Raw genomic sequence first — 55,542 nt, forward strand, 5'->3', positions numbered from 1 at the left:
TTTTTCAACACCAGCGATCTGCATCGCTTCTCTTCAGCAGAGCCTTGCATTGTAGCACGTTTTTTCGCGCTGTCTACAAGAATTTTCTGACTCATCGCTGTCTGCAAGGCAGTGTGGCGACGAGGGATCGAACTATAGCATGGGTTTTTACCGATGGCGTGAAATTCGTGAACTTCCTTGCAGACCCGTGAAGAAGCCACCGCCCCGCCCTCTGAAACCCGCCCGGAGCCTGCCCTGCGGGCAGGCTCCGGGCGGGGAGGCCTTGCTGCCTGCACCAGGAATCGGGCCCGCATAGATAATGCGCGCACGATGGCATTGATTACTTTGATAGACGCCCAACTGGCGTTCGGGCATGTGGCGCTTCTCGACCACGCCCAGTTTTCCCTGGAGAGCAGCGAACGTGTGGGCCTGATCGGTCGAAACGGCGCAGGGAAGTCCTCTTTGTTGAAGATTCTTGGCGGACTGGCCAAGGCCGATGACGGCCAGGTCCAGACGCAGTCCGGTATCCGCATTACTTATGTGGCGCAGGAGCCGGTGCTTGTGCCCGAGCAGACGATCTTCGAGTCGGCGTCCGCCGGCATTGCCGAGGTGATCGCCGTGCGCGAGCGCTATCTGGCGGGTGGCGAGGGCGAGGATCTCGATGCGCTGCAGTCCCAGATCGAGGCCTATGACGCCTGGAATTGGGAGCAGCGCGTGGAAGAGACGCTGCAGCGGCTGCACCTGGATCCCGACGCCCTGGTGGGCACGTTGTCCGGGGGGATGAAGAAGCGCGTTGCGCTTTCCCAGGCGCTGGTGGCCCGTCCTGACGTGCTGCTGCTGGACGAGCCGACCAACCACCTGGACCTGGATGCCATCGAGTGGCTGGAGGAGCTGCTGCTGAACTTCAAGGGCAGCGTGGTGACCATTACCCACGACCGCTCCTTCCTGGACCGCGTCTCCACGCGCATCGTTGAGCTGGATCGTGGAACGCTGCGCTCCTATCCCGGCAATTTCGTTCAATACCAGCAAACCAAGGAAGATCAGCTGGCCCAGGAAGCCGTGATCAACGCCAAGGCCGACAAGCTGCTGGCCCAGGAGGAGGTGTGGATCCGCAAGGGCGTGGAGGCGCGCCGCACGCGCAGCCAGAGCCGCATCGGCCGATTGGAGCAGTTGCGGGCCAACCGCGCTGCCCGCCGCGATGTGCTGGGCGGGGTGAAGATGGACATTGCCTCGGGCCGGGGCGATGGCTACCAGGGCAAGATCGTGGCCGAGCTGACCGATGTGGCCAAGTCCTTTGGCGACAAGCAGATCGTCTCGCATTTCAGCGCCACCATCCTGCGCGGTGACAAGGTGGGACTGATCGGGCCCAACGGTGCCGGCAAGACGACGCTGCTCAAGATGATTCTGGGCGAACTGGCGCCTGACAGCGGCAACGTGCGGCTGGGTGCGAATCTGCAGGTGGCTTACTTCGACCAGATGCGGCACCAGATCAATATGGATGCCACGCTGGAGGACTTCATCAGCCCCGGCAGCGAGTGGATAGAGATCGGCAACCAGAAAAAGCACGTGAAGAGCTATCTGTCGGACTTCCTGTTCTCTCCGGCACGCGCTCACTCTCCTGTGCGTTCACTGTCCGGCGGCGAGCGCAACCGCCTGCTGCTGGCGCGCCTGTTTGCCCGCCCCGCGAATGTGCTGGTTCTGGACGAGCCCACCAACGACCTCGATATCGAGACGCTGGAGATGCTGGAAGACCTGCTGCAGAACTACGACGGCACGGTATTCCTGGTCAGCCATGACCGCAGTTTCCTGGACAACGTGGTCACCAGCATCATTGCCTGGGAAGGGCCGGGCAAGTGGCGCGAATACGAAGGCGGCGTGCAGGACTGGCTGGACCAGTCGCGCCGCAGCCAGGATCTGGCCGAGGCTGCACAGCCCAAGCCTGCCAAGGAAGAGGCCAAGCCGACGGCGGTGCGCAGCGACAGCAAGCCCAAGCGCAAGCTCAGCTACAAGGAGCAGCGCGAGCTCGATCAGTTGCCCGAGACCATTGCATCGCTGGAGGCGGAGCAGAAATCCATTCGCGAGGCCCTCGCCGACGGCTCGCTGTATGCCAACGACAACTCCCGCGCCGTTCAGTTGCACCAGCGCGATGGCGAGATCGATGAGCAGCTGATGGAGGCACTGGAGCGCTGGAGCGCCTTGTCCGAGTAAGCACCGTGTCGAACTGACAAAAAAAAAGAGCGCCATGCGCTCTTTTTTTTCATGGAGGCCGCCAGAGCTGGCCGTTCCGCTCAGATGCGGTGGTGCACCTGGTCCGAACCTATGCGCAGCTTGCCCAGCAAGGCGGCAGCGATCTGGTTGAGGGGCAGCACTTCGTCGGCAGCGCCGTGGGCGATGGCCTCGCGCGGCATGCCGAAGACGATGCAGCTGGCCTCGTCCTGCACGAGGTTGTAGCTGCCTGCATCGCGCATTTCGCGCATGGCGACCGCACCATCGGCGCCCATGCCGGTGAGCATGATGCCGTAGGCGTTGCGGCCCGCGCAGGCGGCCACCGACTTGAACAGCACTTCGACCGAAGGCTTGTGGCGATTCACCGGCGGGCTGTCATCGACCACGGCGACATAGTTGGCGCCGCTGCGCTGCACGGAGAAATGCTTGCCACCCGGGGCGATATAGGCATGACCGGGCAGCAGGCGCTCGCCGTGCTGCGCTTCCTTCACGGTCATCTGGCACAGGCTGTTGAGCCGGGCCGCGAAGCTGGTGGTGAAGCCCGGCGGCATGTGCTGGGTGATGACGATGGCCGGGCAGTCGGCCGGCAGATGGGTGAGCACTTCGCGGATGGCCTCGGTGCCGCCCGTGGAGGCACCGATGGCAACCAGCTTCTCCGTGGAAAGCCGCCCGAGCAGCGACGTCGGTGCAGCCTGGCGCGGCACGGCCGAACCTGCAGAGGAAGCGACCGGCGCTGCCGCGCTGCCTGCGGCAGAGGCTGCACTGCGAGGAGCGACCGGCAGACGCCGTACCTGGGCCACGGCAGCAACGCGGATCTTGTCCACGATCTGCGCGGCCAGTTCCTGCAGGCCGTTGGAGACACCCACGCGCGGCTTGGCCACGAAGTCGATGGCGCCCAGCTCCAGTGCGCGCATGGTGACCTCGGCGCCGCGTTCGGTCAGCGTGGAGATCATGACCACCGGCATGGGACGCAGGCGCATGAGCCGGCCCAGGAAGTCGATGCCATCCATGCGGGGCATTTCCACGTCGAGCGTGATCACGTCGGGATTCATCTCGCGAATCATTTCGCGTGCGATCAGCGGGTCATTGGCCGAGCCGATGCATTCCATGTCGTGCTGGCGATTGATGATCTCGGACAGCAGACTGCGCACCAGCGCAGAGTCGTCCACCACGATCACCCTGATTTTCCTGTCCATTCCTTTGAACCTTCCTCAAAACAGGTCGACCGAGCCGCCTGCCGTATTGCGTGCCACGACGGCTGCATTGCCGCGTGTGAATTCCTGCTGTACCAGCTCCTCCGGATGGGCATGTGCCAGGCGCTTGACCATGGCCTTGCCGCTGGCGGGGAAGAACACCACCTTGCGAGGGTAGATGTCCAGCACATCCTCCGAGACGATGGGGATGCGTTCGGTCTGCAGGTACTGCGTGACGAAGGCGGTATTGCGTTCGCCCACGTTCATGGTGGTGAAGTTGTGCATCACCTGCCCGCCGCCGAAGATCTTGGCCTGCAGCGACTCGCGCCGGGCACCGAGCTTGAGCATTTCGTTGATCAGCAACTCCATGGCGTACGAGCCGTAGCGGCCCGATGCATCGGCAGAGTCGCCGTCGGGCAGCATGAAATGGTTCATGCCGCCCACGCGCATGGTGCGGTCCCAGATGCAGGCCGAGATGCAAGAGCCCAGCACGGTGACCAGGATCACGTCCTCGTTGGAGACAAAGTATTCGCCGGGCAGGACCTTGACGGCGTTGTGCTGGAAATGCGGGTCGTAATAGAAGAACGAAGCCTCGCCAGGGTAGCGCTGCTGGCGCTTGAGCTGCTCCAGCGAGGAACGCGGCACCGGATCGCCCGGCGCCGGATAGTCTGCAGCGGTATAGCTGTTGATGCGCGGCATGCGGCGACGCTCCGAGGGCGCCGGTGGCGGTGCGAAGGCAGGGCGGTCTCCGATCATGGGAGCACCCCCTGGCGTGCGACAGGACCTGCGTCAGCGGCGCTCATAGACGGTCTTCCCCTTGAGCGTGAACAGATCGCGCGATTCACTGAAGTTCTCGGCATGCCCGACGAACAACAGGCCACCGGGCTTCATCACGCGGTGGATGCGCTCCAACACGCGGCGCTGCGTGGCCGCGTCGAAGTAGATCATCACGTTGCGGCAGAAGACCACGTCGAAGGGGTCACGGAACGGCCAGTCGTCACGGATCAGGTTGACGTTGAGAAACTCCACCAGGCGGCGCAGTTCGGGCTTGACGCGCACCAGGCCCGCATTGCCGGCCTTGCCCCGCAGGAAGAAGCGGTGCAGGCGCTCGGCGCTCATGCCCTTGATGCTTTCGGCGCGGTAGACGCCGGCCGATGCCGTGTCCAGCACGCGCGAGTCGATGTCGCTGGCCTGCAGTTGGAAGCTGGGCGTGGCACCCAGCGCTTCCAGCGCCGTCATGACGATGGAGTAAGGCTCTTCCCCGGTCGAGGCCGCATTGCACCAGACCTTCCAGGCCGTGCCGGCCGGCTTGCTGCGCAGATGCTGGGCAAAGATCTCGAAATGGTGCTGCTCGCGAAAGAACGCCGTGAGATTGGTGGTCAGCGCGTTCACGAACTCCTGCCACTCCACGCCGTCGGACTGCGACTCCAGCCAGTCCAGGTAGGTGGAGAAGCTGTCGTAGCCCGTCTCGCGCAGGCGCCGCGACAGGCGGCTGTAGACCATGGCGTGCTTGCCATCGTGCAGGCTGATGCCGGCCCGCTGGTAGATCAGCGCCTGTACGCGGGCAAAGTCCCGCGACGACCATTCGAATTCGCGCCCCTGGGCCAGGGGCCCGTTGGCATCCCCGTCGTCGGCGACGGGACGTGCGGCCAGTGCCGCATTGGATGAGCCGGATCGCATGAGGGCGCTCAGTGCAAGAGCGGGTCTCAGTCGACCGAGGCGACCAGGCCCATGTCCACGTTGTTCATGAGCTTTTCGATGTCCAGCAGGATGAGCATGCGCTCGCCCACGGAACCCAGGCCCAGAATGCAGCCGCTGTCGATGGCGCTTTCGATGTCCGGCGCGGGGCGCACGGCTTCGGGAGCCAGTTCCATCACGTCGCTGACCGAGTCCACCACGATGCCCACCACGCGGTTGCGCAGGTTCAGGATGATGACGACGGTGAAGCTGTTGTATTCCACCTGGGAGCAGTTGAACTTCAGCCGCATGTCCACGATGGGCACGATGGTGCCGCGCAGATTGACCACGCCCTTGATGAATTCCGGCGCATTGGCGATGCGGGTCGGCGGCTCGTAGCCGCGGATTTCCTGCACCTTCAGGATGTCGATGCCGTATTCCTCCTGGTCCAGGCGGAAGGTCAGGTACTCGCGCGCGCCGGTGGCGACGCCTTCTGCGGTCTTAGCGATCACGCTCATTGCTCAGCTCCTCAACTGTCGGGCCCGCGCCGTGGTGGCGAAGGCCATGGTTTCTTGGCGGCGCGCAGGCACTGCCTGCGGCGCCGTCGATTGTGGTCAGGTATCCCTGTCCCGTTCAGTGGCGTGCACGACGCACCAGCGCGCCGGTGTCCAGAATCAGCGCCACCGTGCCATCGCCCAGGATGGTGGCGCCCGAAACGTTGGGCACCTTGCGGTAGTTCGATTCAAGGTTCTTGACCACCACCTGGTGCTGGCCCAGCAACTCGTCGACCAGCAGGGCCACGCGGCTGCCGTCGGACTCGACCACCACCATGATGTTGCTGGACTGGCTGGTGTCGCTGCGCGGCACGCGGAAGGTCTTTTCCAGCGCGAACACGGGCATGTACTCGTCACGCACCTTGACCAGTTGCGTGCCGTTGGCCACGGTGTTCACGTCTTCGGCCTTGACCAGGAAGGACTCGACTACCGAGGACAGCGGCAGGATGTAGACCTCGTCGCTGACGCCGACCGACATGCCATCCATGATGGCCAGGGTCAGTGGCAGGCGAACGGCCACGCGCATGCCCTTGCCCTGGGTGGACTCGATCTCGACCGAGCCGCCCAGCGCCGCGATATTGCGCTTGACCACGTCCATGCCCACGCCGCGCCCGGACACGTCGGTGACGACGTCGGCCGTGGAGAAGCCCGGCGCGAAGATCAGTTGCCAGACCTCCTGATCGGGCATGTTGTCCGAGACATCCATGCCGCGCTCGCGGGCCTTCTGGAGAATCCGCTCGCGGTTCATGCCGCGCCCGTCGTCGCGCACCTCGATGACGATAGAGCCGCCCTGATGGGAGGCTGCCAGCGTCAGCGTGCCGTGCTCGGACTTGCCGGCCGCCAGGCGGTCCTCGGGCATTTCGATGCCGTGGTCCACGCTGTTGCGCACCAGATGGGTCAGCGGGTCGGTGATCTTTTCGACCAGTCCCTTGTCCAGCTCCGTGGCCTCGCCCAGCGTGATCAGGTCGATCTTCTTGCCCAGCTTGCCGGCCAGGTCGCGCAGCATGCGCGGGAAACGGCTGAACACGGTGGACATGGGAATCATGCGGATGGACATCACCGATTCCTGCAGATCGCGCGTATTGCGATCCAGGTCGGCCAGGCCTGCCAGCAGTTGCTGGTAGGCCGATGCGTCCAGTCCGTGGCTGTTTTGCGCCAGCATGGCCTGGGTGATGACCAACTCGCCCACCAGGTTGATGAGCTGGTCGACCTTGGACACCGACACGCGGATGCTGGTGGACTCCATCTGCGCCTGCTGCGTCTGGGCCGCCGTCTTGGCGGCGGGCTTGGCCACGGCGCCGGCCGGCTGGATGGCCAGCGCGCCATCGGCCTGGGGCATGCCGGGTGCGCCGTTGAAGAAGCCATAGGCCTCATCGGCAGGCGGAATGGCGGCCGAGGCCAGGGCGGCATCGGGGTCGTGCGCATGCTCTTCAGCGGCCGGAGCTTGCGCCGCCACCGCTGCGGGTGCTGCCTCGGCAGAGGCTCCGGCCGCCGTGATGCGGACCTGCTCCTTGGCCACGTGGAAGGCGAACAGATCGAGCAGGTCGTCGTCGGTGGACGAGGTCTGCACGTCAAAGAGGCGGCTTTGCGGCTGATCGCAGGCCAGGTCCTCGATGCGTCCCAGACCGGGAATGTCGCGGAACAGCTCCTTGATGGCCTCGGCCATCTCCAGGCGCTCCAGCGGACCGATCAGGATATGCAGCGAACGTCCGCCGCTGCTGGGTGCCGTGCCGACGGCGCGGCCCGAGACAGGTGCTGCAGCAACCGGGGCCGGAGCCTGCGCTGGCGCAGCCACAGGGGCTGGAGCTGGGGTCGGTGCGGGAGCCAGCGCTGCCGCTGCAGGTACGGCGCTGCGGCCTTCCGCCAGCGTCTCGATGCGTGCCACCAGATCCGTGGTGGACAGGGCCTCGCCCTCGTTGCCGGCCTGGTGGCGTGCCAGCAGGCTGCGGCTGGCATCAGCCGACTCCAGCAACACATCGACCATCTCCGGAATCGGTGTGATCTCGTGCCGGCGCAGCCGGTCGAGCAGCGACTCCATGCGGTGTGTCAGCTCGGTCACGTCGGCAAAGCCGAAGGTGGCCGCCCCGCCCTTGATCGAGTGCGCGCATCGGAAGATGCCGTTGAGTTCCTCGTCATTGGCCGCTGACAGATCCAGATTCAGCAGCATCTGCTCCATCTGGTCGAGGTTCTCGGCCGCTTCTTCGAAGAAGATTTGATAGAACTGGCTCAGGTCGAAGTCTGCGCCCGCTCCTGCCCCATCCTGGTGTAGATCCGCCATCTTTGGTCCTGCTGTTTCCTGTTGCCCGTACTTATCGGCTCAACGCATTACTTTCTGAATGACTTCGATCAAACGGTTTGGATCGAAGGGCTTGACCAGCCAGCCCGTGGCGCCCGCGGCGCGTCCGGCCTGCTTCATCTGATCGCTGGATTCGGTGGTGAGAATGAGAATCGGCGTGTTCTGGAACTTGGGGTCTTCGCGCAGCTTGCGGGTCAGACCGATGCCATCCAGACGCGGCATGTTCTGGTCGGCCAGCACCAGGTCGACTTGTTCGAGCTGTGCCTTCTCGAGCGCATCCACGCCGTCAACCGCCTCCACAACGCGAAATCCCGCCCCTGCGAGGGTGAACGCCACCATCTTTCGCATCGAGGGGGAATCATCAACAGCCAGAATCGATCGCATGTATAGCTCCAACAGACGGGCAATAAAAGGTAGAAGAGTGCATGGTCAGCGGTCAGAACAGCTCGACCGAGCCAGCATCCATCTCGCTTTGCGTGACGGGATTGGGCCGGTCGGGTATCGCCGGCAGGCCCAGGGAATCGTCCTCCCCCTCGTCCACGCCCATGGTGGCTGCGGCCAACTGGAACGCGCAGCCTTGCAAAATCTTCGTAATATGGGCGATCAACTGGGAGGACATGTCGTGAAACTGCAACTCGGTCACCGCCAACCGAAGCGTGGACCGCGCGGCGTCCAGCTCGGGCAAGGCGCCTAGCGCCTCACCGGCCAGCTGGCCGTGGGTCTCGTCGAAACGGTCCAGCAGGTTCTGCGTTGCATGATTGAGAAGGCCTTCCAGGCGCTGCAGATCGCGCATCGCCACCAGCAAGGCATCCTGCAGGTCTGCGGCCACCATGACGGGCATGGGGACGGCAGGCTCGCCCGAAGGCTTGTGCATTGACTGCATTGTTACTCCACCACCAGCGTTTCAGCCCAATGTTCGCCATGCTCTGCAGCATGGCCAGCCCTTGTCAATCGTCCCCAGGAATGCTGCGCATCCCTTGATATACACGACCACTTGCATTTATGTTCCAAAATGTATCTCATGATAGCGCCCTCGGGGATGCCAGACCACCGCACAAGCCCTTGCGCATATTGCACATCGAGGATTCGGCGGCCGATCAGGCGCTGGCGCGGCTGAGCCTGCTGCGCGGCGGACTGGTCTGCGAGATTGTCGCGGTCGACCTGCTCGATGATGCCGCAGCCGCGCTGCAGAGCCAGGCATTCGACCTCATCCTGGCCGACTACCATCTGCCCGGCTTCACGGCGCTGGACGCCTGGGAGCTGGTGCGCCGCCAGCCCGGGCATCCGCCCTTTGTGCTGCTGTCCGGCGCCATCGGCGAGTCGGCCGCCGTGGACGTGATGCGCGAGGGCATCAGCGACTACCTGCTCAAGGACCACATCACGCGCCTGCCCCATGTGGTCTCGCATGCGCTGGAAGTGCACGAGGCCCGCCTGGCACGCCGCCGCGCGGCGGCCGAGCTGGCGGCGTCCGAGCGGCGCCTGGCCGATCTGACCGAGCATCTGCAGACCTCCACCGAGCGCGAGCGCGCCAGCATTGCCCGCGAGATCCACGATGACATCGGCGGCTCGCTGACCTCGGTGAAGTTCGATGTGGCCTGGATTGCGCGCAATGCGCCCGAGGGCGGACTGCGCGAGCATGCGCTGGCCGCACTGGAAATGCTGGAGCATGCGCTGGGTGCAAGCCAGCGCATCATGATGAACCTGCGCCCGCCCGTGCTGGACCAGGGACTGGTGGCCGCCGTGCAGTGGCTGGCCGAGAATTTCGAGCGCCGCACGGGCGTGCCCACCCGGGTGCGCAGCAGCCGCGAGAGCATGGACATCGCGCCCGACATCCAGGTCGTGGCCTACCGCACGGCCCAGGAGGCGCTGACCAACGTCGGCAAATATGCCCAGGCGCGCCATGTGGACATCGATCTCTCGGACCGCGAAGGCTTTCTCACGCTGGAGGTGACGGACGACGGCGTGGGCCTGGCCGAAGGCGCGCGCGACAAGCCCGAATCCTTCGGTTTGCGCGGTCTGGGCGAGCGTGCGCGCACCGTTCAGGGCTGGCTGGATGTCAGCAGTCAAGCCGGGCGAGGAACCTCGGTCATCGTCTCCATTCCGCTGGACGATGGCGGCACTTGCCCTAATATCCCGGGCAATGAATGCTGAACGCCATGGCGGCGTGACCCTTTTTCCAGGAGGCCGACTTTGATCCACGTGGTGCTGTGCGACGACCATGCGGTGCTGCGCCGGGGCATCCGAGACACCCTGGCCGAGGCAGTGGACATCAGCGTCACCGCCGAAGCAGGCAGCTATGCCGAGCTGCGCGAACAGCTGCGCACCGCCACCTGCGACGTGCTGCTGCTGGACATCAACATGCCCGGCCGCAGTGGCCTGGAAGCCCTGGCCAGCGTGCGCGAAACCCATCCGCTGATCAAGGTGCTCATGGTCTCCATGTACCCCGAGGATCAGTACGCGCTGCGCTGCCTGAAGGCGGGCGCGCAGGGCTACGCCAACAAGGCAGGCGACCCGGTGCTGCTGATAGAGGCGGTGCGTACCGTGGCCACGGGGCGCAAGTACCTGACGTCCGAAGTGGCCCAGATGCTGGCCGACAGCCTGGCCCAGCCCGCACCCCAGGTGCCGCATGAAAGCCTGTCCGAGCGCGAGCTGCAGACGCTGATCAAGATCGCGGCCGGGCAGCGGCTGACCGACATCGCCACCGAGCTGATGCTCAGCCCCAAGACCGTCAGCGTCTACCGGGCGCGCGTGCTGGAAAAACTGCAGATGAGCAGCAATGCCGAACTCACGGCCTACGCCATCCACAACCAGCTGATCTGAGGCTTTTGCGGCCGACAGGCCTGTAAATCTGTTGTTTTTCACAACTGCTTACATTGAAGTGCCAAATACCGCAATGCCGCGCTGCAGCAAGGCGACCAGGGGCTGCTCGAGCAGCGGCAGCGTGGCCATCAATCCCGTCAGGCCCACGGTGAGCGTGACCGGAAAACCCACGGCATAGATGTTCATCTGCGGTGCCACGCGCGAAATGATGCCCAGCACCAGGTTCACGAACAGCAGCATGGCGACCATGGGCAGGGCGATCCAGAAGGCACTGGCGAAGACCGCCGCCCCCATCTCGTGCAGCCGCATCTGGTTGATGGCCTGCAGGAAGCTGCCGTCCACAGGAAACGCCTCGTAACTCTTGAGCACGGCCATCAGCACCAGCAGGTGCCCGTTGATGACGATGAACAGCAGCGTGGAAATCTGGACCATGAAGCGCGCCACGGCGCTGAGCTGGGCATTCGTGGTCGGATCGAAGAAGCTGGCGAAGTTCAGGCCCATCTGCAGGCCGACCACCTCGCCCGCAACCTCCACGGCGGCAAACACCAGGCGCACGGCAAAGCCCACGGCCAGCCCCACGCCGACCTGCTGAATCAGCGTGCCCAGCGCCTGCGGCGAGTTGATGCCGATCACGGGCTGGTCGCCCAGCACAGGCTGCGCGCACACCGCGACCAGAAAGGCCAGGCCGATCTTCAGCCGCATGGGAATGACGCGCTGCGAGAACACGGGGGCCACGGAAAACATGGCCAGCACGCGCAGAAACGGCCAGAGAACGGGCGACAGCCACGCCACCAGTTGGGCTTCGCTGAAGGTGATCACAGTGGCGTTTCCAGTGCGCGGCGAAGGGCTCAGCCCACCGCCTGCGGAATGGTCTCGATGGTGCGGCGGATGAAGTCCACCAGCGTGCTCAGCATCCACGGGCCCGCAATGGCAAACACCAGCACGGCGGAGATGAGCTTGGGCACGAAGGCCAGCGTGGCCTCATGCACCTGGGTCACCGCCTGGAAGACGCTGACGGCCAGGCCCACGGCCAGCACCACGCCCAGCACGGGCATGGAGATCATGAGCAGCAAGGTCAGTGCCTCGCGGCCGAAGGTGAGCACGTATTGGGAGGTCATGGAAGGATTTCCAAAGAAAGAGCGGGGCTAGACGGCGAAGCTGGCGGCCAGCGAGCCTATGAGCAGGTTCCAGCCATCGGCCAGCACGAAGAGCATGAGCTTGAACGGCAGGGCCACCAGCACGGGCGACAGCATCATCATGCCCAGGGACATCAGGATCGAGGACACGACCATGTCGATGACCAGGAAGGGGATGAAGATCATGAAGCCGATCTGGAACGCGGTCTTCAGCTCGCTGGTCACGAAGGCGGGCACCAGCACGCGCAGCGGTGCGGTCTCGCTGGTGACGCCTGCATCGAGCTTGGCCAGCCGCGCGAACAGCGCAAAGTCCGACTGGCGCGTCTGCTTGAGCATGAAGTCGCGCATGGGCGCCTCGGCCTTCTCAATGGCCTGCTCGAAGGTCACGGCATTCGTGGTGTAGGGCACATAGGCCTCCTGGTACACGCGGTCCAGGGTGGGGCCCATGACGAACAGCGTCAGGAACAGCGACAGGCCGATGATCACCTGGTTGGGCGGCGCCGACTGCGTGCCCAGCGCCTGGCGCATCAGCGACAGCACGATGACGATGCGGGTGAAGCCCGTCATCATCAGCAGGATGGCCGGCAGGAAGGACAGCGCCGTGAAGAACAGCAGGGTCTGGATGGGCACCGAAAAGCTGGTGCCACCGCTGCCCTGGCCGATGACCAGCGGAAGGCTGGCGGGCGCGCCCTGTGCCCAGGAGGCCAGGGGCGTGGCGCAGCACAGCGCCAGCGCTGCGGCGCCAGCGGCCTGGCTCAGCGTGCGCGCCGGGCGCTTGCAGGAATATTCAGACATTCGCACCGTCCGCAGGCAGGCTGCGCGCTTGCGCCATCGCAGCCGAAAAATCAGCAGGGGCCGGGGCCTGCAGCACATGCAGGCACTGGATGCTTTGCGCCGTGACGCCCAGCACCAGACGCACGGTCTGCGCGCCCTCGCCCACTTCCACCGTCACCACCCGCTGCTGCGGGCCCACGCCCACGGCGCCCAGCACCCGCGACTGCAGGCCGGCGGCACCGCGCAGCGCAGCCGTGCGCTGCTGGAAGCGGCGCAGCAGCCAGGGCAGAGCGGCCATGGCCGTGACCAGGGCCACCACCGTGAGCAGGGTCGGCCACAGCGGGCCCATGCCGGCGCTCTCAGCCACGGCTGACCCGGCGCAGGCGCTCGGACGGCGTGACCACGTCGGTCAGGCGGATACCGAACTTGTCGTTGACCACCACCACCTCGCCCTGGGCGATCAGGTAGCCGTTGACCAGCACGTCCATGGGCTCGCCGGCCAGTGCGTCGAGTTCGACCACCGAGCCCTGGGCCAGTTGCAGGATGTACTTGATCGGCACCTTGGTGCGGCCCAGCTCCACCGACAGCTGCACCGGAATGTCCAGCACCATGTTGATGTCGTTGACCGGCACATCGGCGCCACCGGCGTAGGGACGCACGGGCTCGCCTGTCAGCGGACCGCCCTGCTCCTCTTCCAACTTGGCGTCGCGCTCGCGCTGCTCGTCCAATGCCTCTGCCCAGCCCGAGAACGGATCATCGCCAGCGGGCTTTTGCGTATCTTCAGTTGCCATTGTTTTCTCCCATCCAGCCAGCGTCGGCGCCACGCAGGCAGTTCTCGACGCGGATTGCGTACTTGTCGTTGTGAGTGCCGTACTGGCACTCGAAAATCGGAACGCCGCCAATGGAGGCGCGGATCAGCGGCTCGCGGTCGAGTTCGATGAAATCGCCGGGGCGCATGGCCAGCAGCTGCTCCACCGTGGCGTCGGCACGTGCCAGTTCGGCCACCAGGGTCACCTCGGCGGCCTGGATCTCGCGCTTGAGCACCTTGACCCAGCGGCGGTCCACTTCGATGGAGTCGCCCTGTGTCGAGGAATACAGCACATCACGGATGGGCTCCAGCGTTGCATAGGGCATGCAGATGTGGATGGAGCCCGAGATGTCGCCGATCTCCAGCTGAAAGGCCGTGGACACGACGATTTCGCTGGGCGTGGCGATGTTGGCGAACTGCGGCTGCATCTCCGAACGCTGGTAGCCCAGCTCCAGCGGATAGATGCCGTGCCAGGCCTTCTTGTATTCCTCGCAGATCACGTTGACCAGGCGGTTGATCACGCGCTGCTCGGTGTGCGAGAAGTCACGTCCTTCGATACGCGTCTGCAGCCGGCCCGTCCCGCCGTACAGCGTATCGATGACACCGAACACCAGCGAGGGGTCGCAGACCACCAGGCCGCTGCCGCGCAGCGGACGGATGGCGACGATGTTGAAGTTGGTGGGCACCACCAGCTCGCGCAGGAAGGCGCTGTAGCGCTGCACCGACACCGTGCCCACGGACACTTCGGGGCTGCGGCGGATGAAGTTGAACAGGCCGATGCGGAAGTTGCGGGCAAAGCGCTCATTGACGATTTCCATCGTCGGCATGCGCCCGCGCACGATGCGCTCCTGGCTGGAGATGTCGTACTGGCGGATGATGCCCGCCTCGACCTCCTCGGTCGTGGATTTCTGGCTCTCGCCGGTCACACCCTCCAAAAGGGCATCGACTTCTTCCTGGGAGAGAAACGAATCGCTCATGGCGCCTGGCCTCCCCGGTTACTGGATGATGAAGCTGGAGAAGAGCACGCGGCGCACCGGGTTCTTGCCAGCGGAGGAGCGGCGGCGCTCGCCGTCTTCGTCCTCGGCATCCTCGTCGCGGCTGCGCTTCTTGGCCTTGGCCTGGTTGCCGTAGCCCAGCGGGGCCGACACTTCGTTGAGCACGTCGGCGGCCAGGCGCTCCTTGCCTTCGCGCTCGAGCAGTTCCTCGGCCGTGCGCTGGGACACCAGCATCAGGATGCCGTTGCGGATGCTGGGCAGGTATTGCTTGACCGTGGTGGCGGTCTTCTCGTCGGCGAGCTCCAGCGTGATGCCGATCTGCACGAATCGGTCGCCGCCCGTATCGGACAGATTGACCACCAGGTTGTCCAGCGGCAGGAAGGTGGGCACGGTCACGGCCGCCTTGCTGGCGCTGCCTTCTTCCTCATCGCCGCTGCTGTGGCGCTTGGACAGCAGGATGAAGGCAGCGGCCGCGCCTATGGCCAGGACGGCAATGATGACGATCAGCACGATCAGCTTCTTGCCCTTGGCCGGGGCGGGAGCTGCATTGTTGGCGGCATTGGGTGTGGCAGACACTGGAATTCCTCTGGGTGAGCGGGACCGCCACGCGCACGCGCTTCATGCGCGGCGCCATGACGCAGCAGGCCCATGGCAGGAATTATTCGGCGATTGGACCCCGGACCATGGCCTGAATAAGCGCATGAAACCCCGGTTTCTCGCTGGCTTGATGGCCCTCAAACGCCACAGGCCGGGCAGCTTGTCGCCACCCGGCCTGTTGTGAAAACCCTGAAACGGCGCATGCGCCGCCCCCGCAAGAAGCTCAGGAAGAATCAGACGAACAGATCCACCCCGCCCGCTGCCGCGCGGCCACCGCCGGCCTGTGCGGCGCCATTGCCGCCCGTGACGCCGGCGGCATCGACCATGGCGCTCACGCGGCCCTGGCGCGCCTGGGCGTCGGCTCCCTGTCTTCCCGAATCGCCGCTGCCGGACTGGCCGCCCGCATCCACGCTGACGCCGGCCAGTTGCAGGCCCTGGGCCTGCAGCAGCTCGCGCAGCTGGTCGGCACCATTGCCCAGCCAGTCCCGCGCCTGGGCTTCGCTGGCGCCAAAGCGCACATGGGCCTCGTTGCCCTGCAGGCTGACCTGCACCTGGATGGCCCGGCCCTCATGCTCCACGGACAGCGAGGCGTTCTGGTTCTTGTTGTGGACCCAGAAGGCCACCTGCTCTGACACCTGCTGCTCGCGCTCGGTGGAGTTGCCCGGCTGGGCCTGGGCGTCGGGCTGGGCAAAGGCCGCGCCATTTTGGCCGGCCGCCTGCTGGCCCAGGGATTGGCCGGCATGCGCCGCGCCCACGGCAGCCGCAACGCCGTGCAGTCCGTTCGCCGCCGACTCCGTGGAGGCGGTGCCGCCTTCCCGGGCTCGCTCGAACAGGCCGCGCCATTCTTCGGGCCGCACTGCGGCCATGCCGTTGAGCGCGATGCCCGACGCCAGGGCCACGTCCTGCCGCACACCGGCCGCCAGGGCCTGGGGCGTGTGTTCATGCGTGGCCTGGGCGGTGGTTGCCGTGCGTGCGGCGGCGGCCGTCAGTGCCGCATCGGACTGCACGGCGGCCAGCACATCGGCGGCCTGGGCCTGTGCCTGGGTGCTGCGCGCGGCGCCATCGGTCAGGGCCCCGGCTGCATTGGGGTCCGCAGCGGCAGCCAGGGCCGCAGCATTGGCGCTGGCCGTGGCCAGCGCCGTGCCTGCGGCATCACCGGCTGCGGACTGCGGTGCCAGGAAGGCCGCGTGCGCCACGGCGCCCTGCTCCTGGCGCAGGGCCATCATGGCGGCGCTGCCCCGGCCGGACAGCCAGTCGCCCGCCACGCCCTGCAGCATGTCACGGTCGCCCTTGCCGTCCAGATGGGCGGTCTGCCCGACCAGGCTGAGCCAGGGCGCCTGGCCGTTGGCAGCCAGCGCCATGGCATCGGCCTGCGCCGAGGGGGTCATATCGGTCGGCTCCGCCTGCGGTTGCAGCGGCAGTTGCGGCTGCTGCAGCAGGCCCTGCGCCAGGCCGGGATCGGCCAGCAGGTCTGCGGCATCCTTCAGGCCGTCCTTGGCTGCGCCCTTGAGGCTGGACAGCGCGGAAAGAGCGGCACTGCCGCCCTCGCCCAAGGCCTGGCCCAGGGCGTCCGAGGCCAGCGCCGGCAATCCGCCAATGCCGTCCATCGCTGCCAGCAACGAAGAAAAGCCTGCGGCCTGGTCGTTGGAGGGCGGCTGCGTGCCGCGCGCGGAGCGAACGCCTTCCATGGCGCGCTGCATGGCGCTGCGCGCATCGGCGCGCTGTTCGATCTGGTTGGTGGACATGCTTCAAGCCTCCTGGAATGTCAGCCCGAAGCTGCGACGGAAAAACTGGATGGCCGCACGTTCATCGGTTTCCTTTTGCTCGCGGCGCATCTGGCTCAGCGCCAGATCGCGGCGGCGCACCTCGACGACCTTGCGCAGGCTGCTGACCCGCAGCTCGCAGGCCATCAAGGCCTTTTGCGCGGCCTCCAGGCGGATCGCCAGGTCGGCCAGCACCCGCGTCTGCAGGCCGATGGCGTGCTGCAGGCGGTCCATGAACTGGTACTGGTGGAACATGACCTCGGGCTGCACGGACTGGTTTTCCTGCGCGCCCCAGCGCGTCTGCATTTCCTGCACATAGTGCTGCAGCTGCTCCATTTGCGTCTGCGCGGCCTGCTGCGAGCGCAGGCGCTCCTGCACCGCCTGGCGGGCCTCGTCACGCTTGCGCGACGCGGCATCGATGGCCACCATCAAGGCATTCAAGGACGACATACCGGGGTTTCCTCCCTGTGTTCGTTATCGCGTTGGTCGCGTTTTGGCAGTGCCGCGTCGCCGCGTCACTGCCCACCGAGTGCGGCAGCCATGCCCGAGATGCTCTCGTCCATGGAAGCCGACTCGAACATGCTTTGCTGCAGAAAGGCCGCCATGGCCGGCTGCAGGCGTATCGCCTCATCCATCTGCGGGTCCGAGCCCGCCATGTAGGCGCCGACCTGGACCAGGTCCCGCCCCTTCTGGTAGCGCGAATAGACAGCGCGAAAGCGCCGTGCCAGCTCGAAGTGCTCGCGCGAGACCACGTTGTGCATCACGCGCGAGGCCGATTGCTCGATATCGATGGCCGGGTAGTGGCCCGACTCGGCCAGCGCCCGCGACAGCACGACGTGGCCGTCCAGAATGGCGCGCGCCGCGTCGGCAATCGGGTCCTGCTGGTCATCGCCTTCGGACAGCACGGTGTAGAAGGCCGTGATCGAGCCCACGCCGTTGAGGCCGTTGCCGCTGCGCTCGACCAGGGCCGGCAGCTTTGCAAAGCACGACGGCGGATAGCCCTTGGTGGCCGGCGGCTCGCCAATGGCCAGGGCGATCTCGCGCTGGGCCATGGCATAGCGGGTCAGCGAGTCCATGAGCAGCAGCACATGCTGGCCCTTGTCGCGGAAATGTTCGGCAATGGCCGTGGCATAGGCGGCGCCCTGCATGCGCAGCAGCGGCGGCGCATCGGCCGGCGCGGCCACGACCACGGCGCGGCTGCGGTCCTGGGCGCCGAGGATGTCCTCGACGAATTCCTTGACCTCGCGGCCGCGTTCGCCGATCAGGCCGACCACGATCACGTCCGCCTGGGTGTAGCGCGCCATCATGCCCAGCAGCACGGACTTGCCCACGCCCGAGCCCGCGAACAGGCCCAGACGCTGGCCCCGGCCCACGGTGAGCAGGGCGTTGAGCGAGCGCACGCCGGTGTCCAGCGTCTCGCGCACCGGGTCGCGGTCCATGGCGTTGATGGGGTTGCGGTCCAGCAGATCGGCGCTCACGTCGGCCAGCGGGCCGCCATGGTCCAGGGGCTGGCCCTGCGAATCCACGACACGGCCCAGCAGGCCGCTGCCAATGGGCAGGCGCAGCACGCCGGCCGCCAGGGACACGGGCGGCTCGACACCGTCGCCAAAGCGCAGCGGTGCGACAAAGGGTTCGGCCGGCGTCACGATGGCGCCGCTGGACAGGCCCTGGATGTCGCCCGCAGGCATGAGAAACGCACGCTCGCCGGCAAAGCCGACGACCTCGGCCAGCACCGGGTCCTGGCCCTGCTGGCGTATCCAGCACTGCGAGCCCACGGGCACCTGCAGGCCCGTGGCCTCCAGCACCAGGCCGGTCAGGCGCGTGAGCGTGCCGTGGGTTTCCAGGGGAATGTCGCCCTGCAGGCGGGCACGGGCATTGGACAGCAGTTGCTGCCAGGGCCTGGCGGCAGGCTCGGGGGTCAGTTTGGCGGCGTCGGCCAGCGGGGCGTCAACCGGCATCGCGTTCTCCGTCATACCAGGTGGAGACCAGGCCCAGCGCGGCCACGGCGCGGCGCCAGCGCTTGTCCATGCCGGCATCGACCTGGGCGCCGCCCGATTCCACGCGCACATCGCCCTGGGCCACGGAGGCGTCGCTGATCCACTGCACCTTGGACTGGGCACCATGCTCGGCGCGCAGCGCCTCGTCCAGCACGGCGAAGTCGGCGGGGTTCAGGCGCACGGTGGCGGCGCGGCCGTCGGCGGCCAGCATGTCCAGCGCCTCGCGCACCACGGGCAACAGGGCCTGGGGCTGGCTGCGCAGCTCCTGGCGGACCACCTGGCGCGCAATGTCGCAGGCCAGGTTGAGCAGTTCCTGCGCTGCATCCGTCTGCAGCTGCTTGAAGCCGGCATCCAGGCCGGACAGCAGCGCGTCCACGCGCTGCGCCGTCTCGCGGCCTGTGCCGGAGACGTAGTCATCCATGTGTTGCTGCCACTGCTGCCGGGCTTCCTGGCGGCCCTGCTCCAGGCCCTCGGCATGGCCTTCGGCGCGTGCCTGTTCCAGCAGGGCATGCAGTTGTTCCTCATCCAATGCGGGGGCGGTGGAGGCCGGGGCGCCCGGCGTGTCGGCTTCGACATCCAGCACCATGGAGTCGGCCTCCAGCCGGGGCGCATCGGAGCGTCCGGGCAGCGACAGGCTGTGAAAGCCCGACGCGGAGGCAGGCGCGCGCGCCATGCCCGCGCCGCCATGCGCAGCCTGGGCACCGGATGCGGCGGGCGCACCCTGGATGTCCGGCAGGCCCGCGAGGCTGGGCAGGCTTTTCAGGCCGCCCATATGGTCCACGGCGCCGAAGCGCCACTGCACCACCTGGCGCTCGTCGATCTCCTCGGAAGGGATGAAGCGCGAGTTCATGCCGTTAGACATAGCTGTCTTCCGCACCGCTGCCGATGGTGATCTGGCCTTCTTCGGCCAGGCGACGCACCACCTTCAGGATTTCCTTTTGCTGCGCTTCCACTTCGGACAGGCGCATCGGGCCGCGGCCTTCCAGGTCCTCGCGCAGCGACTCGGCGGCACGCATGGACATGTTGGCCAGGATCTTGTCGCGCACTTCCATCGAGCCGCCCTTGAGCGCGATGATCAGCGTCTCGGACACCACCTCGCGCAGCACCAGCTGCACCGAGCGGTCGTCCAGCTTGACCAGGTCGTCGAACACGAACATCTTGTCCATGATCTTCTGAGCCAGGTCCGGGTCGTAGTTGCGGATGGTGTCCAGCACGGCCACGTCGGCATTGCCGCCGAGGTTGTTGATCATCTCGGCCGCCGTCTTGACGCCGCCCAGCGAGGTCTTTCGGATCTTGTCGCCGCCGGCCAGCACCTGGAACAGCACCTCGTTGAGGTCCTTGAGCGCGGTCGGCTGAATGCCTTCCAGCGTGGCCACGCGCAGCATGACTTCGCTACGGAAACGCTCGGGCAGCTGCATCAGGACGGCAGCGGCCTGCTCGTGCTCCAGGTGCACGAGGATGGCGGCCACGATCTGCGGATGCTCGCCGCGCAGCAGTTCGGCCACGGACAGCGGGTCCATCCACTTGAGGCTTTCGATGCCGGAGACATCGCCGCCCTGCAGGATGCGGTCGATCAACAGCGCCGCCTTGTCGTCGCCCAGGGCGCGCTTGAGCACCGAGCGCACATAGCCGCTGGCGTCGTCCACCAGCAGGCTTTGCGCGGCCGCGTCATCGGCAAAGCGGTTGATGACGAAGTCCACCTTCTCGCGCGAGACACCGCGCATGTGCGCAATGGTCTCGCCGAGCTTTTGCACTTCCTTCGGGGTGAGGTGCTTGAACACCTCGGCCGCTTCCTCCTCGCCCAGGGAGACCAGCAAGATGGCGGCGTCGTTCAGGCCTCGTTCGTCCATATCTCAGCAATCCGTGTTTTGAGAGGCTCAGGTGGCCTCGCCGTTGATCCAGGTCTTGACGATGTTGGCCACCGCGATCGGGTTCTGCTTGGCCAGTTGGCGCGCCTGCTCCAGGCGCACTTGCTCCTGCGTGGGCGAAAGATCGACAGCGGGTGCAGCCAGCGCCGGACGGTCCAGCTGCTCGCCTTCGATGGCATTGAGCTGTCCGCCCACGGCCACCGTCTTGCGGCCCTTGAGCATGGGTCGCACCAGGCCCAGCAGCAAGATGGCGCCGAACAGGGCCAGGCCGATGGGCACGCCCAGGCTGCGGGCCATGTCCAGCACTTCGGGCTGGCGCCACAGCGGCACATCGGCGGGCACTTCGTCCTGCACAAAGGGCGTGCTGACCAGGTTGACCGAGTCGCCGCGCTCGGCGCTGTAGCCCACGGTCTCGCGCACCAGGGTCAGCAGTTGCGCCTGCTGCGCTGCCGTCAGGCCGCGTGCGGCGGCAGCGACGGTGGCTGCATCGGTTGCCGCACCGGCCGCACCGGCAGCGGCCGGCGCAGGGGCAGCCACCAGGGGCGCATTGATGACCACGGCGGCCGTCAGGCGCTTGATGCTGCCCGTGCTGCCGCGTGTATGGCGCACGGTCTTGTCCACTTCGTAATTGGTGATGGACTCGCGCTTGCTGGCAGAGCGGGCGGCGTTCTGGCCGTCGGCCGCCTGGGGCGCGGGATTGGCGCCGTTGACCGGCGCAGAAGCGTTCTGGGGCGGCTGGTTGCTGGTGGCGCCGGGAATGCCCGTGGGCTGGGGCGGCTTTTGCTCGCCCGTGCTCTCCACCACCTGCTGGCTGCGCACCACGCCCGCGTCGGAGGACTGGTTGGGGCGGTGCTGCTCCGAAGTCGATTCGGTCTGGCTGAAATCCATCTCGGCCGAGACCTGCGCCTTCACATTGTTCTTGCCGACCACGGGCTCCAGGATCTCCAGGATGCGGCGCACGTACTGCTGCTCGATCTGCTGGGTGTAGTTCAGCTGCTGCATGTCCACGGCGTTGGCGTTGCCGTCGGGCGACTGCGACAGCAGCTTGCCCGAGTCGTCCAGGATGCTCACGGCCGTGGGCGCCATCTCGGGCACGCTGGAGGCCACCAGGTGCACGATGCCCGCGATCTGCGTGCGGTCCAGCACGCGGCCCGGGTACAGGCTCAGCAGCACCGAGGCCGAGGGCTTTTGCTGCTCGCGGAAAAAGCCGTTCTGATTGGGCAGGGCCAGGTGCACGCGTGCGCTTTGCACGGCGGCCAGGGCCTGGATGGAACGCGTCAGTTCGCCTTCAAGACCGCGCTGGAAATTGAGGCGTTCCTGGAACTGGGTGATGCCGAACTTGCTGTTCTCCATCAGCTCGAAACCCGTCACCGAACCCTTGGGCAGGCCCTGGGTGGCCAGCTTCAGGCGCACATCGTGCACGCGGTCGGACGGGATGAGGATGGCACCGCCGCCTTCCGTGTAGCGGTAAGGCACGTTCATCTGCGACAGCTGGGCGACGATGGCGCCGCCATCCTTGTCGCTCAGGTTGGAGAACAGCACCTTGTAGTCCGGCTGGCGGTAGAACATGGCCGCCGCACCCAGGGCGACAACCAGCAGCACGGCGATCGCGCCCCAACGCAGGCGCGCGCCACGGTCCATGGCCGTCCAGCGCTGCTGCAAGGCAGGCTGGGGCACGGGAGTGGCTTGAGGGACAGGGATTTCAGCGACAGCAGACATCTTGGTTCCAGGTGTTCGAGCCCTGCACACACAGGACCCTAGCGTGCTGTCGATTATTCGAAGTCCGCCGCTTCACATTCGCCCGATAAGCGCGCCGTTTGGCCGTCTATTTGCCGCGATGCGAAAACCCTGCCGCCCTACGATCTCGTCATCTTGCTAACTCCGATGGAATGTGTCATGGACCTTCGCATCCCCAGTACCACCTCTCCCCTGTACGGCACCCAGCTCCCCAAAGGCGTGGGCGCAGGCGACGCATCGACCAAAGTGGCGGCTGGCGGCTTCAGCCAGGCCCTTCAAGGCGCGCTGCAGTCCGTCAGTTCAGCCCAGAACAACTCCAGCCAGCTGCAGCGTGAGGTGCAGTTGGAGAACCCGGCCGTCAGCCTCGAAGAAACCATGATCGCCATGCAAAAGGCGCAGATCGGCTTCCAGGCCACGATGCAGGTGCGCAACCGGCTCGTGCAGGCTTATACCGACGTGATGAACATGCAGGTGTGAGGACGTCCGGCCCCGGCCGGACCCTCTTTGCCTCCTCAGATCGCAGACCGCAGACCGAACGGGATTTGCGCGCGCCATTGCGCTTGCATTGCGCTTGCATTGCCATTGCACGGCAGCGTCATTTCCGCGCATTTCGGATCTTGCCGCCTTCAGGGTCCTTGCTTCGTTTTCCCCGGATCTGGCCTCTGGCCATCCCTCATTCCTGACCGCCCTTCCTGCGGACGGCCATCAAGCATTCCCCCGCCTCCACCTCATTGACCGAGCGCAGCCTCATCCCGCGCATGGATGGGTACGCCCAAGCTCCAGCCATGCCTGCGCCCGCTGCGCAGATTCATTCAACCGAATCCCAGCCCGGAAAAGACAAAACCCTCGGGCACGGATGCCGGAGGGTTGAGCAGCGGGAAGAAAGAAGAGAGAGAGAAAAAAGGGACGCGGCTTCAGCTGGCCGAGTGGTAGATGCGCGCCTTGCCCGGTCCGGCATGGGGGTGTCCATACAGGTCGCGTCCATACGTGGCCTGGTCCGAAGTCTGGGGAATCAGCGCCGCCGCCTGGCTCTGGGCCACCACGGCCATGCGTGCCAGCTGGTCGCGCTGCATGGCCATCTGCTCGCCCAGGGCCTGGGCGCGTTCGCGCAGCTCCTGCGTCCAGTCGGCCGCGCTGAAGCGCCGGGCCAGCTCGGAGAACGCCGCCATGGCATCGCGCAGCCGGGTGCTGGACTGCTCCAGCGCGACCGCATCCTTCGATTGCAGCGAGGCGGACACCATCCGGACCACCGCGTCCAGGGAATCGAGCATCTCGCTGAGAGTCATGGGACAGGCCTTGCTGAAAAAAGAAAGCGCGTGCTCGCGCCGGAAGGAAAAAACCGAGAAAGAACCGAACCCGCGCTCAGACGCGCGAGTGCGAGAGGAATTCTTCGGAGTTGGCCAGCAGCTTGTCGGCCACGGCGTCGGCGTTCACGCGGAAGGTGCCGTTGGCAATGGCTTCGCGGATTTCCTTGACGCGGTTGGCATCGAAATCGGCCGTGGCGCGACCAGATTGGTCCAGTGCGCGGGCCGAGGTCGAGAACGACACGGGAACACCGGCCGCCTTGGCAGGCTGGGCCTGGGCGGAGGATTCCTCGGTGGCAATGGTGCTGGCTGTCTTGGGCTGCTTGGCGGCGGCCTGGGAGGCAGCGGCGGGCAGTTCCGGTTTTTGACCTATCTTCATCTTGATTCTCCAATCGCCCTGGCGGCGTGAGGCGCTGTGCCTAGCTTTCGACTGCCTGGAACAAAACTTGAGGTTTTTTTACTGGACCAGCACCACGCCCTCGGGATTCACCACCCCGGAGATGAGCCGGCCATTATCCATGCGAACCCGCACGGTCTGGCCTTCGCCGGCGGCCGACATGGCCTTGCCCGACGATGTGACGGAAAAACCACCACCGTTGACCAGCACACGCACTTCGGCACCCACCGCGAACAGCGCCGGCGTGCGCAGCATGTTCTGGCGCAGTGCCTGGCCTGCGGCCAGCGGGCGGGAGGCCACCAGGCCCACCCAGTCCTGCTGGTTGGCGTAGACGGCTGCCGATTCCTCGGCCCAGTCCACTTCGGCCTGGACGGCATCGTCGGCCGACAGCGGGCGGCCCGAAGGCACACCGTTTTGCAGCACCCAGGCAGGCCCCCAGGCCTTGACCGTGATGGGCAGGAACACATTCCAGGCCACGGCGCCCTGCAGGCAGCGCAGACCCAGGCGGGTACGGCCCCACAGGCGCGAGCCTGCGGGCAAATAGGGTTCGACCTTGGCGCAGGCAGCCAGGCGCAGGCGGGGATCGAGCTGGCCCATCTGCACTTCCATGCGCAGGGGCAAGGCGCCCGCGCCGGCCATGCCCTGCTGCAGGGCCTCGTCGGCAAAGCGCTGGCCGATCTGGCTGAGCTGGGCTGCACCGTCAGGTGCGTTCTGCGCGAAGGCAGGGCCTGCCAGCGACGCTCCAGCGGCAAGCGCAGCGCATGCGGCGGCGCGAGCGAGGGCTCGGACGGCGGATGGCGAATGGGCGGTGCTGAAGTTCGGCATGGCTGTGGCTCCTGACTTGCTCCGGCCTCCCGTCAGGATGGGTGGGACACCTGGAGCGATGCCAGCAAATATAGGGCGAGCGCTCTTTTCCGAAGCGCCGAACTGCGCAGGCAAACGCGCTTTCTTCGCGCTTTAGCGTTCGGGCCCGATTTCCATAATCGACGCATGCCGCAGTCCGTGGGCTGCCGCCATTTCGTCAACCGATCACCGCAAATCCCAGAGGGCGAGGCCGACATGCTCGACAAGATGACTGAACGACTGGACTTCCAGAGCAAGGCGCTGGTGCTGCGCGCCGAGCGCCAGCGTGCAATCGCCAGCAACATCGCCAATGCCGACACCCCGGGCTATGTGGCACGCGACTTCAATTTCCGCGAGGCGCTGACGGCCGTTACCTCCGGCCCCTCGCCCATGACGCTGGCCAGCGTCAGCCAGGGCGGCCACATTCCGCTGCCTGCCGCCGCCTCGGGGCAGAGCGCGCAAAGCCATCTCGGCTACTCGGTGCAGGCCCAGACCAACATGGACAACAACACCGTGGACCTGGACCGCGAACGAGCCAACTTCGTCGACAACGCCGTGCGCTACGAAGCCACGCTGCGCTTTCTGAACGGCCAGGCCAAGACCATGCTGTCGGCCATCCAGGGCCAGTAAGCCGGCGCCACAGACCACAGGAGCTTTCCCATGTCCATGTTCTCCATCTTCAGCATCTCCGGCAGTGCCGTCAGCGCCCAATCGCAGCGCCTGAACGTCGTGGCCTCGAATCTGGCCAACGTCGATGCCGTGGCCGGCCCCGACGGCAAGGCCTACCAGGCGCGCCAGGTGGTCTTCCAGACCGTGGCCATGGGCGAGGAAGGCTCCTCTGGCGTGCGCGTCAGCGCCATCAGCCAGGACAACACGCCCGGCCGCCGCATCCACGACCCCCAGCACCCGCTGGCCGATGCCGAAGGCTATGTGACGCACTCCAACGTCAGCGCCGTGGACGAGATGGTCAACATGATCTCGGCCTCGCGCTCCTACCAGAACAACGTCGAGGTCATGAACACGACCAAGTCGCTGCTGCTCAAAACCCTGCAGATGGGCCAGTGAGCCCCGTCCGCACCACTTTCCAGGAGCCACTCCCATGATCTATGGCGCAGGCAGCGTCGCCAGCACGGCCGACATCAACAACAAGACCGCCACGAGCAATTCGACCACCGACCCCGCGGCGGCGCAGGACCGTTTCCTGAAGCTGCTGGTCGCGCAGTTGAACAACCAGGATCCCATGAATCCCATGGACAACGCGCAGATGACCTCGCAGATGGCGCAGATCAACACCGTCACCGGCATCCAGCAGTTGAACAAGACCATGGAAAGCATGGCCGGCCAGTTCACCGCCATGCAGGTGCTGCAGGGCACGCAGATGATCGGCCGCACCGTGCTGACCGAAGGCAACACCCTGGGCGTGGGCAAGGAAAAGTCCTATACGGCTGCCTTCGACCTCGAAGGCCCGGCCGCCGACGTGAAGGTGCAGATCACCACCGCCAGCGGCGAGCTGGTGGACACCGTCGAGCTGGGCAGCGGCACCGCTGGCCGCAACTACTTCACCTGGGACGGCAGCAAGTACACGGGCGACGCCAGCCAGCTGCGCTACACGGTGCAGGCCACGAATGCCGACACGGTCGTGGCCTCGACCACGCTGTCGCCCCATGCGGTGCTCGCCACAGGCACCACCGACGGCAAGCTGACGCTGGAGCTGGACGACGGCACCAACGTCGCCTACGCCTCCGTCAAGGCTGTGTACTGACACCCGCACCATCCACCCAAATACATCGCAGGAGCACACCATGGGATTCCAACAAGGCCTCTCGGGTCTGAACGCCGCCAGCAAGAACCTGGACGTGATCGGCCACAACATCGCCAACGCCAACACCACGGGCTTCAAGTCCTCGCGCGCCGAGTTCGCCGAGGCCGTGGCCAGCGCCGTGGGTTCGGCCAGCGGCCAGAACAGCGGCATCGGCGTCAATGTGGCCGCCGTGACCCAGCAGTTCCGCCAGGGCCCGATCACCACCACGGGCAACAACCTGGACGTGGCCATCAACGGCAACGGCTTCTTCGTCGTGCGCCAGCCCGACGGCAGCACGGCCTACACGCGCGCCGGCAACTTCGGCCTGGACAAGCAGGGCAACCTCAAGACCGTGCAGGGCGACAACGTCATGGGCTACCCCGTGGACGCCACCACGGGCAAGGTGCTGGCCGGCGGCCAGCCCGTGCCCATGGTCTTTCCTTCGGGCCAGCCGATCGCTGCCAAGACCACGACCAAGATCGACGTGTCGCTGAACCTCGATGCGCGCGCCACGCCCGCAGCCGGCAACTCCACCGCCACGCCCCCCGTGCCCGCCACGCCGCGCGCCACCTATGGCACCTCGATCAACGTCTATGACAGCCAGGGCGTGCCCACGCCGGTGCAGATGTACTTCGAGAAGGACGCAGCATCCAACACCTGGAAGGTCTATGACGGCCTGGACGATCCGACGGCATCGCCCCCGAAGGTCGCCACCTTGCTGACCACCCTGGTGTTCGATGCCTCCGGCAAGATCACCAGCGGCAGCCCTGTGACTGGCGTGCAGATCAAGAGCAGCAACCCCAACGCGCCCACGCCCGGCACCATCAACGGCACGGCGGGCGTGACGCTGGACTTCTCCAACGTCTCGCAGTTCGGCTCCAAGTTCGCGGTCAGCAGCCTCAAGCAGGACGGCTACACCGCAGGCGCGCTCACCGGCATCAATGTCGGCAACGATGGCTCCATCGTGGCCACCTACTCCAACGGCGTGACGCGCACCGAGGGCCAACTGGCCCTGGCCGCCTTCACCAACACCCAGGGCCTGGGCGCCGTGGGCGACAACAAGTGGGTGGAGACCTCGGATTCGGGCCCGGCCCTGAACGGCACGGCCGAGTCGGGCACCTTCGGCTCGCTGCGCTCGGGCGCGCTGGAAGACTCCAACGTGGACCTGACCGCCGAGCTGGTGAACATGATGACCGCGCAGCGTGCCTACCAGGCCAATGCCCAGACCATCAAGACCCAGGACCAGGTCTTCTCGACCCTGGTGAACCTGCGCTGATAGCCAAGAACTGAGTCAGGAGAGCCGGCATGGACCGCATCATCTACACCTCCATGACGGGCGCCAACGCAGCGGCGCAGCGTCAGTCCGTGCTGGCCCACAACCTGGCCAATGCCGGCACCAACGGCTTCCGGGCCGAAATGTCCACCTTCCGCTCCGTGCCCCTGCAGGGCAGCGGCGCGGGCACGCGCGTGTTCGCGCTGGAGGCGACCTCCGGCTACGTGGACACGCCCGGCCCCACCCAGCGCACGGGCCGCGCACTGGACGCCATGGCCATGGGCCGCGCCTGGTTCGCCGTTCAGGGCCTGGATGGCCAGGAGGCCTACACACGCAACGGCGTGTTCGAGGTCTCCCCCGAGGGCCAGCTGGTCAACAGCAACGGCCAGGCCGTGCTGTCCGACGGCGGCGGCCCCATCGACATTCCCCCCGAGTCCACGATCACGCTGGGCTCGGACGGCACGCTGACCGCCAAGACCGGCAACCAGCTGCCCGTGGCCGTGGGCCGCGTCAAGCTGGCCACGCCGCCCGAGGACGCCGCGCTGGTGCGCGGCAATGACGGCCTGTTCCGCACGGGCGACGGCGATCCGCTGCCCAACGACGAGAACGCACGCCTGCTGTCCGGCGCCATCGAAGGCTCGAACGTGAACTCGGTGGAGACCATGGTCGGCATGATTGCCGCCGCCCGCCAGTTCGAGACCCAGATGCGCCTGCTGCAGACGGCAGAAACCAATGACAAGACGGCCAGCCAACTCTTGAGCATGAACGGCTGAGACAGATCACCCCCTGAGCGGCTGCGCCGCTTCCCCCTGGAAGGGGGACGACGCCCTCGCTGCGGGGCGGCCCTTGCTAGGCGTCCCTGGCCTGGATCGTGCCAGTCCCGCGCGATGTGCCAAGGATTCAAACGCTGAGACGGCGCAAGTCGCCACGGAAAACTGAAGGAAAACGCCATGATCAATTCACTGTTCATCTCCAAGACCGGCATGGAAGCCCAGCAGACCCAGCTGGACGTGATTTCCCATAACCTGGCCAACGTCTCGACCACGGGCTACAAGCGCGCCAGCGCGGTGTTCGAGGATCTGATCTACCAGAACCTGCGCCAGTCCGGTTCGCAGACGACCGAGCAGAACCAGTTGCCCACGGGCCTGCACCTGGGCCTGGGTGTGCGCACGGTGGCCACCTCGCGCAATTTCCTGCAGGGCGCCCTGCAGCAGTCCAACAATGCGCTGGACGTGGCCATCGACGGCAACGGCTTCTTCCAGGTCAACATGCCCGACGGCACCACGGCCTATACCCGTGACGGCTCCTTCCAGGTCGATGCGCAGGGCCAGCTGGTGACTGCCAGCGGCATGCCCATCGCCAACGGCGTGACCATTCCCCAGGGCGCGACCAAGGTGTCGATCAGCCCCGAGGGCGTGGTCAGCGTGACCATGGCCGGCCAGGCCGCGCCCCAGCAGGTGGGCAATATCGCGATGAGCCAGTTCATCAATCCGGCCGGCCTGGAGCCGCGTGGCCAGAACCTGTTCACCGAGACCGCTTCCTCGGGCCAGCCCCAGCAGGGCCAGCCCGGCGTCAACGGCATGGGCATGATCAAGCAGGGCTACCTGGAAGGCTCGAACGTGAACGTGGTGCAGGAGCTGGTGACCATGATCCAGACCCAGCGCGCCTATGAAATGAATTCCAAGGCCATCACGACTTCGGACCAGATGCTGGCCAAGCTGGCGCAGCTGTAATCGATCTCTCCCCCTGAGCGGCTTCGCCGCTTCCCCCTCTCTCGCTGCGCGGGAGGGGGACGACACCCTCGGTGCGGGGCGGCCCTTCCTCGGTGTCCCTGGGCTGGGACATGCCAGTTCTCGAGGGTGGGGTCTGCATGCGCAGCCATGAACCATTGAACCCGGGAACATCGCCATGACCCAACGAACCTTCTCCCTTTCCGCGACGGGCACATGCCTGGCGCTGGCGGCAGTCCTGTCGGGCTGCACGACGCTCAATGACCCGCCGCCCGTGGACATGCCGTCCACTGCGCCTCCCGTGCTGATGCCGGCCGCGCCCGTGGCGGGCAGCCCTACGGGCAGCCTGTTCAATGCCGCCAGCTACCGTCCCGGTTTCGAGAACCGGCGCGCGCGCCTGGTGGGGGACATGGTGACGGTGCAGATCGTGGAGCGCGTGACGGCCAGCCAGAAGTCGGATTCGGGCCTCAAGCGGTCCAACAAGACCACGGCGGGGATTTCTGCGCTGCCGCTGTTCTCGGGCAATGCGCTGGCCAATCTCAAGGACCGCTCGAACATCGGTTTCAACAACAACAACGACTACACGGGCTCGGGCTCGACGTCGAGCGACAACACGTTCACGGGCGCCATCAGCACGACGGTGGTCGATGTGCTGCCCAACGGCCATCTGGTGATCGCCGGAGAAAAGCAGATCGGCGTGAACCACAACGTGGATGTGCTGCGCTTCACGGGCACGGTGGACCCGCGCACCATGCAGCCCGGCAGCCTGGTCGCATCGACCCAGGTGGCCAATGTGCGCGTGGAATCGCGCAGCCGCGGACAGGCCGGGGAAGCGCAGTCAATTGGCTGGTTGTCCCGGTTCTTTTTGAACGTTATGCCGTTCTGATTCTCCGGAGAATGGACAGCATGAAAGTACTGTCCATGCTCCTGACATTGCGCCAAGCGCAGCGCCCCTTCTGGGTTGCAGCCGCCCTCGGCGCCAGCATGCTGACCCTGCCGGCGCATGCAACACGCATCAAAGAGGTCGCTGCCATCCAGGGCGTGCGCAGCAACCAGTTGACCGGCTACGGTCTGGTGGTCGGCCTCGACGGCACGGGCGACCAGACCACCCAGATGCCCTACACCAAGCAGGCCCTGGCCAATTACCTGGAGCAGATGGGCATCTCGCTGCCCGCCACAGGCAATTCGGGCCAGCTGCAGCTCAAGAACGTGGCGGCCGTGATCGTCACCGCCGAACTGCCGGCCTTTGCCCAGCCGGGCCAGGCCATCGACGTGGTGGTCTCCTCCGTGGGCAATGCCAAGTCGCTCAAGGGCGGCACCCTGGTGGCCACGCCGCTGCGCGGCGCCGATGGCGAGATCTATGCGCTGGCCCAGGGCAACCTCGTGGTCGGCGGCGCCGGCGCCTCGGCCGGCGGCTCCAAGGTACAGATCAACCACCTGAGCGCCGGCCGCGTGCCGCAGGGCGCCCAGGTCGAGCGCGCCGTTCCCACCCCGATCAATGAAGGCGACAGCATCACGCTGGGCCTGAACGCCACCGATTTCCAGACCGCCGACAAGGTGGTGCGCGCCATCAACCAGCGCATGGGCCAGGGCGTGGCACAGGCGCTGGACGGGCGCACCGTGCGCGTGTCCGCGCCCCAGGACCCGGGATCGCGCGTACGCATGATCGCCGAGATCCAGGAGATGCCGATCGAGACCTCCAAGCCCTCGGCCAAGGTCGTGATCAATGCACGCACGGGCTCCATCGTGCTCAACCAGGCCGTGACCCTGGGCCCCTGCGCCATCGCCCACGGCAACCTGGCCATCACCATCAGCACCACGCCGGTGATCAGCCAGCCCGGCGCCTTCTCGCAGGGCCAGACCGTGGTGGCCCAGAAGTCCGACATCCAGATCAAGCAGGAGCCCGGCAACATCATCAATATGCCCGGCTCCCCGCAATTGACCGACGTGGTGCGCGCACTCAACACGCTGGGCGCCACGCCCCAGGACCTGCTGGCCATCCTGCAGGCCATCAAGGCAGCAGGCGCCCTCAACGCCGAACTGGAGGTGATATGAGCATCGCACTTCCCAATGGATCGCAGACTGCGGCCAGCAATGCGCTGGCGGCCGACGCCCGGTCCCTCAACGCACTCAAATTCGCGGCCGGCGAGAACAGTCCGCAGGCAGCGAAGGAAACCGCCAAGCAGCTGGAATCGCTGTTCATGCGCGAGATGATCAAGAGCATGCGCGAGGCCACCATGAAGTCCGGCCTGCTCGACAGCGCACAGGGCAACCTCAGCACCGACATGCTGGACCAGCAGCTGTCGGTGGCCATGTCGGGCCAGCCCGGCGGCCTGTCGGATGCCATCACGCGCCAGCTGGCCCGCACCATGGGCTCGGAAGCCGCCGAGGATGCCGAGATCTCCGTGCCCTCCACACTGAGCATGAGCCGCATCGCCTGGCGCAGCACGGCCGGCAGCGCCAATGGCACCACAGCTGCCTGGAGCGGCAGCCGCAGCAGCGCGGCCCAGTCCGTCAACGCCTACGCGCCCGCGCCCAAGGGCCGTGACAATTTCGTCGCCCACCATGGCGACGCCGCTGCACGCGTGGCGCAGGAAAGCGGCATTCCGGCCGCCTTCATGCTGGGCCAGGCCGGACACGAGACCGGCTGGGGCAAGAGCGAAATCAAGAATGCCAATGGCAGCAATGCACACAACCTGTTCGGCATCAAGGCCGGCAAGGGCTGGACGGGCAAGGTCGCCGAGGTCACGACCACCGAATACATCGACGGCGTGGCGCGCAAGGTCACGGCCAAGTTCCGCGCCTACGACTCCTACGAGGAGTCCTTCCGCGACTACGCGCGCCTGATCACCAGCAATCCGCGCTACGAGAAAGCCATGGGCAAGACCGACTCGGCCCTGGCCTATGCGACCGAGCTGCAGAAAGCCGGCTACGCCACCGATCCCGAATACGCCAGCAAGCTCAGCCGCGCCATCCAGAGCGCCGTGCAGAGCGCGGCACGTGCCCAAGCCTAACCAGAGAACACGTCATGAGCCTTTTGAACGTCGGGTCCCGCGCCCTGATGGCGAACCAGATCGCCCTGCAGACCACAGGCCACAACATCGCCAACGTCAACACGGCCGGATATTCGCGCCAGAGCGTGGCCTTCCAGACCTCGCCGGGCCAGAACATGGGCAGCGGCTACATCGGCAATGGCGTGGATGTGAACACCATCCTGCGCAACTTCAATGACCTGCTCAACCGCCAGGCAGCCACGGCCAGCGCCGTGTCGGCGGCCGACTCGGCACGTGCGCAATCTCTGACGCAAATGCAGGAGGTGTTCAGTGGCGGCAAGACCGGCCTGGGCGCGGCGATCACCGACATGATGAATTCGTTCGGCGACGTGGCCGGTGCGCCCACCGACCCGTCGGCGCGCCAGGTGGTGCTCACGCGCATGAACGAACTGGCGGCGCGCTTTCGCTCGGCATCGGCCCAGCTGGACGAGCTGGACTACAGCGCCAAGCAGCAGATGGGCAACGATGTGACCGTGGTCAACAGCCTGGCCGGCCAGGTAGCCACGCTCAATGCGCAGATCAGCCGCTCCATCGCCTCGGGCCAGACGCCCAACGACCTGCTGGACCAGCGCGACCAGCTGGTGCGCAACATCAACAAATACGTGCAGACCAGCCAGATCCCTGCGGACGACGGCAGCATCAGCCTGTTCGTGGGCGGCAGCCAGCCGCTGGTGCTGGGACCCAATTCCGCACAGCTCACGCTCAAGGAAGCCACCGAGTTCCCGGGCAGCGGCAAGATGGCCCTGTACTTCCAGCAGCCCGGCGGCCAGAACGTGGAACTGACGCCCTCCATGCTGGGTGGCGGCGAGATCGCCGGCCTGCTGCAGTTCCAGGGAAGCGACCTGACCGAGGGCCGCAACCTGCTGGGCCGCATGGCCCTGGCCATTGGCGACTCGCTGAACGAGCAAAACAACCTGGGCCTGACGCTGTCGGGACAAAGCGGCAGCAATCTGTTCAAGCTGTCCATGGTCAGCAACGGCTCGACCACGGGCGCGCAGTGGACCGGCGCCACCACGCCGACGACCACGGTGGTCGACTCCAGCCAGCTCAAGGCATCCGACTACCAGATCGTCTTCGGCAGCACGGCGCCAGCAGGCAAGGTCATCCGCCTGTCGGACGGCAAGGTCACGGACTTCACCGACATGACCGACCTGAGCTCCAAGGAGATCGACGGCCTGCGCTTCGACCTCAAGGCCGAAGGCGTGTCGGGCAACACCGTGCTGTTCCGCCCCATGGCGGCGGGCGCCCACGACATCCAGGCCGCCGTGCACTCGCCCAATGACCTGGCCGTGGCCAACCCCGTGGCGGCCAGCATCAAGTCGCTGGGCGATGCGACCCTGCAAATGGGCGGCATCCAGGTCAGTGCCGGCTTCAACCTGGCAGGCTTTGCCGGCGCCGAGGTGTCGTTCAGCAAGAACGCCACCGGTCAGCTGGAATACACCATCACCCCGGCACCCGCAGGCGGCATTCCCGCCACCGGCCTCTACACCTCCGGCCAGCCGATACAGCTGGCACCGGGCCTGCAGGTCAAGATCACCGGCACGCCCGCCATCAACGGAACCACCAGCGACAAGGTCACGCTGGGCAAGGCCACCGACCCGCAATACGGCACGGCCTATCAGCGCGATGCGGGCAATGCCAGCTCCTTCCTGGCGCTGCGCGACAGCAAGCTCTTCGATGGCTCGACCACGCTGAGCGACGGTTTTTCCACCGCCATGGCCCAGGTCGGAACGCGCACGCAGAGCGCGCAGTACGCGGCCAAGCTGTCCGAGACCATTGCCAAGAACCTGGAGGCGGACCGCACGGCCGTCTCGGGCGTGAACCTCGACGAAGAGGCCGCCAAGCTGCTGCAGTACCAGCAGTCCTACCAGGCATCGGCCAAGATGCTGCAGGTCGCGCAAAGCATTTTCGACAGCGTTCTGCAGACCGTAGGCCGCTGAACACCGGACAGGAGCATTCCACCATGAGCATCTCCCGCATTGGCACGGCCAACATGTACGAAAGCACCATCAACAACCTGAACTCGCGCAACACGAGTCTGGTGGACCTGATGGAAAAGACCACCTCCGGCAAGCGCGTGGTGCGCGCCAGCGACGACCCCGTGGCCGCCGCACAGGCCGAACGCGCACTCACGCGCATCTCCCGCTCCGAAAACGACCAGCGCGTGCTGGGCCTGCAGCGCGATGTGATCGCCCAGGGCGAATCCAAGCTGGGTACGGCCCAGGACGCACTCAAGGACTTCCGCGACAAGATCCTGGCGGCAGGCAACGGCTCCTATGACCAAAAGGCCCGTGATGCGCTGGTGCAGGAACTCCAAAGCCTGCGCGACCAGGTCCTGAGCTACGCCAATGCCAAGGACTCCAATGGCATGCCTCTCTTCCGGGGACTGGGCAGCAAGGAAGACCCCCTGACCAGCGCCACGCCTGGCGCGAGCTCCCAGCTGCAGGCAGGCCAGAGCACAGGCGGCGAGAACGGGCTGCCGATCGCGCTGGACGGGTTCTCGACCTGGATGAACGTGCCTACGGGCAACGGCGTGTTTTCCGTCTCGCGCCAGTCGGTGGCCGGCAGTTCCGCCTACGCGAGCCTGGGTACCGTAACGGATCCCAGTCAACTGACCAGTGACACCTACACCATTGCCTTCGTCAAGGACCCGGTCACCAACGCCGTCACCTATAGCATCGACGCCTTCAACCCCCTGCCCGCTCCCGGGGGCACCACAACCAACAAGGTTCCCGCCGGTACGGCCTTCCCCGCCGACGGCAAACTCACCGTGGACGGCATGTCCGTCGGCATTTCGGGCAACCCGGCCACCGGCGACACCTTCAAGCTGGCGCCCAGCCAGCGCACCGACCTGTTCAGTGTGCTCGACGGCGTGATTTCCGCAGTCAAGAACGGCGGCACGGACCCTGGCGGCCTGCAGCAAGGGCTGGCACGCGGCCTCAATGAACTCGACGCCGGCATGAGCCGCGTCCAGGCCATGCGCAGCTTCGCCGGCGACCAGCTCAACCGCGCCGACCGCCTTGAAGACGACATGAAGAACCAGGCGGACCAGCAGGAAGCAGCGCGTTCGCGGGCCGAAGACATCGATATGATCAAGGCCCTCTCCGATGTGGACATGCAGAAGGTGGGCATGCAGGCGGCCTTGCAGTCCTATGCCTCGATCCAGAAACTGTCACTGTTCAACTTCATCAACTGATAGCCACCCGCGCATGCATCCATGGTCCAGTCCGTCCTGAGCTCTCTGACCCTCGGCTATAGGCCGCTCTGGAACCAGGCCCGCCGTCTGGCGGGCGTGCAGCTTTATCTTCACGAGGAACCCGGCGTCCAGGCCGACGTGGCCCACCTGCTGCGCATACTGCGCGAGACCTGGGGCACGCAGTCGCCGCCGGTGCTGCTGTCCCCCCAATCCCGCCAAGTACTGTGCGACCTGCTGGAGAACGCCTCCAAGGGCAGCCCCTGGATCGAGGTGCGCGGCGACTGGCTGCAGGACTCCGCCATCTACGACCTGGTGCGCCAGGCCCATGCGCGCGGCCTGATGCTGGTCTGGCGCGGACCGCTGTCCGATGTGCCCGATGCCCAGGCCGCCCACTGGTTTGCCAGCAGCCTGCTGCACCTGCCGCCCGAAGGCGCTTCGGGCATGCAAAACCAGACAGCGCTTGCGCTGCAACAGGCCGCGCAGGCAGCCCAGGCACCGACCAAGCTACAGGCCCTGAAGCAGGCCGCCAGGCCTGCACCCACCCTGCCGCCCCTGCAACTGCTGGGCGGCCAGATGTACGAGGGGCTGGACAGCCTGGCCCTGACCGATCTGTGCCTGGACAGCTTCCATGCGGGCGCCATCGCCGGCTGGCCCGTGGCCGATACGCTGCATGCCCAGCGCCATCACGCCGCCCTGCCCAGCCGCGACACCGTGCTCGCACTGATGCGCGCCGTCGATGCCGAGCAATCGATCGAGGCCTTCGAGCAGATCCTGGGCGAGGACCCCATCCTGGCCTATCGCTTCATGCTCTACACCAACTCCGCAGCCCTGGGCCTGCGGGGCAATGTGGACTCGCTGCGCCGCGGCCTGGTGATGCTGGGATACGGCACGCTGCAGCGCTGGCTGTCCGACCAGCTGCCCCACGCCTGTACCGAGCCCAGCCTGGTGCCCGTGCGCACCGCCATCCGGCTGCGCGCCAGCCTGACCGAGCGACTGATCGAGGCCGGCATCAGCCACGACCTGCAGCGCGAGGTCTATCTGCTGGGCCTGCTCTCGCAGCTGGACCAGCTGCTGGGCGAACCCCTGCCCACCGCGCTGCGCCGCATTCCCGTGTCCGAGCGCGTCTTCGACGCCGCCGTAACGCGCACCGGCCCCTACGCGCCGGCCCTGCTCATGGCCATTGCGCTGGAGTCCGACGATCCCGCACCGATTCGCCAGCTGCGCGAAGAACACGCCTTCGAGATCGAGGACGTGAACCGCATCCTGCTGCGCATGCTCAGCGAACTGCAGGTGCAGCCCGCGCCTGCGGCCTGATCAGTCCACAGCGGCCGGGTGGGAAGCCTCAGCCGCCGCTGGCATCCGCAGATTCCGCCCATAAAAAAACCGCCTGAACATCAGGCGGTTTTTTTTGTGTCCGGCAGGAAGGCTGCGGATGCAGCTCCTGCCGATCTGCCCTGCTCAATGCATGGCGTGGGGCTGGCCGTCGAACATGTGCTCGAACTGTGCCAGCCAGGGCTCGGCCAGCGTGCGGATCTGGGCATCGTTGCGCAGGATGCGCTGCATGATGCGGGCCTTCTCCTTGCGCTGATCGGGCGCCAGCGGCTCGTCATGCGACTTGAGCCGCAGCTGCTCGATCAGCACGGCACAAGTGCCCTCGTAGCGCGTCACCCCCTCCCAATCCTTGTTCTGTGCGGCCTGCAGCATCTTGGCGCTGCTGTCTTCTATGGCACGGTAAAAGTCAATCAATGTCAGCTCCATTTCTAGGTCCCGGCAACGGCTGGCGTGTTGGCGATATCGCGCCAACCATGGGCAATCGGAGCCAGCACATCCTGCGCGCTTTGCAGCAGCGCCGCGTCGTTGCGCAGATTGGCCAGCGTCAGCTGGGTAATGCTGTAGTCGTAGACGGAAATCAGGTTCTGGGCCAGTTCGCCACCTTCATCGGGATTGACGGAGGCCTTCAGGCCTTCTTCCAGAATGCGAACGGCCTTGCCGATCTGCACTCCCTTCTCACCGATGTCGCCACGCTGCAGGGCTCCCTTGGCCGCGTTCAGCGATTTTTCAAGCGCGTCGAACAGCAGCTGGATCAGCTGGTGGGGCGATGCGCCGTCCACGGAGGACTGGACGCCGACCTGGGCGTAGGCACTTGCAGCACGGCGGTTGAGCGATGTGTACATGTTCGTTTCCTTGATGTCTTGTTCTTCGGCTGCAATGCTCAAAAATGTAGAGGCATCGAGCATTGGTTACAGAAAACACGTCCGCCGCTCCGCCCTGCCATCATTTATTCCACTGTGCCACTTGCTGGTTCATGTAAGCGCTCAGCGAGGAATAGCTGCCCATCTTGGCATCCAGGGACGCATATTGCGCACGCAGGCGCTTTTCAAGCAAATCGGCCTGGTCATTGACCCGGTCCTGGGACTTGCCGTTGTCCTTCTTGAGCGCCTGCAGACTCTTGTTCTTGTTGTCGAAGGTTCCTTCGAACTCCAGGGCCTTCTTCGTGAAGTCCTTCATGCGCGCAGCAAGGCCTTGCGTATTGGGCTGCCCATCGGTGCCAGCCGAGGCGAACATCTTGCTCATGGACTCAGGGTCCTTCAGAGCTGCCTCGAACTTGGTCTTGTCACTGGCCGTCGTCCCGAAGGCCAGCTTGCCGCCCTTCTGGATCTGTATGCCCATGTCCGACAGGCGCTTGAGCGTGTCGGATCCGCCCACGACCGAGCCCGAGAGCACGCTGCGCAGGCTGTTGGTCATGCCCACCGTGGTGGCATCTCCCTGCAGCACGCCAGCCACCTTGCTCTCGGCGTCATATTTGGTGGAGCTGCCCAGCGCATCGTTGAGCGCGTTGTAGGCATCCATGAAGGCCTGGATCTTCTTCTTCATGCCCTCCGTGTCCGAAGACACCGTCACCGTGACGGGCGCTGTGGTCTGCTGGGTCACCGTGATATTGAGTCCAGGCAGGGTCTGCTTGAATTCGTTGGTTGTCGATTGCACCGTGATGCCGTTGACATTGATCTCGGCGTTCTGGGCGTACTGCGCCACGGAACCCGTGGTGGCCTTGCCATTGAAGGCCAGGGCCGACAGGCTGGCATCTCCACTGGAGCCGACCGTGAAGCCCGCATCCGCACCTGTGCTGCGCGAGCGCAGCACAAGGCGTTCGCCCTGGGCGTCCTTGAGCACCGAAGCCACCACGCCGGCGCCCTTGCTGTTGATGGCCTGGACCACGTCCTCCAGCTTGGCGCCCGCCGCGATATCGATATCCAGGGGCGTTCCAGGATTGCTGAATTGGGTTCCGTCCGCGTTCCAGGAACCCATGGTGATGGTGAGCTTGCCCGCGCCGAACTGCGTGGCCGCAGGCATGATGCCGGTGGCCACCGATTGGCTGCGCGCCAGCTTGTCCACCGAGATCACCGAAGACCCCGGCAGTGCATTGGCGTCCGTCACCGAAACCGCCACGGCCGTATTGGTCGTGGCAGCATTGGTCAAACGCCACGTATCGGCATTGGCCAGCGAAGTGGCCGCGTCCTGAAGCGTGGACATCAGGGACTTGATCTGCCCGAACGTGGATATCTTGGAATCCAGGACAGACGCTTTTTGCTGAAGCGGAACCAGTGACTGCTTTTGCAGGGCCACCAGTTTGGCGATCATTGTCTCGTCCAGGCCGCTGCCGCTGATGCCAGCTGAACTCAAGGTGGCCATGACCATCCCTTTCTAAGTGCAGAACACCTCCGCGCCACAGCGCAGAACGCGTCCTTGCGAACACGCACACCAAATGCCCGAGGGCATTCCCCGGTATCTTATCGACCGGTTGTTCTGGAACCTGAGGCTTTTCTTGGCCGCGCGCCGCGCAGCCAGGCTCAAAAGCCCCGCGGGCTCCCTCTTACTGGATCAGCTTGAGCACCGACTGGGGCAGCTGGTTGGCCTGGGCCACCATGGCTGTGCCAGCCTGCTGCAGGATCTGCGTGCGGCTAAGGTTCGCGGTTTCAGCGGCAAAGTCGGCGTCCATGATGCGCGAGCGTGCCGCCGATGTATTTTCAGCCGCCACCTGGAGGTTCGAGATCACGGCCTCAAAGCGATTCTGGGCAGCACCAAAAGTGGCGCGTGTATTGTTGATTTCGTCCAATGCCGTATCGATCGCGGCCATCGACAGGCGTGCGTCACCCGCAGTGCCGGTACCCGAACCGAGCAAGGAGCCCAGGGACCCGCCCAACGAAGGAGGCGTCGTTCCTGCATTGACTCCCAAACCACCCGGAGTGGAGCCTGTCAAATCCACTGCGGAAATCGTGATCTGATTGTCAGGTCCGGTGTTGGCGCCCACCTGGAAGACTGTAGGACTAGAGCTATTCAGCAGGGGACGACCGTTGAAGCTTGTGCTTCCAACGATACGTGCAATTTCCTGCGCCAGCTGCTGAAACTCTTTGTCCAGCGAGCCCCGATCGGTGGAGCCGTTGGTGTCGTTGGCAGCTTGAACAGCGAGTTCGCGCATGCGTTGCAGACTATCGCCGATCTTGCCCAGCGCGCCTTCGGCCGTCTGCGCCATGGAAATGCCGTCGTTGGCATTGCGCATGGCCACATTCATGCCTCGCACCTGAGCGTTCATGCGCTCGGCGATGGCCAGACCCGCCGCGTCGTCCTTTGCACTGTTGACACGCAGACCCGAAGACAGGCGCTGCATGGTCGTGCTCAGCGACGACTGGGACGTGCTGAGATTGCGCTGGGCGTTAAGCGAAACAAGATTGGTGTTGATGATGGATGCCATGGGCAGCTCCTCGTTAGGCATGAACAATAGCCAACCGTTCGACGACCCCAAGCCGCCAGAACGCCAGACAGCACGCCAGAACTTCCAGCCCTGCCTATCTGATGTGGACGATTGTGCGGAAAAGCCCCCTCACCAAAGCGCCGATAAAGCCCATGATCCGGCGCCAATTCGCCCTTCGAACACCCTCTTGGCCAACCTTTTCGCCCATAAAAAAACCCCAGGCAGATGCCTGGGGCTTGGAGAATTCCGGCCGCCTCCTGCTTGGGAAGGCCACCGGACTCGCACTATCAGCGCAGCAGGGCCAGAACGCCTTGGGGCAGTTGGTTGGCCTGGGCCACCATCGCTGTACCGGCCTGCTGCAGGATCTGCGCACGGCTCAGGTTGGCTGTTTCCGATGCAAAGTCGGCATCCGTGATGCGGCTGCGGGCCGACGCGGTGTTTTCGGAAGCCACCTGCAGGTTGGAGATCACTGCATCGAAACGGTTCTGCGAGGCACCGAAGTCAGCGCGCTTGCCGTTGACGGCATCGATGGCGCTGTCCAGGGCAGTGACTGCCGTCAGGGCCGTGGCGGCCGTGGAACCCAGCGTTGCGCCGGCACCTGTACCCTGAGCCACGGTGCCCATGGCAGACGCCAGATCGGACGTGGTAATGGAGATCTGGTTGTCGCTTGCCGTGTTGGAGCCGATCTGGAACTGGAATGTGCCGGAATTGCCACCCGAACCCGTCAGCAGCTCCTGGCCGTTGAACTTGGTGTTCTTGATCACGCGGGCGTTTTCTTCGGCCAGCTGCTTGAATTCCTTGTCCATCGAGCCGCGGTCGGCCGTGCCGTTGGTGTCGTTGGCCGCCTGGACTGCCAGTTCACGCATACGCTGCAGGTTCTCACCGATCTTGCCCAGCGCGCCTTCTGCGGTCTGCGACAGAGAGATGCCGTCGTTGGCGTTGCGCACAGCCACGTTCATGCCGCGGACTTGGGCGTTCATGCGTTCGGCGATGGCCAGGCCAGCGGCATCGTCCTTGGCGCTGTTGACGCGCAGGCCGGAGGACAGGCGTTGCATGGTGGTGGACAGCGAGCTTTGCGAAGCACCCAGGTTGCGTTGGGCGTTCAGCGATTGCACGTTGGTGTTGATAGACATGGCCATGGTGACAACTCCTAGTAAATTCAGTTACGTCGCCGCCACGGTGCCCTCGCTTATCGCAAGGCGGGCGGCGGCGGCCCAATCCAACCATCAGCCGCTTTCACATCGATTTACGCGGCTTTTGGTGGGCTCAGGACTTTTTGTCCCTCTGCTGAGTTGGTTTTCGGAGCTGCCCCGGCGAACTTTAGGGGCGTTGCAAAGATTTTTTGATGCCAGCCTGATACTTTGCCCAGACGCCCCCTCCCGCACCGGCCACAAGATACAGATGCGCCCGCGCCAACTCCAGGGGGCTGCGGCCAAGCGTGGATGTCCGAGAAGCACGGCACCTGCGGCAGTACACAAAACAAGCCGCACTTTCCTGTCCAGTTCCATCGTTCGCGCCCGAGCGGCTCTGCCAGAATCCGTCGTATTTCGTGCCTGCATGGGCGAAGCCCACCCAGCCGCCCAAGCGACTTGGCGGCCAAGCCCGGGCACGATGTTTTTCACTAGGAACACCGTCCATGCCCTCCATTGAACAATTCATCGAAAGCTTTCTGACCGCCGTGGACTTCCAGGAGGCCGTGGAAGTGACGCCAGAGACCGAACTCAAGCGCCTGCCCGAATGGGACTCGCTGGCCGCACTGGGCGTGATCGTCATGTTCGACGTCGATTTCGGCAAAACCATCACGGGCGACGATCTCAAGAACTGCGCGACCATCAACGACCTCTACCAACTGCTGGGCTGAACGACATGACGCTGTCCACCCTGCACAACGTGCGATTCGCGGGCATGGCCAGCTGCGTGCCACGGCAAGTCGTACACAACATCAACGACGTCCCCCCCCATCTGCGTTCGGAGCGTGAGCGCCTGGTGCGCAACATCGGCATACTGACACGCAGGGTCTGTCCGAGTTGGCAGTGCTTTTCGGACCTGGCGTTCGATGCCGCCGAAAAGCTGCTCACCGAGTTGCAATGGGCCCGCGAAGAGGTCGATGCACTGATCGTGGTCACCCAGTCGCCGGACTACCTGACCCCGGCCACGGCCATCATCTTGCAGGACCGCCTGGGACTGCCGCATGGCACCGTGGCCTTTGATGTCAACCTGGGTTGCTCCGGTTATCCGTTCGCGGTGCAGATCCTGGGCTCCATGGTGGCCTCGGGCGTCGTCAAGAAGGGCTTGATCCTGCTGGGAGACCGGTCCAGCTACAAGCACAAGGACTCGCTCAAGGACCCGCTGTTCTCCGATGCCGCCACGGCGACAGCGCTGGAATACCAGCCCGGAGCACCCCCCATGCATTTCGACCTGAACAGCGATGGCAGCGGACACAAGGCCATCATGGTCCCGGTAGGCGGGCATCGCCAGCCCTTTGAACTCGAACATGCGATTGCGCGCAAGGGTGAAGATGGCTTCTGGTACTCCAACCTGGACCTGGTGCTCGACGGCCCTGCCGTGCTGAGCTTTTCCACGCAGCGTGTCCCGCCCATGGTCGAGCGCCTGATGCAGTACTCCGGCAGGAACAAGGAAGAGGTGGACTACTTCATCTTTCACCAGGCCAACCGCATGATCAACGAGACGATACGCAAGAAGCTCGGCCTGCCCGCCGAGAAAGTGCCGTCATCCCTGCAGGAGTTCGGCAATACCAGCGGTGCTTCATTGCCGGTCACCATGACCACGCGCCTGCGCGATGCGCTGGCCGAGGGAAAAAAGCGGCTGTTGCTGTGCGGTTTCGGTGTGGGTCTTTCCTGGGGCGGAGCCATTGTGGAAGTGGAATCTGCCTGCTTTCCTGCACTGGTCGAGGCATGATGGATCAGGATCCGTTCTCCCTGGCGGGGAAACGCATTCTGGTCACGGGGGCGTCTTCGGGCATAGGCCGGCAGGTCGCGCTGAGTTGCGCCGACATGGGAGCGCAACTGATCATCACCGGACGGGACCCGCAACGCCTGCAAGCCACAGCCGATGAACTGCCCGGCAGCGGCCACTTGGCGGTGATTGCTGATCTTGCACAACCTGTCGATCTGGCTCGGCTGGTCGAGCAAACTGGCGTGATCAACGGTCTGGTGCATGCTGCCGGCATTTCCAGGCTGGTGCCTTTTCGCATGATCAGCCAGGCGCATCTGAGCGAGATGTTTGAACACAATACCTATGCTCCGATGATGCTGACCAAGGAGCTACTGGGCAAAAAGCGTGTGGTGGCCGGCGGCTCCATCGTGTTCATTTCTGCCCTGGCATCACACAGCGGGGCCCAGGCCACAGCAGCCTATGCCGCAAGCAAATCGGCCCTGCTGGGAGCCATGCGTTCACTGGCCATCGAAGTCGCCAAGCATGGCATACGTGCCAACTGCATCGCACCAGGTTACGTTCGCACCCCCATGCTGAACGGACTGAGCCAAGGCGGTGCCCAGATGGAGCGCCTGATTGAGCAGACACCGTTGGGCCTGGGCGATCCTCAGGATATAGCCTATGCCGCGGCCTTCCATCTCGCAGATGCCAGCCGCTGGATCACCGGCAACTACTTCATCCTGGACGGAGGACTGAGTACCTCAATGGACATCTACGCATGAGCAGCGCGACCATCTCTCCCTTTTCCATGCAAGGAAAGACAGTGCTGGTCACAGGTGCCTCTTCAGGCCTGGGCAGGCACATCGCTATCACACTGGCGCGAAGAGGTGCTCGCTTGGTGATCACCGGGCGTGATGCGGACAGGCTGAGGCAATGCCATGAAGCTCTGCAAGGCGAAGGCCATGTGCAGATCCTGGCCGACCTGACCCTGTCCAAGGACCGGGACCGCGTGGTCCAGGCCAGCATTGGCATCCATGGTCTGCTGCACTGCGCAGGACTGCATCAGGCAACCCCTGTCAATGCATTGACCGAAGAGCTCATGACGCGCATGTACCAGATCAATTTCCTGGCTCCTGTGATGCTCACCCAGCACCTGCTGCAGGTCGGCGCCGTGGCGCAAAAAGGCTCCATCGTCTTCATGCTAGCCACCGCTGCGCACAGCGGCATGGAGGGACTAGGCCCTTATGCAGCCATGAAGGCCGGGCTGTGGGGTCTCATCAAATGCCTCGCACTGGAACAGGCTTCTCAGAAAATCCGCGTCAACGGTATCTCACCCGCAGTCATTGGCACGCCGCCTGCCGAGTCGGGCCAGCAGATCCTGGTGGCAGACAAGGCTCTCCATCCGCTGGGCCATGGCACGCCCGATGACGTTGCCCATGCAGCCATCTACCTGCTGTCCGATGCCAGCCGTTGGGTGACAGGAACCAGCCTGATCCTCGATGGCGGAGCAGCGCACTGATGAAAAGGGTCTACATCATTGGTGCTGGTGGCTGGGGCCGGGAAGTCCTGGTCCAGATGTGTGATGCGGTCGAGCATGGACAGGACTGGAAGATCGCCGGCTTTCTGGATACACGGCCCCACATGCTCAACGGCATTGACTGCGGCGTGACCATCGTCGGAAGCCCCCTGACCCACATGCCGCAGCCGGACGAAGCATTCGTCTGCGCCATCGGCCTGCCACGCCCACGCCAGCAGTTTTCCCAGCCCATACTGGATAAAGGGGGTGAATTCATGCACGTACGCACCCCTTACAACACCGTAGGCTACCTGAGCGTGCGCGTGCATCTTGGTACAGGCTGCTTCTGGGCGCCACGCGTGCAAGTCAGCCCTGATGTCCACATCGGCGACTTTGCCAACATCCACAGCGGCACCGTGATAGGTCACGACGTGCATATCGGCAACTATGCGCAGATAGGCGCCATGACCTTCATCGGGGGAGGAGCGCAAATCGGCGACTATGCCATCGTGCATCCGCACGCCACGATCACGCCAGGCGTCAAAGTTGGCGAAGGCGCGACCGTGGGCGCCGGTTCTGTAGTGCTCAAAAACGTGCCCGCCGGCTCCACCGTGTTCGGCAATCCTGCACGCGTGATCTTCTAAAAACCCGAAGCCGACAGGAAATCTCTTATGCGCTCGCGCATGCACCCAAAATATTATTTGTCTCAGGAAATCTTCGAGCGCGAACAGCAAAAGATCTTTCGCAAGGTGTGGCTGTTCGCAGGCCTTGTCTCCCTGTTGCCCAAGAACCATTCTTTCATCACACGCAAGATCGCGGGCATTCCCGTAGTCATTCAAAATTTCAACGGAGAGTTGCGCGCTTTCGAGAACATCTGCCTGCACCGCAGCGCACCGTTGCAGCAAGGTTTCACGGGAACACGTCCGCTGGTGTGCGCTTATCATGCCTGGAGTTATGACAGCCAAGGCCAAGTGAAGAATATCCCGGATTGCGATGCAATCTATCGACTCGATGCCTGCGAAAGAAAATCCCTGAAATTACGGGAATTTTCTCTCAGGCAGATTGGCGGCCTGCTGTTCATCAATCTGTCATCCGACCCCATGAAGTTCGAGGAGCAGTTCTCTGCCCAATTCATTGAACTACTGCAAAGCAGTGCCGAATCCTATGACAGCGAAGTCATGATGACCACTTGGCATGCCAAATTCAACTGGAAGCTTGTCTATGAGAATCTGCGCGACGTCAACCATGTGAAATACCTCCACGCCAAGAGTCTGGCCAAAGTTGCCAGCTTTCCATTCTCCGCAAAAGACGGAGCATCCATGGAGAAGATGGAGTTGGACTGCTCTCCAATCGGCCTGCGAAAGGATATGCGCACATTTAGCCATGGAGGAGCGGAAGGTGCGATCGAACCCATTCGCTGGGTTCCCTGGCTGGACAAGGTGGAGCGCTGGGGCGACACCAATGCCTATTTCAATTGGCTAACCTACCCCAATCTGCACATAGCCAGCGGAAATGGGGGCTACTCCTTCACTATTGAACATCACGTGCCTGTGTCCCCGGGCGAGACCGATGTCGAGATTTTCTTCATTGCGGCCCGAAAAAAGGTGTCGTACGCCGATTCAGCGCAGGTGCTTTTGTCCCAAATGCACTACAGCAAGCAAGTCGTTGGAGAAGATATTGCCATTCTTGAAGCAGTACAGGCCGTCTTGCATGAAAAAGCGCCCCTTCCCACCCAGGGCGCTTACGAGTATGCCAATCGTCATATCGAGCGTTGGTACACCACCCTGATGGAGACAGACCATGAAATATAGATGGATTGTCGGCTGCGGTGACTTTTTAGATACCGCTTTTCATGCCTGGAAGCAATTCCGCCCCGATGAGCTGATTAAACGAGTCGAGGTCCGGCAAAATGCAGACTACGCCTTCGATTGCTCCGTGCTCGATACTCTAGACCCAGCTAAAGGTAGTGCCTTCATTGCGTTCAACGAGCGCTTTGGCAACTTTAAGCGCTTGGAGTTGATGCAGGCAGCCGTTGATCACGGGCTGAACCTGGAGCCGTTCATCAGTCCTATGGCCAACGTGGCCACCGATGTTGTCATCGGCCCCAACAGTTTCATCGGCCACAACGCCTGCATTGGCCATGGCAGCCGAATAGACTTCAATACTGTCATCCACAACGGCGTCCAGATTGGCATCCGCAGCACCATCAACGCGTCCTGCTGGATTGAAAGCGGCGTGCAAGTGGGCGATAACGTAGAGATCGGTGCGCATGGCATTTTACGCATGGGGGCGATGATCAAGAAGGGAATCACAGTGGGGGAGGGCTGTGAGTTGGGTTGGCCCCGTCTTTATCATGAAGACATCCCCAGCAAAACGGTTTTTGATCTGAGATACGACGAACCAATATACGTTTACCCGGGCACATAGAAATAGCTTCGCATCATGAAGAAAAATCAAACCCACTCAGATATTCACACTTCCAAGCTGGAGGCAATATTTCTCGAATCAGCAACAGCACTGCGATATAATCCACTGCTCGGCATTCCCCAGGACCTTTGCGACATCATTTCCCGGCAAGGTCCATCCGTACGGGTTTTTATTCTGGGCAGCAGAGGATTTTCGGAAGATATCATCCGAATCTCTCGCCAGGGAAAATTCGTTGTCGAGGCAGTCGTTGATGATTTTCTCTGCCAAAAGGAATCCACGCATCGTGGAATTCCATTAATCTCCACCGAAGCCTTTCTTTCCAAAGCCTGCGGGCAGAGTGATGCGGTAGCCATCAACACCTGCGGCCACGACAAGCCGAAGTTCTTCTTCAACCATGTGTGCCGTACCAATGGGATTCCACACTTGAGTTTTGAGCAATTCGTCAGAGCATTTGGCATCAGCGGTCTGCTCGATTTCCGGCTCGACGACTGGGGCCCATATATCGCAGACAACGTCGAAAGATACCAGCAACTGGCCCAGCGCCTGTCGGATGGTTATTCAGTACAAACACTTTATTCGATCCTGAACTACCGGCTTACCTGCGATCCAAGCCACTACTATGAAATCGAGCGCCCCTATTCAGCACTCTATTTCAGGTCTGGCCTGTTGAGCTTCGGAAAATCGGAAAAGATGGTGGACTGCGGAGCCTCTGTGGGCGAAGCGCTTATGGGTCTTGCCGAGGTCACCGACGGAGATTTCGCCCATAGCTGGCTGATCGAGCCTGATCGATTCAACATCCAGACGCTGCAGGCTTTGCGCCGCCGTTACGAAGGCTCGGCACTGGCCTCAAGAACCAGCATCCACGGTTGCGGCGTGGGCGAAACCCCATGCAGGGTTCCCTTCAAGCACGAAGGAGGCCATGGCAGCTCCATCCACGCGGCCGATTCAGCGTGCAGCGAGGAGGACATGATCGACGTGCGCCCGATAGATGAAATCATTGACGATGCGCCCAGCTTCATCAAGATGGACGTGGAGGGTGCAGAACTGTCTGCCCTCAAGGGTGCCCGCCAGTCACTGAAGAACCATGCGCCCAAGCTGGCCATCTCCGCCTACCACCGGACATCCGATCTGCTGGAGATCACGGACTATGTCATGCAGCAGCAGCCCGGATACAAGATAGGACTGCGCCACCACACCCATTTCCGCTGGGACACCTGCCTGTACTTCTATTCGTGATCAAGGCATTCATGCATGGTCACATGCATGTCCCGCTTCAATCAGCCAGCGTGACTGGGGCTGGCGCGCGCAAAGGTTGGCTTGGACTGGGAGGGCAGTTTCCCTGCAGGCTCTGGGTCACCACGTCGCACAGGCGCTGGCGCTGATCCCGTGTCATGTCCAGAAAAAACGGCAGGCCCAGCAGCGTCTCTCCCAGTTCACATGCATGGCGTATTTCCAACCGCAGGCACTGTGACTCCAGCACCGGCATCTGTTGCAACAGCGGCTGATACCAACGGCGAGTTGCGATGCGGGCTGCCTGGCAGCCCGCCTCTAGTGCTGCGCGCGCGGCCTCCCCCGGCAGGCGTGTGCACAGCAGGGAAGGCGCCGCCAGGTGACCACCGCTACCCTGTGCTTGCCAGGACAAGCTGTGGCCACTGGCCTCATTCAATGCAGCGATCAGTTCGGCCTGTAACTCGCGCCTCTGCCTTGCGTGCTCGTCCCAGACTTGCAGCGAAGCCAAGCCGATGGCTGCGTGGTATTCGCTCATCTTGGCGTTACTGCCCATGGAGGCCAGCGTACCGACCGGCAATCCTGCAGCGGGATTCAGGTTGATACCGAAATTGGAGAGCTGGCGCACCCTGGCAGCCAAATCCGGGCGCGTTGAAACAATAAGCCCGCCTTCGCCGGCCGGCAGGCTTTTCGTGGTGTGCAGACTGAAGACCAAGGTACCCTGCGCGCCTTGCAGCCACTGGCTTCCATAGGCAGCAGCTGCATCGATGACTACGGGCAATCCGGTTTCCAATTCAAACTGCTGCCATGCCTGCATGTCATAGGGCATACCAAAAGTGGCGACGGGCAACACCGCATCGATGCGCATCTGCTTGCAGGCCGCGTGTGCAATGGCAGGGGTCAGCATCCAGCTGGAAGGATCCACATCACCGATCACGGGCACGTGGCCTGCACGGATCACCGCAGTGGCAGTGGCCACGAAGGTAAAGGACGGCACCAGTACACGGGAACCTCGGGGCAGATCCAGCGCCTGCAGCACCAGCTCCAGCCCCAGAGTGGCATTGGCCACCGTCGTCAGAGCATCACTGGGCACAGCAAATCGATGAGCGAACGCCGCCTCCAACTCCTGTACCAACGGGCCAAAGTTGGAATAGTGCCGTGCTGCATGCATGCGCTCCAACCAAGGCAACAAGGCCTTCGGCGCAGGCATGTCGGGCACCAGAAGCGGAATGGGATCCATGTTCGTGGGTCGATTGAGGTTCATGCGACAGCGTCCGCTTCGGCCAGCAGGGCGTCCAGATCAACGGCCGCACTCAAATTGCGGCGATCCCCGTTCAGCCAGTTGAGCCACATCAGACGGAAGGCCTTCTCCAGCTCGGCCGTCCGCTCGGGATAGTTCATCAGCACGCTGGCCTCCATGCTGGCGCGCGCGGTCAGTCGCTGTTGGCGCAGACGCTCGGGATCGTTCATCAGCTGCAATGCGGCCTGCACATATTCCTGCTCGTTATTGGTGACCTCTCCACCGAAGCCCAGGCCGACAAGGGTTCGTGCCGTCGAGGCGTCAACACCCCGCTCGGCATCCAGTGTCACGATGGTCAGCCCCATCCACAGGGCGTGCAACGTAGTGGTGCCACCGGAAACAGGTGATGTATCCAGCGCCACATCGGCGATATGCCCCAGTTCCATGAAGCGGTCCAGTGGCTGCTGATGCAGCACCGAGACACGATCCAACGGCATGCCAGCGTTTTGCACGCGTGGCAGCATATGGATCTGGGCGGCCTCAGGCTCCTGCTCCTTGACCATGATGATCAGCCGTGCGTCCTGGCGCTCGTTCAGTATGCGCGCCCAGACGGACAGCATCTGGTCTGTAATCTTGGATGAACTATTGAGCGATATCAGCGTGGGATAGCCGTTGCGCAGCATGGGCGGCTCCTCACACAAGGGTGAGTATTCAGGTGGCGCATAGCTGGCCATGCAACTCAGTTGGAACAGTGCCTCCGAGTAGTAAGGAGCATGGCTGGGGGGAGCGATGCCGGCATCCACCAGACGGTAATCCATGGCCTTCATGCCCAGAGTGTGCATGTACCCAAGCCAGGTCACTTGCACTGGTGCCGCACGCCGGGCGAACACCTCCATCCGGTGGCCCAGGGTAAAGCCCGACAGGTCCACGAGGATGTCGATGCCGTCAGCACGTATCTGGTCAACCAATTGCACCTCGGTCAGATCGGCAACCTCGCGCCAATTCGGCACCAACGCGCGCAACTGCGCAGTCACCCAATCGGGCTTGCCGCTGGAGTAGACATGGATTTCGACGTTCTCGGGATCATGGTGGGCCAGCACAGGACGCATGAAGAACGCCACCGAGTGCTCGCGAAAATCCGCCGTCACGTATCCGACCTTGAGACGCTTGCGCGGGTTGCGGTCGCGCCCTGGCAGCGGCGCTGACTTGCGCGTCAGCGGATCAGAAAAGCGCCTGCCCCAATCAGCGGCCACTTGCAGCGATCGCGCTGAATCGCTGCTGGTGTGCGAATGGATGTAGGCACGCATCATCCAATGCTGCCCATCGTTCTTTTTGTGCCGACAGGCCTCGTCAATGAGGTCGCAGGCCTGCTCGCGCTGGCCAGTGCTGAACAGCGCAAGGGCCAGCAGGCGCTGCGCATCAGGCATACGAGGCTCCATCTCCAGGGCCGCCTGCAGGGCATCAACGGCCTTGTGCCAGATGGCCATGCGCACATAGACAAACCCTATGTGCAGCCACACATGGGCGTTACGCGGCTCCTGGACCACCAGTTGCGACAGTGCACCCAGCGCCTGTATGAACTGCATTTGCTCGACCATGGCGCGGACACGCGCAAGCTCCTGAGGGATGCTGACCGGTGGCGAGGAAGTTTCGGCGAGTACGGAAGAAGGCATGGCTATGGACCAGAGAATGCGCTATGGCACGGCAGGATGGAGCTTTGGCAACTATCCACTTTTGCCCGCCGACCAATCCGCTGTTAAGCAGCCTAGTTGCAACGCACAAACAGACACCGTTTCCAGGTGCAGTTGCAGCTTTTGCCACACCATCTGCAACCGGCCAGACACATCACACCGCCCAGTTGGTCACCCCGAGACACACAAGCCGCTAAGCCACGGCCCCACAGGCAAGCACCTGCTGGAGCTTCGGAAAGACACAAGCTCTTAACGCTTTTGATCGCCCGCTCTGTCGAGCCGAGTTCTCATCTCAGGAATCCGAAGCCGGCATGGGGTGGCGCAGCCTCAGAGCCCGGGCCTCGTCCAGATTTCCGAGTTGCTCGTGCATCACGGCCAGATTGTGCGCCGCAAGATAGCTGCCCCGCCCCGCCACCCCGCCATGCGGGCCCGCATCCACCTCTCCGATCTCCAGGCAGCGTTCCCAGGAAGCCTGAGCCATCGAAAGCCAGTGCTCAACCTGACCATCAAGCTTGGCAATGGCCGCATCCAGCAGGACACCGCCCAGAGTGAAAAAGAAATCGGGCGAATCCTGCCATTTCGGCATCTGGGCCTGCGCCAGGGCTAAGCCCTCTTCATGGCGGCCCGCTTGCCCCAGGCAATAAAGGTGTCTGACGCACAGATCGTGCTCATAGCCACTCGACACTTCAAGTTGCTCCATCGCCACGCCATAGTGTGCGCACGCATTAGAGAAATCCCTGTTCAGTTCGAAGTCCACGCCCAGTTGGTAGTTGATATAGGCATCACGAGGATTTCTACTCAACTCCTGCAGAAGAAGACGCTGGTTTCTCCCCTGCTTGCGCGACATCTGCTCAGGCAGATATCCGTCATGCCGAATGACCAGCGGCACCAGCACACGTGGCAGGTCGGACGCGGGCTGTTCATGGACGACCCCTTGATAACGCACCCCCCGTGGCAAAAGCCGGGTAATCCGCGAACGGCTCACCGCGCCGGTCACGCCCATTTCGTACAGGCTCTGGACGTCGGCAACCCCGAGTTGGCGCTCCATCGTCGGCAACCCTGCCAACCACGCGCCACCCTCAACCAGCCATTCATCGGCGTCGAGAACCAGGTTCCAGTTCGCATCCGCCAGATCGAGGGCCCGGTTGCGGGCAGCGGCGAAATCATCACACCACTCAAAGCGATGCACCTGCGCACCGCAGCTGCGGGCGATCTCCATCGTACGGTCCACGGAGCCCGTATCCAGCACCAGGACTTCGTCCACGAAGTCTTTGACGCTGTCAATGCAGCGGGCTATTGAGCGTTCTTCATCGCGCGCGATGATGACAAGAGCAGTCTGGGGCATATGAATGGAAAAGAACGTCGGAGTCAGGCAAATGCTGGCTGCCTCCAGGCCTGCAAGCAGGCCGACCCGTCGATCGCGCAGGGGCATCGACATCGAAATCGACATATACCCACTAATGTCTTCCCAGATGCCCGCGCCGAAGCTGCGATCTGACCGACGAACACCTGAATTCTCCAGCTTTCATTGCGAAGCGCGCATGTAGCATGCATGCGTCTGATCGCATCTTCACCGGGTGAACCCTACATCCCTGGCCCAAGCTGCCGATCTAACAAGCAATCACCCGACTTTTCAGCCCAACGCCGTCACCGCGCGCGCTCACAATCCACTCCCATGCTTGTCATCATCGGATACATCGTCGCCTTCGGTTGCATCTTCGGCACCTATGTGCTGCACGGGGGCAACGTCCAGGTCATTCTCAAGGCCCTGCCCTTCGAGATGGTGACCATCGGCGGCGGCGCCATCGGCGCCTTCATCGTGTGCAACCAGCCCAAGGTGCTCAAGGCCACGGCCAAGGCCATCCCTGGCGTGATGAAGAGTTCACGCTACACCAAGGCCCGCTTCATGGAGCTGATGGCCTTGCTGTACGAGATTCTGCAAAAGGCCCGCAAGGAGGGCCTGATGTCCATCGAAAGCGATGTGGAGGCACCCAACGAGTCGCCCATCTTCACCAAGTACCCCGAGCTGCTGGCCGACCACCATGTGGTGGAGTTCCTGACCGACTACCTGCGCATGATGGTGTCGGGCAACCTCAACTCCCATGAGATCGAGTCGCTGATGGACAGCGAGATCGAGGCGCATCACGCCGAAGCGCATGCCCCGGTCAATGCGTTGACCCGCCTGGCCGGCGCCCTGCCCGCCTTCGGGATCATTGCGGCCGTGCTCGGTGTGGTGAACACCATGGGCTCGGTGGGCCAGCCGCCTTCCGTGCTGGGCGGCATGATCGCCTCGGCCCTGGTCGGTACCTTCCTGGGCATTTTGCTGGCCTACGCGCTGGTGGAGCCCATGGCCGGCCTGGTGGAGCAGCGCGCCCAGGATGCCGCCAAGGAACTGGAGTGCATCAAGACCACCTTGCTGGCCAGCATGCAGGGCTACAACCCCGCCACGGCCATCGAGTTCGGCCGCAAGGTGCTGTTCTCCACCGAACGTCCCGGGTTCCTTGAACTGGAAACCCACGTCAAGGGCAAGAAGTAATCCTGCGTCCAGCAGCGTCAAGCCATGGCAGAGAAAAAGTTACAGCCGATCATCATCAAGCGCGTCAAGAAGACGGCGCATGCACCCCACGGCGGTGCCTGGAAGATCGCCTATGCCGACTTCGTGACCGCGATGATGGCCTTCTTCCTGCTGATGTGGCTGCTGGGCTCCACGGCCAAGGGTGAGCTGCAGGGCATTGCGGCGTATTTTTCCTCGCCGCTGAAGGTGGCGATGGCCGGCGGCGACGGTGCAGGCAACAGCTCCAGCGTGATTCCCGGCGGCGGCAACGATCTGGCCAAGGTGCACGGCCAGGTGCGGCGCTCGGAGGCAGCGGACAGCTCCAACCGGCGCACCAGCGTCGATGCGGGCCGCGCTGACCAGGCCCAGGTGGATTCCAACCGCATCAAGGCGCTCAAGGCCAAGGTGGACGCAATGATCACCAGCAATGCGCGCCTCAACGAATTCCGCTCGCAGATCCGCACCGACGTGACGCCCGACGGCCTGCAGATCCAGATCGTGGACGAGCAAAACCGCCCCATGTTCGACAGCGGCAGCGCCATGGTCAAACCCTACATGCGCGACATCCTGCGCGAAGTGGGCGCGGCCCTGGCGGGCGCGGAAAACCGCATCAGCCTGTCCGGCCATACCGATGCCGCCCCTTACGGCAATGCCGACCGCGGCTACAGCAACTGGGAGCTGTCCTCCGACCGTGCCAACGCCTCGCGCCGCGAGCTGGTGGCGGCCGGCATGCCGCTGAACCAACTGGCCCGCATCACGGGCCTGGCCAGCAGCGACCTGCTGCTGCCCGATGATCCGCGTGCCCCGCAGAACCGGCGCATCACCATCACCGTGCTCACGCAGGAGGCTGAAAAGCGCCTGCTGGGCCACCGCGGACCTGTGACACGCAACGCCTTGCCGCCCTCATTGGCCGGCGGCAATGGCGGCACGGCGAATGCGGCCACCATCGAATCCGCAACCGGCGAGACCGCTGCGCAGCCCGCCGCCACCTCGCCTGCAGCTGCCCCGTCTGCGCCCGCGTCACCTGATCGTGTAACAAATTAAGGTTTGCGCCCGATTCTGCCGAAAAGCAGGAAAATTCCCACATTGCGCCAAGAAGGTTTCATATTGTTACCATCGCGGCGGATTCTTACCAGTACCGAGCACCTACCGACCGAAAGGGCCTCACGTGGCTAATGCCCTGCGTTTTTTGATCGTTGACGACTTCTCCACCATGCGGCGCATC

General features: G+C 64.2%; 58 protein-coding genes (1 of these 58 only partly in view). 27 read left to right on the forward strand and 31 right to left on the reverse strand.

Going from position 1 to position 55,542, the window contains the following annotated elements:
• Positions 1-309: 309 nt before the first annotated feature.
• The gene (locus tag DA1_RS20135; RefSeq protein WP_034398055.1) at positions 310-2,187 is read left to right on the forward strand and encodes an ATP-binding cassette domain-containing protein; all 1,878 of its coding nucleotides are present in this window, start codon (positions 310-312) and stop codon (positions 2,185-2,187) included.
• Positions 2,188-2,267: 80 nt separating this feature from the next.
• Here the strand turns inward: DA1_RS20135 and DA1_RS20140 are convergent, their stop codons facing one another.
• The 7 genes from DA1_RS20140 to DA1_RS20170 form a co-directional block, all read right to left on the reverse strand.
• On the reverse strand, positions 2,268-3,401 hold the full coding sequence (locus DA1_RS20140; protein ID WP_013800377.1) for a protein-glutamate methylesterase/protein-glutamine glutaminase: 1,134 nt from the start codon (positions 3,399-3,401) through the stop codon (positions 2,268-2,270).
• A gap of 15 nt (positions 3,402-3,416) precedes the next feature.
• Positions 3,417-4,154 (reverse strand): chemoreceptor glutamine deamidase CheD, encoded by a 738-nt coding sequence (gene cheD / locus DA1_RS20145; protein WP_012202590.1) that lies wholly within the window; start codon positions 4,152-4,154, stop codon positions 3,417-3,419.
• A gap of 33 nt (positions 4,155-4,187) precedes the next feature.
• Positions 4,188-5,078 carry a CheR family methyltransferase gene (locus DA1_RS20150; RefSeq protein WP_013800375.1) on the reverse strand — a complete coding sequence of 297 codons (891 nt, stop codon included), beginning with the start codon at positions 5,076-5,078 and terminating at the stop codon, positions 4,188-4,190.
• A 26-nt stretch (positions 5,079-5,104) separates the two neighbouring features.
• Positions 5,105-5,593 (reverse strand): chemotaxis protein CheW, encoded by a 489-nt coding sequence (locus tag DA1_RS20155; protein WP_012202588.1) that lies wholly within the window; start codon positions 5,591-5,593, stop codon positions 5,105-5,107.
• A gap of 115 nt (positions 5,594-5,708) precedes the next feature.
• Positions 5,709-7,907 (reverse strand): chemotaxis protein CheW, encoded by a 2,199-nt coding sequence (locus tag DA1_RS20160; RefSeq protein WP_034398054.1) that lies wholly within the window; start codon positions 7,905-7,907, stop codon positions 5,709-5,711.
• A gap of 39 nt (positions 7,908-7,946) precedes the next feature.
• Positions 7,947-8,309 (reverse strand): response regulator, encoded by a 363-nt coding sequence (locus DA1_RS20165; RefSeq protein WP_012202586.1) that lies wholly within the window; start codon positions 8,307-8,309, stop codon positions 7,947-7,949.
• Positions 8,310-8,361: 52 nt separating this feature from the next.
• Positions 8,362-8,808: a hypothetical protein gene (locus DA1_RS20170; RefSeq protein ID WP_012202585.1), complete on the reverse strand. Its 447-nt coding sequence runs from the start codon at positions 8,806-8,808 to the stop codon at positions 8,362-8,364.
• 119 nt (positions 8,809-8,927) lie between these two features.
• On the opposite strand from DA1_RS20170, the gene DA1_RS20175 reads away from it, so the two are divergent.
• Positions 8,928-10,076, forward strand: a complete 1,149-nt coding sequence (locus tag DA1_RS20175) for a hybrid sensor histidine kinase/response regulator (protein WP_034398053.1) — start codon at positions 8,928-8,930, stop codon at positions 10,074-10,076.
• Between the two features lie 39 nt (positions 10,077-10,115).
• Complete coding sequence (locus DA1_RS20180; RefSeq protein ID WP_012202583.1) at positions 10,116-10,745, forward strand: response regulator; 630 nt, start codon at positions 10,116-10,118, stop codon at positions 10,743-10,745.
• 48 nt (positions 10,746-10,793) lie between these two features.
• On the opposite strand, the gene fliR is transcribed toward DA1_RS20180, so the two are convergent.
• The 13 genes from fliR to fliF all read right to left on the reverse strand — a co-directional run bounded on the left by fliR (position 10,794) and on the right by fliF (position 22,402).
• Positions 10,794-11,564, reverse strand: a complete 771-nt coding sequence (gene fliR / locus DA1_RS20185; protein WP_012202582.1) for a flagellar biosynthetic protein FliR — start codon at positions 11,562-11,564, stop codon at positions 10,794-10,796.
• Between the two features lie 29 nt (positions 11,565-11,593).
• Positions 11,594-11,863 (reverse strand): flagellar biosynthesis protein FliQ, encoded by a 270-nt coding sequence (gene fliQ / locus DA1_RS20190; RefSeq protein ID WP_012202581.1) that lies wholly within the window; start codon positions 11,861-11,863, stop codon positions 11,594-11,596.
• A gap of 27 nt (positions 11,864-11,890) precedes the next feature.
• The gene (gene fliP / locus DA1_RS20195; RefSeq protein ID WP_012202580.1) at positions 11,891-12,676 is read right to left on the reverse strand and encodes a flagellar type III secretion system pore protein FliP; all 786 of its coding nucleotides are present in this window, start codon (positions 12,674-12,676) and stop codon (positions 11,891-11,893) included.
• Positions 12,669-13,004 (reverse strand): FliO/MopB family protein, encoded by a 336-nt coding sequence (locus tag DA1_RS20200; RefSeq protein WP_012202579.1) that lies wholly within the window; start codon positions 13,002-13,004, stop codon positions 12,669-12,671. Before DA1_RS20200 ends, fliP begins: the two co-directional genes overlap by 8 nt.
• A gap of 10 nt (positions 13,005-13,014) precedes the next feature.
• Positions 13,015-13,446: a flagellar motor switch protein FliN gene (gene fliN, locus DA1_RS20205; RefSeq protein WP_012202578.1), complete on the reverse strand. Its 432-nt coding sequence runs from the start codon at positions 13,444-13,446 to the stop codon at positions 13,015-13,017.
• A complete protein-coding gene (gene fliM, locus DA1_RS20210; RefSeq protein WP_012202577.1) occupies positions 13,436-14,440 on the reverse strand; it encodes a flagellar motor switch protein FliM in 1,005 nt (334 codons plus the stop codon). The genes fliN and fliM overlap by 11 nt, the downstream gene beginning before the upstream one ends.
• Positions 14,441-14,458: 18 nt before the next feature.
• Entirely contained in the window at positions 14,459-15,034 is a 576-nt protein-coding gene (locus DA1_RS20215; protein ID WP_012202576.1) for a flagellar basal body-associated FliL family protein, read from the reverse strand.
• 254 nt (positions 15,035-15,288) lie between these two features.
• Positions 15,289-16,800, reverse strand: a complete 1,512-nt coding sequence (locus tag DA1_RS20220; RefSeq protein ID WP_034398052.1) for a flagellar hook-length control protein FliK — start codon at positions 16,798-16,800, stop codon at positions 15,289-15,291.
• Between the two features lie 3 nt (positions 16,801-16,803).
• Positions 16,804-17,268, reverse strand: coding sequence for a flagellar export protein FliJ (fliJ, locus tag DA1_RS20225; RefSeq protein ID WP_012202574.1), 465 nt, complete (start codon positions 17,266-17,268; stop codon positions 16,804-16,806).
• Positions 17,269-17,333: 65 nt separating this feature from the next.
• Positions 17,334-18,776 (reverse strand): flagellar protein export ATPase FliI, encoded by a 1,443-nt coding sequence (gene fliI / locus DA1_RS20230; protein ID WP_012202573.1) that lies wholly within the window; start codon positions 18,774-18,776, stop codon positions 17,334-17,336.
• A complete protein-coding gene (locus DA1_RS20235; protein ID WP_034398051.1) occupies positions 18,766-19,677 on the reverse strand; it encodes a FliH/SctL family protein in 912 nt (303 codons plus the stop codon). Before DA1_RS20235 ends, fliI begins: the two co-directional genes overlap by 11 nt.
• On the reverse strand, positions 19,670-20,665 hold the full coding sequence (fliG, locus tag DA1_RS20240) for a flagellar motor switch protein FliG (protein WP_012202571.1): 996 nt from the start codon (positions 20,663-20,665) through the stop codon (positions 19,670-19,672). The genes DA1_RS20235 and fliG overlap by 8 nt, the downstream gene beginning before the upstream one ends.
• A 27-nt stretch (positions 20,666-20,692) precedes the next feature.
• On the reverse strand, positions 20,693-22,402 hold the full coding sequence (fliF, locus tag DA1_RS20245) for a flagellar basal-body MS-ring/collar protein FliF (RefSeq protein WP_034398050.1): 1,710 nt from the start codon (positions 22,400-22,402) through the stop codon (positions 20,693-20,695).
• 177 nt (positions 22,403-22,579) lie between these two features.
• Between fliF and fliE the strand changes: the two genes are divergently transcribed.
• Positions 22,580-22,897: a flagellar hook-basal body complex protein FliE gene (gene fliE / locus DA1_RS20250; protein ID WP_013800367.1), complete on the forward strand. Its 318-nt coding sequence runs from the start codon at positions 22,580-22,582 to the stop codon at positions 22,895-22,897.
• Positions 22,898-23,334: 437 nt separating this feature from the next.
• Here fliE and DA1_RS20255 read toward each other — a convergent pair whose 3' ends face one another.
• The 3 genes from DA1_RS20255 to flgA all read right to left on the reverse strand — a co-directional run bounded on the left by DA1_RS20255 (position 23,335) and on the right by flgA (position 24,946).
• Complete coding sequence (locus DA1_RS20255; protein WP_012202568.1) at positions 23,335-23,706, reverse strand: hypothetical protein; 372 nt, start codon at positions 23,704-23,706, stop codon at positions 23,335-23,337.
• A 76-nt stretch (positions 23,707-23,782) separates the two neighbouring features.
• The gene (gene flgM, locus DA1_RS20260; RefSeq protein ID WP_012202567.1) at positions 23,783-24,103 is read right to left on the reverse strand and encodes a flagellar biosynthesis anti-sigma factor FlgM; all 321 of its coding nucleotides are present in this window, start codon (positions 24,101-24,103) and stop codon (positions 23,783-23,785) included.
• Between the two features lie 78 nt (positions 24,104-24,181).
• Positions 24,182-24,946 (reverse strand): flagellar basal body P-ring formation chaperone FlgA, encoded by a 765-nt coding sequence (gene flgA, locus DA1_RS20265; protein ID WP_013800366.1) that lies wholly within the window; start codon positions 24,944-24,946, stop codon positions 24,182-24,184.
• 234 nt (positions 24,947-25,180) lie between these two features.
• On the opposite strand from flgA, the gene flgB reads away from it, so the two are divergent.
• The 12 genes from flgB to DA1_RS20325 all read left to right on the forward strand — a co-directional run bounded on the left by flgB (position 25,181) and on the right by DA1_RS20325 (position 37,331).
• Positions 25,181-25,594 carry a flagellar basal body rod protein FlgB gene (gene flgB / locus DA1_RS20270; protein WP_013800365.1) on the forward strand — a complete coding sequence of 138 codons (414 nt, stop codon included), beginning with the start codon at positions 25,181-25,183 and terminating at the stop codon, positions 25,592-25,594.
• 30 nt (positions 25,595-25,624) lie between these two features.
• Positions 25,625-26,029 carry a flagellar basal body rod protein FlgC gene (flgC, locus tag DA1_RS20275; protein WP_012202564.1) on the forward strand — a complete coding sequence of 135 codons (405 nt, stop codon included), beginning with the start codon at positions 25,625-25,627 and terminating at the stop codon, positions 26,027-26,029.
• Between the two features lie 34 nt (positions 26,030-26,063).
• A complete protein-coding gene (locus DA1_RS20280) occupies positions 26,064-26,726 on the forward strand; it encodes a flagellar hook assembly protein FlgD (RefSeq protein ID WP_034398049.1) in 663 nt (220 codons plus the stop codon).
• A 40-nt stretch (positions 26,727-26,766) separates the two neighbouring features.
• Positions 26,767-28,041, forward strand: a complete 1,275-nt coding sequence (gene flgE, locus DA1_RS20285) for a flagellar hook protein FlgE (RefSeq protein WP_034398048.1) — start codon at positions 26,767-26,769, stop codon at positions 28,039-28,041.
• 29 nt (positions 28,042-28,070) lie between these two features.
• Positions 28,071-28,811, forward strand: coding sequence for a flagellar basal body rod protein FlgF (locus DA1_RS20290; protein WP_013800363.1), 741 nt, complete (start codon positions 28,071-28,073; stop codon positions 28,809-28,811).
• Between the two features lie 177 nt (positions 28,812-28,988).
• Positions 28,989-29,771 (forward strand): flagellar basal-body rod protein FlgG, encoded by a 783-nt coding sequence (flgG, locus tag DA1_RS20295; RefSeq protein WP_013800362.1) that lies wholly within the window; start codon positions 28,989-28,991, stop codon positions 29,769-29,771.
• A 175-nt stretch (positions 29,772-29,946) separates the two neighbouring features.
• Positions 29,947-30,654, forward strand: coding sequence for a flagellar basal body L-ring protein FlgH (locus tag DA1_RS20300; protein ID WP_013800361.1), 708 nt, complete (start codon positions 29,947-29,949; stop codon positions 30,652-30,654).
• Between the two features lie 20 nt (positions 30,655-30,674).
• Positions 30,675-31,823, forward strand: coding sequence for a flagellar basal body P-ring protein FlgI (locus DA1_RS20305; protein ID WP_012202558.1), 1,149 nt, complete (start codon positions 30,675-30,677; stop codon positions 31,821-31,823).
• Entirely contained in the window at positions 31,820-32,782 is a 963-nt protein-coding gene (gene flgJ, locus DA1_RS20310; protein WP_034398047.1) for a flagellar assembly peptidoglycan hydrolase FlgJ, read from the forward strand. Before DA1_RS20305 ends, flgJ begins: the two co-directional genes overlap by 4 nt.
• 14 nt (positions 32,783-32,796) lie before the next feature.
• Positions 32,797-34,761 (forward strand): flagellar hook-associated protein FlgK, encoded by a 1,965-nt coding sequence (gene flgK, locus DA1_RS20315; protein ID WP_034398046.1) that lies wholly within the window; start codon positions 32,797-32,799, stop codon positions 34,759-34,761.
• A 23-nt stretch (positions 34,762-34,784) separates the two neighbouring features.
• On the forward strand, positions 34,785-36,017 hold the full coding sequence (gene flgL, locus DA1_RS20320) for a flagellar hook-associated protein FlgL (protein ID WP_034398045.1): 1,233 nt from the start codon (positions 34,785-34,787) through the stop codon (positions 36,015-36,017).
• 21 nt (positions 36,018-36,038) lie between these two features.
• The gene (locus tag DA1_RS20325; protein WP_034398042.1) at positions 36,039-37,331 is read left to right on the forward strand and encodes an HDOD domain-containing protein; all 1,293 of its coding nucleotides are present in this window, start codon (positions 36,039-36,041) and stop codon (positions 37,329-37,331) included.
• Positions 37,332-37,475: 144 nt separating this feature from the next.
• Here the strand turns inward: DA1_RS20325 and DA1_RS20330 are convergent, their stop codons facing one another.
• From DA1_RS20330 to DA1_RS20350, 5 genes are all read right to left on the reverse strand, one after another.
• A complete protein-coding gene (locus tag DA1_RS20330; protein WP_012202553.1) occupies positions 37,476-37,775 on the reverse strand; it encodes a flagellar protein FliT in 300 nt (99 codons plus the stop codon).
• A gap of 2 nt (positions 37,776-37,777) precedes the next feature.
• Complete coding sequence (fliS, locus tag DA1_RS20335) at positions 37,778-38,191, reverse strand: flagellar export chaperone FliS (RefSeq protein WP_034399135.1); 414 nt, start codon at positions 38,189-38,191, stop codon at positions 37,778-37,780.
• A 100-nt stretch (positions 38,192-38,291) separates the two neighbouring features.
• The gene (fliD, locus tag DA1_RS20340) at positions 38,292-39,707 is read right to left on the reverse strand and encodes a flagellar filament capping protein FliD (RefSeq protein WP_034399134.1); all 1,416 of its coding nucleotides are present in this window, start codon (positions 39,705-39,707) and stop codon (positions 38,292-38,294) included.
• A gap of 181 nt (positions 39,708-39,888) precedes the next feature.
• Positions 39,889-40,767, reverse strand: a complete 879-nt coding sequence (locus tag DA1_RS20345) for a flagellin domain-containing protein (RefSeq protein ID WP_034399132.1) — start codon at positions 40,765-40,767, stop codon at positions 39,889-39,891.
• A gap of 287 nt (positions 40,768-41,054) precedes the next feature.
• Complete coding sequence (locus DA1_RS20350) at positions 41,055-41,906, reverse strand: flagellin domain-containing protein (protein WP_034398040.1); 852 nt, start codon at positions 41,904-41,906, stop codon at positions 41,055-41,057.
• A gap of 497 nt (positions 41,907-42,403) precedes the next feature.
• On the opposite strand from DA1_RS20350, the gene DA1_RS20355 reads away from it, so the two are divergent.
• The 8 genes from DA1_RS20355 to DA1_RS20390 are packed head-to-tail and all read left to right on the forward strand — an operon-like array spanning position 42,404 to position 48,841.
• Positions 42,404-42,628, forward strand: a complete 225-nt coding sequence (locus DA1_RS20355; RefSeq protein WP_034398038.1) for an acyl carrier protein — start codon at positions 42,404-42,406, stop codon at positions 42,626-42,628.
• 5 nt (positions 42,629-42,633) lie between these two features.
• Positions 42,634-43,686 (forward strand): ketoacyl-ACP synthase III, encoded by a 1,053-nt coding sequence (locus DA1_RS20360; RefSeq protein WP_034398036.1) that lies wholly within the window; start codon positions 42,634-42,636, stop codon positions 43,684-43,686.
• Positions 43,683-44,444: an SDR family NAD(P)-dependent oxidoreductase gene (locus DA1_RS20365; RefSeq protein WP_034398034.1), complete on the forward strand. Its 762-nt coding sequence runs from the start codon at positions 43,683-43,685 to the stop codon at positions 44,442-44,444. Before DA1_RS20360 ends, DA1_RS20365 begins: the two co-directional genes overlap by 4 nt.
• Before the next feature lie 26 nt (positions 44,445-44,470).
• Positions 44,471-45,181: an SDR family NAD(P)-dependent oxidoreductase gene (locus tag DA1_RS20370; RefSeq protein ID WP_230590985.1), complete on the forward strand. Its 711-nt coding sequence runs from the start codon at positions 44,471-44,473 to the stop codon at positions 45,179-45,181.
• Positions 45,181-45,822 (forward strand): acetyltransferase, encoded by a 642-nt coding sequence (locus tag DA1_RS20375; protein WP_034398030.1) that lies wholly within the window; start codon positions 45,181-45,183, stop codon positions 45,820-45,822. The genes DA1_RS20370 and DA1_RS20375 overlap by 1 nt, the downstream gene beginning before the upstream one ends.
• A gap of 27 nt (positions 45,823-45,849) precedes the next feature.
• The gene (locus DA1_RS20380) at positions 45,850-46,989 is read left to right on the forward strand and encodes an aromatic ring-hydroxylating oxygenase subunit alpha (RefSeq protein WP_034398028.1); all 1,140 of its coding nucleotides are present in this window, start codon (positions 45,850-45,852) and stop codon (positions 46,987-46,989) included.
• On the forward strand, positions 46,979-47,605 hold the full coding sequence (locus DA1_RS20385) for an LbetaH domain-containing protein (protein WP_034398026.1): 627 nt from the start codon (positions 46,979-46,981) through the stop codon (positions 47,603-47,605). Before DA1_RS20380 ends, DA1_RS20385 begins: the two co-directional genes overlap by 11 nt.
• A gap of 15 nt (positions 47,606-47,620) precedes the next feature.
• Positions 47,621-48,841: an FkbM family methyltransferase gene (locus tag DA1_RS20390; protein ID WP_051941045.1), complete on the forward strand. Its 1,221-nt coding sequence runs from the start codon at positions 47,621-47,623 to the stop codon at positions 48,839-48,841.
• A 37-nt stretch (positions 48,842-48,878) separates the two neighbouring features.
• On the opposite strand, the gene DA1_RS20395 is transcribed toward DA1_RS20390, so the two are convergent.
• From DA1_RS20395 to DA1_RS20405, 3 genes are all read right to left on the reverse strand, one after another.
• Positions 48,879-50,096, reverse strand: coding sequence for a DegT/DnrJ/EryC1/StrS family aminotransferase (locus tag DA1_RS20395; protein ID WP_051941043.1), 1,218 nt, complete (start codon positions 50,094-50,096; stop codon positions 48,879-48,881).
• Positions 50,093-51,745 (reverse strand): O-linked N-acetylglucosamine transferase, SPINDLY family protein, encoded by a 1,653-nt coding sequence (locus tag DA1_RS20400; protein ID WP_034398024.1) that lies wholly within the window; start codon positions 51,743-51,745, stop codon positions 50,093-50,095. The genes DA1_RS20395 and DA1_RS20400 overlap by 4 nt, the downstream gene beginning before the upstream one ends.
• Before the next feature lie 310 nt (positions 51,746-52,055).
• A complete protein-coding gene (locus DA1_RS20405) occupies positions 52,056-53,213 on the reverse strand; it encodes a glycosyltransferase family 2 protein (protein WP_230590959.1) in 1,158 nt (385 codons plus the stop codon).
• A gap of 225 nt (positions 53,214-53,438) precedes the next feature.
• Here DA1_RS20405 and motA point away from each other — a divergent pair, with 225 nt between their 5' ends.
• The 3 genes from motA to cheY all read left to right on the forward strand — a co-directional run.
• The gene (motA, locus tag DA1_RS20410) at positions 53,439-54,299 is read left to right on the forward strand and encodes a flagellar motor stator protein MotA (RefSeq protein ID WP_012202536.1); all 861 of its coding nucleotides are present in this window, start codon (positions 53,439-53,441) and stop codon (positions 54,297-54,299) included.
• A gap of 24 nt (positions 54,300-54,323) precedes the next feature.
• On the forward strand, positions 54,324-55,361 hold the full coding sequence (gene motB / locus DA1_RS20415; RefSeq protein ID WP_034398021.1) for a flagellar motor protein MotB: 1,038 nt from the start codon (positions 54,324-54,326) through the stop codon (positions 55,359-55,361).
• A gap of 124 nt (positions 55,362-55,485) precedes the next feature.
• On the forward strand, positions 55,486-55,542 hold the 5' portion of the coding sequence (gene cheY, locus DA1_RS20420; RefSeq protein WP_012202534.1) for a chemotaxis response regulator CheY. Its footprint extends 330 nt past the window's final position; 57 of the gene's 387 nt are visible here — the first part of the coding sequence; the start codon lies at positions 55,486-55,488; the stop codon falls past the right edge of the window.

The sequence above is a fragment of the Delftia acidovorans NBRC 14950 genome, from assembly GCF_001598795.1.
GTDB lineage: Bacteria > Pseudomonadota > Gammaproteobacteria > Burkholderiales > Burkholderiaceae_C > Comamonas > Comamonas acidovorans.

Bases quoted from the DNA above. Each gene is read 5' to 3' on its own strand.
- fliG (WP_012202571.1), bottom strand. From the start codon at position 20,665: ATGGACGAACGAGGCCTGAACGACGCCGCCATCTTGCTGGTCTCCCTG.
- DA1_RS20400 (WP_034398024.1), bottom strand. From the start codon at position 51,745: ATGCCTTCTTCCGTACTCGCCGAAACTTCCTCGCCACCGGTCAGCATC.
- DA1_RS20325 (WP_034398042.1), top strand. From the start codon at position 36,039: ATGGTCCAGTCCGTCCTGAGCTCTCTGACCCTCGGCTATAGGCCGCTC.
- cheD (WP_012202590.1), bottom strand. From the start codon at position 4,154: ATGATCGGAGACCGCCCTGCCTTCGCACCGCCACCGGCGCCCTCGGAG.
- DA1_RS20345 (WP_034399132.1), bottom strand. From the start codon at position 40,767: ATGGCATCCATCATCAACACCAATCTTGTTTCGCTTAACGCCCAGCGC.
- DA1_RS20170 (WP_012202585.1), bottom strand. From the start codon at position 8,808: ATGCAGTCAATGCACAAGCCTTCGGGCGAGCCTGCCGTCCCCATGCCC.
- fliE (WP_013800367.1), top strand. From the start codon at position 22,580: ATGGACCTTCGCATCCCCAGTACCACCTCTCCCCTGTACGGCACCCAG.
- DA1_RS20380 (WP_034398028.1), top strand. From the start codon at position 45,850: ATGCGCTCGCGCATGCACCCAAAATATTATTTGTCTCAGGAAATCTTC.
- flgL (WP_034398045.1), top strand. From the start codon at position 34,785: ATGAGCATCTCCCGCATTGGCACGGCCAACATGTACGAAAGCACCATC.
- fliF (WP_034398050.1), bottom strand. From the start codon at position 22,402: ATGTCTGCTGTCGCTGAAATCCCTGTCCCTCAAGCCACTCCCGTGCCC.
- DA1_RS20255 (WP_012202568.1), bottom strand. From the start codon at position 23,706: ATGACTCTCAGCGAGATGCTCGATTCCCTGGACGCGGTGGTCCGGATG.
- DA1_RS20135 (WP_034398055.1), top strand. From the start codon at position 310: ATGGCATTGATTACTTTGATAGACGCCCAACTGGCGTTCGGGCATGTG.
- fliQ (WP_012202581.1), bottom strand. From the start codon at position 11,863: ATGACCTCCCAATACGTGCTCACCTTCGGCCGCGAGGCACTGACCTTG.
- DA1_RS20150 (WP_013800375.1), bottom strand. From the start codon at position 5,078: ATGCGATCCGGCTCATCCAATGCGGCACTGGCCGCACGTCCCGTCGCC.
- DA1_RS20140 (WP_013800377.1), bottom strand. From the start codon at position 3,401: ATGGACAGGAAAATCAGGGTGATCGTGGTGGACGACTCTGCGCTGGTG.
- DA1_RS20385 (WP_034398026.1), top strand. From the start codon at position 46,979: ATGAAATATAGATGGATTGTCGGCTGCGGTGACTTTTTAGATACCGCT.
- fliI (WP_012202573.1), bottom strand. From the start codon at position 18,776: ATGCCGGTTGACGCCCCGCTGGCCGACGCCGCCAAACTGACCCCCGAG.
- flgE (WP_034398048.1), top strand. From the start codon at position 26,767: ATGGGATTCCAACAAGGCCTCTCGGGTCTGAACGCCGCCAGCAAGAAC.
- DA1_RS20280 (WP_034398049.1), top strand. From the start codon at position 26,064: ATGATCTATGGCGCAGGCAGCGTCGCCAGCACGGCCGACATCAACAAC.
- DA1_RS20155 (WP_012202588.1), bottom strand. From the start codon at position 5,593: ATGAGCGTGATCGCTAAGACCGCAGAAGGCGTCGCCACCGGCGCGCGC.
- fliN (WP_012202578.1), bottom strand. From the start codon at position 13,446: ATGGCAACTGAAGATACGCAAAAGCCCGCTGGCGATGATCCGTTCTCG.
- DA1_RS20390 (WP_051941045.1), top strand. From the start codon at position 47,621: ATGAAGAAAAATCAAACCCACTCAGATATTCACACTTCCAAGCTGGAG.
- flgK (WP_034398046.1), top strand. From the start codon at position 32,797: ATGAGCCTTTTGAACGTCGGGTCCCGCGCCCTGATGGCGAACCAGATC.
- flgJ (WP_034398047.1), top strand. From the start codon at position 31,820: ATGAGCATCGCACTTCCCAATGGATCGCAGACTGCGGCCAGCAATGCG.
- DA1_RS20405 (WP_230590959.1), bottom strand. From the start codon at position 53,213: ATGTCGATTTCGATGTCGATGCCCCTGCGCGATCGACGGGTCGGCCTG.
- fliJ (WP_012202574.1), bottom strand. From the start codon at position 17,268: ATGTCGTCCTTGAATGCCTTGATGGTGGCCATCGATGCCGCGTCGCGC.
- DA1_RS20360 (WP_034398036.1), top strand. From the start codon at position 42,634: ATGACGCTGTCCACCCTGCACAACGTGCGATTCGCGGGCATGGCCAGC.
- DA1_RS20330 (WP_012202553.1), bottom strand. From the start codon at position 37,775: ATGGAGCTGACATTGATTGACTTTTACCGTGCCATAGAAGACAGCAGC.
- motA (WP_012202536.1), top strand. From the start codon at position 53,439: ATGCTTGTCATCATCGGATACATCGTCGCCTTCGGTTGCATCTTCGGC.
- DA1_RS20290 (WP_013800363.1), top strand. From the start codon at position 28,071: ATGGACCGCATCATCTACACCTCCATGACGGGCGCCAACGCAGCGGCG.
- DA1_RS20395 (WP_051941043.1), bottom strand. From the start codon at position 50,096: ATGAACCTCAATCGACCCACGAACATGGATCCCATTCCGCTTCTGGTG.
- fliS (WP_034399135.1), bottom strand. From the start codon at position 38,191: ATGTACACATCGCTCAACCGCCGTGCTGCAAGTGCCTACGCCCAGGTC.
- DA1_RS20350 (WP_034398040.1), bottom strand. From the start codon at position 41,906: ATGGCCATGTCTATCAACACCAACGTGCAATCGCTGAACGCCCAACGC.
- flgG (WP_013800362.1), top strand. From the start codon at position 28,989: ATGATCAATTCACTGTTCATCTCCAAGACCGGCATGGAAGCCCAGCAG.
- motB (WP_034398021.1), top strand. From the start codon at position 54,324: ATGGCAGAGAAAAAGTTACAGCCGATCATCATCAAGCGCGTCAAGAAG.
- DA1_RS20305 (WP_012202558.1), top strand. From the start codon at position 30,675: ATGAAAGTACTGTCCATGCTCCTGACATTGCGCCAAGCGCAGCGCCCC.
- flgM (WP_012202567.1), bottom strand. From the start codon at position 24,103: ATGAAGATAGGTCAAAAACCGGAACTGCCCGCCGCTGCCTCCCAGGCC.
- flgB (WP_013800365.1), top strand. From the start codon at position 25,181: ATGCTCGACAAGATGACTGAACGACTGGACTTCCAGAGCAAGGCGCTG.
- DA1_RS20300 (WP_013800361.1), top strand. From the start codon at position 29,947: ATGACCCAACGAACCTTCTCCCTTTCCGCGACGGGCACATGCCTGGCG.
- DA1_RS20370 (WP_230590985.1), top strand. From the start codon at position 44,471: ATGCAAGGAAAGACAGTGCTGGTCACAGGTGCCTCTTCAGGCCTGGGC.
- DA1_RS20200 (WP_012202579.1), bottom strand. From the start codon at position 13,004: ATGGGCCCGCTGTGGCCGACCCTGCTCACGGTGGTGGCCCTGGTCACG.
- DA1_RS20220 (WP_034398052.1), bottom strand. From the start codon at position 16,800: ATGTCCACCAACCAGATCGAACAGCGCGCCGATGCGCGCAGCGCCATG.
- fliM (WP_012202577.1), bottom strand. From the start codon at position 14,440: ATGAGCGATTCGTTTCTCTCCCAGGAAGAAGTCGATGCCCTTTTGGAG.
- DA1_RS20235 (WP_034398051.1), bottom strand. From the start codon at position 19,677: ATGTCTAACGGCATGAACTCGCGCTTCATCCCTTCCGAGGAGATCGAC.
- DA1_RS20160 (WP_034398054.1), bottom strand. From the start codon at position 7,907: ATGGCGGATCTACACCAGGATGGGGCAGGAGCGGGCGCAGACTTCGAC.
- DA1_RS20375 (WP_034398030.1), top strand. From the start codon at position 45,181: ATGAAAAGGGTCTACATCATTGGTGCTGGTGGCTGGGGCCGGGAAGTC.
- DA1_RS20365 (WP_034398034.1), top strand. From the start codon at position 43,683: ATGATGGATCAGGATCCGTTCTCCCTGGCGGGGAAACGCATTCTGGTC.
- fliD (WP_034399134.1), bottom strand. From the start codon at position 39,707: ATGGCCACCTTGAGTTCAGCTGGCATCAGCGGCAGCGGCCTGGACGAG.
- fliP (WP_012202580.1), bottom strand. From the start codon at position 12,676: ATGTCTGAATATTCCTGCAAGCGCCCGGCGCGCACGCTGAGCCAGGCC.
- DA1_RS20165 (WP_012202586.1), bottom strand. From the start codon at position 8,309: ATGCGATCGATTCTGGCTGTTGATGATTCCCCCTCGATGCGAAAGATG.
- flgA (WP_013800366.1), bottom strand. From the start codon at position 24,946: ATGCCGAACTTCAGCACCGCCCATTCGCCATCCGCCGTCCGAGCCCTC.
- flgC (WP_012202564.1), top strand. From the start codon at position 25,625: ATGTCCATGTTCTCCATCTTCAGCATCTCCGGCAGTGCCGTCAGCGCC.
- DA1_RS20175 (WP_034398053.1), top strand. From the start codon at position 8,928: ATGTTCCAAAATGTATCTCATGATAGCGCCCTCGGGGATGCCAGACCA.
- DA1_RS20355 (WP_034398038.1), top strand. From the start codon at position 42,404: ATGCCCTCCATTGAACAATTCATCGAAAGCTTTCTGACCGCCGTGGAC.